Below are 57,439 nucleotides of genomic sequence, written 5' to 3'. Positions count from 1 at the left end.
ATGGCTAATACCTGATCCATGTTTTGTGCGTACTCTAACCGGCGCTCACGAATCGGTGCCAATTCAGCTTCCATCACGTCCAATAGGTGTTTCTTAAGCTTCATATCACCTAAGCCCCCAGCCTGGTACTGTTCCTTTAAATCTTGTACTCGCCCTTGATCGGGGTCAAAAATATCTAAATAGGTAAAGACGACGTTGCCTTCAACATGTCCCGGGTCCTCAACACGAATATGTGTTGGGTCGGTATACATTGACTTGACTTTCTTAGCTAAAGTATCTGGATCATCAGAAAGGTAGATCCCATTATTCAATGACTTTGACATCTTCGCATTTCCATCAATTCCAGGAAGACGGCCCTGTCCCTTTGGTGGGAAAACGCCCTCAGGCTCAACAAAAACATCTTTTTGATAAGCATTATTGAATGAACGAACTAATTCACGTGTTTGCTCAATCATCGGCTTTTGATCGTCACCAACTGGGACCTTTTTTGCCTTAAAAATGGTGATATCTGCGGCTTGAGAAACTGGATACGTTAAGAACCCAGCAGGAATCCCTTCCCCGAAGCCCTTTTGTTGAATTTCAGTCTTGACTGTTGGATTACGCTCTAACCGTCCTAATGAAACCAAATTCATAAAGTACATCGTTAATTCAGCTAAACCTGGAATTTGAGACTGGACAAAAATAGTTGATTTCTTTGGGTCCAATCCAACAGCCAAATAATCTAAGGCAACTTCCGTCAATGATTGTCTGATTTTTTCAGGATTACGCGCATTATCCGTAAAGGCTTGGGTATCCGCAATCATGATATAGGGATCAAATTTCCCAGAATTTTGCATGGCCACCCGATTCTTCAGAGATCCGATATAGTGACCGATATGTAGTTTTCCGGTTGGGCGATCGCCGGTTAAATAAATTTCTTTTTCCATGGCTTCTATTTCTCTTTCTAGTTATTAACCTCTCCATTATAACGAAATCAAACTCGACTTGCAGGATTCTTGTTTTATTGTTATATTATGAGAAAAAGATTAGAATATTTTCACACTAAGGGGGAATCAATATGAAATATGCTGTTGTTGGTGCGGGTGCGATGGGCCTTCGTTATGGCCTCTTATTGCAAGAAGAAGCTGGCCTCGACGTTGATTTTGTCGAACCAACACAAGGTTCTGTTGACGTCATTAAGGCGCAAGGCGACGTGGTTTACCGATCAGTTGACCACGAAGACAAGACGCCAATTAAGGTGAATATTTATTCACCAGAAGAATATGAAGGTACCCCAGATGTCTGGATTTTCTTCATGAAGCAAATGCAGTTAGCAGATGCGTTGAAGCGCTTGCAACCTAAGTTCCAAAAGGGACAAACCGCTTTGGCAGCCATGAACGGTATGGGTCACATTGAAAAGATTCAAGAATATTTTGACGATGAGCACATTATTGGTGGAACAGCCATGATTGCCACTATTTTGAACAACTTTGGAGATGTCGACTTTATTGGGGAAACAAGTTCCGTATATGCGAACTTGACCCAAAAGCCTTCTAAGGTTATGGATGAAGTTCAAAAGGATTTTCAAGCAGCCGGATTGAATCCTTCATATTCTGAAAACTTTATGGGAACATTGCTCACCAAGGTAGCCTTTAACGCAGTTGAAAATTCAATTGCTACCATGTTCCAGGCTCGTATGGGTCACTTGATTCAATACAAGGACTTCGTTTCAAAGATTGCCGCTCCATTGGTCGCAGAAGTTTATGCAGGGACAAAGGCTGCCGGTATTGAATTGATTGAAACGGAACAAGAAATGCTGGAACAAGTGGATTACGTTTCCCGCGTTGGTAACCCACTCCACTTCCCTTCTATGTACCAAGACTTTGTTAAGGGCCGTCCAACGGAAGTCGACTACATCAATGGCTACTTGGCTGATTTAGCCGAAAAGAACGGCGTACCAGCTCCTAACCAACGCTTGATTACCAGCTTAGTTCACCTTGCAGAAGCGATGCGTGAATTTAACCCACCAGTTAACAAGCTGGCACAACCAGAAAAGTAAAAATTATAGTAAGAATCGCTGATGACATCACTAAAAGGCTTAAAAACTTCTTGCCTTTCCAGTCAAATCAGCGGTTTTTTCTTTGCTTTTTTAGACAACAAAAAAGCCGCAACCGAAGTTGCGACTTTAATAGTAGCTCGTGAGAGAATCGAACTCTCGATTCCGCCGTGAAAGGGCAGCGTCTTAGCCACTTGACCAACGAGCCATGGTCAGTCGTTACTTGATATCTCTATCAAACAACTATATTAGTATATCAAGGTAAGACGCTTTCGTCAACACCTAAATCAAAAAAAGTTTATTTTTTTGATTTTAGTACCAACCATACTGCAAATGATGAGCCAATGCGGCCTGTGCAGTCCCGTAACGAGCAGCAATATAGGCTTTCATTGCTTGCAACTGATCTTGATAATCAGTTGAATTACCACCATAGCGAGCACGCAAAGTTGGTGATAACTGGCCAATTCCAAAGTAAATGCCGTTTGTCGCATTCACGTTGCCACCAGATTCCTTCATAATGATTGTTTGAAGGGCCTGCTGTTCAGCTTGATTATAATCCAAGTTGCTGACTTGCACCGCCTGGCTTTGCTGGCTAGTTACTGGCGTTGGAGCCGCTTGCGATGCAGGGGCCTCGGAAACAGCTACCTGAGAACTAGCAGTCTGCGATGCAGGGGCCTGTGATGCAGCTACCTGAGAACTGGCTGACTGCGATGCAGGGGCTTGTGAAACCGCTGCCTGAGAACTGACCGACTGCGATACAGGAGCCTGTGATGCAGCCGTCTGGGAACTAACAGACTGCGATGCAGGGGCTTGTGAAACCGCTGCCTGAGAACTGACCGACTGCGATAAAGGAGCCTGTGATGCAGCCGTCTGGGAACTAACAGACTGCGATGTAGACGTTTGGGCACTTTGAGAACTCGTCTGGCTGCCATTTTTATTGACAGACAAAGTCTGTCCAACAAAAATTTGATTGGCATCCTTGATATTATTTTCTTGGGCCAACTGATCAACGCTCAAACCAAACTTCTGCGCCAATGTCCACAGGTTATCACCCGCTTGGACTCGGTAAGTATTTTCGGTCGTTTGTGTTGTGGCATTTTGTGATGTGGCGTTTGTATTGGCAACACCGATAATCAATTCTTGTCCTTGATAAATTTGATCAACATTTTGAATTTGATTATCCGATGCCAACTGTGCCACCGTCGTATTAAAACGAGACGCTAATGCTGATAGCGTTTCGCCATTGGCAACTGTATGCTTTTGTACCTGGTCGGCACTAACTGCATGTTGACCGGCTGCAACGGAACCGGCCAAACCAGCAGCAATTAATAATTGCTTTTTGACGTTCATATGACTCTCCTTTCTTTTTTGAGGCGAGAAAAAATCGATAATCTGCGCCTACTATGTCTCATGATAACCCTTTTTATGTAACAGTGTTTTTAAAATTATGATAAGAACCCATTAGAGCAAATCTTTTACTGATAAATCAGCTTGGGCTCAGACCCACTGATTTTTAATTTAAACGACAAAAAAAGGAGTCAGCTAACAGCTAACTCCCTTTTTGATTTTAACGACCTGAGCGAATTGAAGCAACGTGAATTCGGTTAACGGCACGCATCAAAGCGACACGAGCCATATCCATTTCATGTTGGTTCTTGATTTCTTGTGCATGGTCCAAACGAGCTTGCGCACGTTCCTTGGCACTTTCAGCACGATTCACATCGATATTATCAGCAGTTTCCGCACTGTCGGCGATAACCGTCAACAGATTATTAGAAAACTCAGCCACGCCACCGTTAACGGCGAGTGACTTTTCTTGCTGGTCTTTTTTAACCAACATTTCGTCAATGGCCATGGCGGCCAAAATTGGTTCATGGCCGGCCATAATTCCAAGTTGTCCACCCTGTGTATTAATGACAGCAATTTCAACTTGGTCTTGGTCGTAGACTTGGCCTTCAGGGGTCACAATCTTAACTGTGATTCCCCGTGAGCTTGTTTCTTCATCAGCCATGGATTACCCCCTTATTGGGCCATCGTCTTGGCCTTATCAACCACTTGTTCGATAGCGCCGACGTTACGGAAGGCATCTTCAGGCAAGTTATCATACTGACCGTTCAAGATTTCCTTAAATGAGCGAACAGTTTCTGAAACAGGAACATATTCACCCTTCACACCAGTAAAGGTTTCCGCAACTGAGAATGGTTGTGACAAGAAGAATTGGATACGACGAGCACGGTTAACAGTAACCTTCTCTTCGTCTGACAATTCATCCATACCCAAAATTGCAATAATATCTTGCAATTCACGGTAACGTTGCAAAGTCCGTTGCACTTCAGTGGCAACTTCATAGTGCTCTTGACCAACAACTTGTGGGTCCAAAGCTGAAGAAGTTGATGCCAAAGGATCAACGGCAGGATAGATACCCTGTTGCGTCAATGAACGTTCCAAGTTGGTTGTGGCATCCAAGTGGGCGAAAGTCGTTGCAGGTGCGGGGTCGGTATAATCATCGGCTGGCACATAAACGGCTTGAATTGAAGTAACGGCACCCTTCTTAGTAGAAGTGATTCGTTCCTGCAAACGGCCCATTTCAGAAGCCAACGTTGGTTGGTAACCAACGGCTGAAGGAATACGACCCAAAAGGGCAGAAACTTCAGATCCAGCTTGCGTGAAACGGTAAATGTTATCGATAAAGAGCAAAACGTCCTTACCTTCGTTATCACGGAATGATTCGGCCATTGTCAAACCAGTCAAGGCAACACGCATACGTGCACCAGGAGGTTCGTTCATTTGACCATAAACCATGGCAGTTTGCTTCAAAACGCCAGATTCCTTCATTTCGTGGTACATGTCGTTACCTTCACGGGTACGTTCCCCGACACCAGTAAAGACAGAAATACCATTGTGCCCTTGGGCAATGTTGTGGATCAATTCTTGGATCAGAACAGTCTTTCCAACCCCGGCTCCACCGAAGAGCCCAATCTTTCCACCACGGATATATGGTGCCAGGAGATCAATAACCTTGATTCCTGTTTCCAAAATTTCCGTTGAAGTTGCAAGTTCATCAAATTCAGGGGCATCACGGTGAATTGGGTGGCGTGCGACTGAAGAGTCGACGGCACCTGCATTATCCACTGGTTCACCCAAGACGTTGAAAACTCGACCCAAAGTAGCTTCCCCTACGGGAACTTCAATGGGCTTACCGGTATCGGTCACGGCCATGCCGCGTTGCAATCCATCAGTTGAGTCCATGGCGATGGTACGGACAACACCGTTTCCCAAAGCCAAAGAAACTTCAACCGTCAATGTTTTGTCAGATCCTAAATCAACCAACAAGGCGTTGTTGATTTCAGGAACAACTTGCCCTTCTTCAAAGGCAACATCAACAACTGGACCGATCACTTGTACGACTTTTCCAGTAGTCATCGTTGTTTCCTTTCAAATTCAAAGCTTTGCTGCTTAAAAATCAGCAAAGATGCTGCGATTAGCTTATTCCAAAGCAACCAAACCACCAGTAATTTCGGTGATTTCAGTCGTGATTTGAGCTTGACGCGCACGGTTATATTGCAAACCTAACGTTCCAATCAAATCGTCGGCTGAGTCGGTTGCCGATGACATCGCCGTTGATGATGCGGCATGTTCCGCCGTCTTAGCATCCAATACGGCTTCGAAAACCAATGATTGGATGTATTGAGGCAAAACCACGTTCAAAACTGCAGTTGAATCAGGTTCGGAATCATAGGCTGATTGAACTTCAAAGTCAGCTGCCACGTGTTCGTGACTATCATCCATGTCTTCCAAAATGTCCTTTGTCAATGGCAATAATTGCGTGTTGCGTTGCTCTGATTCCAAGCGGTTCACAAAGTGATTGTAAACCAAGTGCAAAGAATCAAAGGCTTCCGCTTCATACAATGAAATCACCGTCTTTAACAGTTGGCGAATTTCATTGAAGGTTGGGACATCGGAAATACCGCGGTGTTCCAAGGCAATTGAGAAGCCACGTTGCTTGTAAAAATCAGCCCCGTTACCACCAATTGCTAAGATCACAGTATTTTCTTTGGTTAAGTTGTGCTTTTCCATCAAGGCATTGGTTTCCTTGATGATGTTGGCGTTATAAGACCCAACTAAACCTCGGTCTGAGGTCACAAGCAAGATTCCCGTCTTCTTTACCGGCCGCTTAGCAACCATTGGTAAATGAGCAGAATCGACATTGTCCAACACGTGCGCCTCAATTAAGTGGCCCACAACTGCCTTCAAACGGTTAGCATATTCATGATAACCGGTTGCCGAATTTTGAATCTTACTTAGCTTTGCAGTTGAAACCAACTGCATTGCGGCTGTAATCTGCCGAGTCTTTTTTGTTGAGCCAATTCGCCGTTTAATATCTTGTAAAGAAGCCATGTTGCCTCCTTTTATTGGTCAACTGAGCCAGCAAAGCCATCCTTAAAGCTCTTCACTGCAGCATCCATCTTAGATTCGTCTGGCAAGGCCTTTGTTGTGACGATTTCGTCCAACAAGTCCTTTTGACTAGCATCCAAGTATGAAACAAATTCATCTTGGAAGCGTTGCAAATCTTCGATTGCCACGTCATCCAAGAAGCTGTGTGTCAAGGCATACAAGACAAAGACTTGATGCTGAACAGACATTGGCGCGTGCAAAGGTTGCTTCAAGATTTCAACAGTGCGCTTTCCACGACCCAACTTAGCTTGTGTTGCCGCATCCAAGTCAGAACCGAATTGAGCGAAAGATTCCAATTCGCGGAAGGAAGCCAAGTCCAAACGCAAAGTACCAGAAACCTTCTTCATTGCCTTAATCTGGGCATCCCCTCCAACACGGGAAACAGATGTTCCGGCATCGATGGCAGGACGAATACCGGCGTAGAATGAGTCGGAATCCAAGAAAATCTGACCATCGGTGATTGAAATCACGTTGGTTGGGATATATGCAGAAACGTCACCACCCTGTGTTTCAATGATTGGCAAAGCAGTCATTGATCCACCACCGAGTTCGTCTGACAACTTGGCTGCACGTTCAAGCAAACGTGAGTGCAAGTAGAAGACATCACCAGGGTAAGCTTCACGTCCAGGCGGACGACGCAAGATCAAAGATATCTCACGGTAGGCCGTTGCTTGCTTTGACAAATCATCAAAGACAATCAAGACGTGCTTGCCGTTGTACATGAATTCTTCACCCATGGCTGCACCAGCATAAGGAGCCAAGTACAACAAAGCGGCAGCTTCAGATGGGCCGGCATTAACAACAATCGTGTAATCCATTGCGCCCATCTTCTTCAAAGTTTCAACTTGTTCACGAACAGTTGAATCCTTTTGACCAATAGCGACATAAACAACAATCATGTCTTGGTCTTTTTGGTTCAAAATTGTATCAATGGCAATTGAAGTCTTTCCAGTCTTACGATCACCAATGATCAATTCACGTTGTCCACGTCCGATTGGAACCAAGGCATCAATGGCCTTAATTCCAGTTTGCAAAGGTTCTGAAACGGACTTACGTTCCATGACACCAGGAGCCTTTACTTCGATTGGTCGTGTCTTCGTTGTTTTCAAGTCGCCTAATCCGTCAATTGGTTGTCCCAATGCGTTGACGACGCGCCCGATAAGTTCTTCACCAACTGGCACTTCCATGATGTGTCCAGTTCGCTTAACTGTATCACCTTGGCGGATACCATCTGAACTACCCAAAACGATAATTCCGACTTCGCTCTCTTCCAAGTTTTGGACCATTCCGAATTCGCCGTTTGTAAATTCGACCAATTCACCAGAAAGGGCATTTGCCAAACCAGTAGCTCGTGCAATTCCATCTCCGATATAGGTAACAGTACCAATTTCTTCTACAGTCAGTTTTGTGTCGAACTTTTCGAGCTGTTGCTTAATTAAAGCAGAAATCTCTTCAGCTTGAATCGCCATGTCTTTTCCTCACTAACCTAGTAACTCTGCCCTCATTTTGGCAATCTTTGTCTGCAATGAGCCGTCAATTAACAACGACTTCGATTGCATTACCACGCCCCCAATAATGTCTTGATCGACTTTATAGGTTGCTTGGATTTTCTTTGCGCCACTTTGCTTCTTAAAAGCATTTGACAACCGCTCTTTTTGGTCTTCATCAGCTTCCACTGCTGTGGTGATGGTCACGGCCTGAATGCCTTGACTTTGCTGGTAAAGGTCAAAGAAACGATCAACTACTGCAGGCAAATATGCGAAATGGTGGTGGGCCAAAAGAATTTTAACCAAGTTCACCACTGCATTATCTGCGCCTTGCGTCAGCGCATCAACTAACCCACCTTGGTCAGCATCAGAAATTGTCTGTGCTGTTAACAAAGAAGTTAATTTTGGTTCAGCGACAACCACTGAACGAATGGCTAGCAAGTCTGCACTAATGTTTTCTAAAACATTGTGTTCGTCTGCATAAGCCAAGATTGCTTGGGCGTATTGGTTAACAATTTTTTCTTTTTGCTTGGCCATACGCCCCCCTTACTGCTGGTCTAAGTCTGCCAAATAGGCATCAATCAAAGACCGCTGATCATCAGCAGATAAATTCTTTTGAATCAATTTAGATGCAATTGTTACAGACAAGTCTGCAACATCCTTCTTGGCAGAAGCCAACGCCTCAGTCTTCAACTGATCAGCATCATTTTCAGCTGCTTTACGCAAGCTTAAGGCCTGGTCATTAGCAGTCTTCAAGAGAGCTTCTGACTGGTCCTTAGCTGATTTCTTAGCAGCGCTAATCACTTGACTGGCTTGGTCTTTGCCGTCAGCCAATTCCTGTTCACGTTGTGCAGCCAACTTGGCTGCATCTTCGTTTGCCTTTTGGGCACTATCCAAATCGTTGTTAATTTTATCTGCACGTGCATCCAATGCCTTCGTTAAAGGACCGTAAGCAACGTGCTTCAAGATGACCATCAGAGTAAGGAAAGCGACGATAATGAAGACCATATCACCTAAAGGCATGGCCTTTGTCATTGATAGTGTTGGAACCATCATTTTTTCCTCCCTCTGGGACTATTACTTGTTGATAAGTGTGAAGGCCATACCCAAAACGATAATTGGTGTGGCTTCAGCCAAGGCCAATCCCAAGAAGGCACGTGACAAAAGCTTGTTAGCCAATTCAGGTTGGCGAGACATTCCAGCTAAGAACTGTGAGTACATCACACCGACCCCGATACCACCACCGATGGCAGATCCCGCAAAGGCAATCCCGGCTGCGATTACGCCTAAGTTGTGTAAATCCATTGTAATTCTCCTTTAATGCTAAAACGCTCCGCGTTTTTTTCTTTCGGTTTGGATGATAACGCTCCCGCGTGTGGCCTAACGCTGTGCTAGACCAAGTCAATCCTATTCATTGCCAGATAACTGAGCCGTAAAGACGGCGGTCAACATGACAAAGACATAGGCTTGAATTCCACCAATTAGTAGTGAGAATCCCTGCCATGCAATTTCCAATGGGAAGGCTAGGATAATCCAGAACCCATTTAGGTGAGTTCCCCAAGCCATGCTTGCGAGCAAATTTAACATCAATTCGCCGGCGAAGATATTTCCAAAGAGCCGCAAAGCAAGGGTCAAGAAGTTCGTAAACTGCTCAACCACATTCAAAGGAAACATCGCAACGTAGGGTTCGAAGAACATGTTCTTCAGATAGCCACCCAAACCAAGTGTCTTCACACCTGTTCCATGGGCAAGCATCAACGACATAATCGCCAATGTAAAGGCAAATAATGGGTCAGCTGTTGGCGACTTAACATAAGTAACGCCATTACCCATCTTAACTTGCAACAGCAAGCCCATCTCGTTTGCAACAATCAAAAACAAGAAAAGGGTGAAGGAATAGAGACCGAATTGTCGGGCCAAATTGGCCGGCAACTGGTCGCCTAAGATTCCGCGAACAAAATCTAAGACATACTCAATTGCGTTCTGCCCTCGGCTTGGACGAATACCCACTTTTCGAGTCATCAAAACCGCTACCAAAACCACGATTGACATTGCCAAAAGCGTTGAAATAATCGTCGTCCAGTTAAAGGTTAGACCCAACAAGGTAAAGGTTGATGTTGGTTCATCCATCGATTTTCTCCTTTCTAAAGAACTTATTTTGATGCAAGGCGTTGGGCGCACTCCTCAAAATATATCCCCAATAATACTCGTCAAAGTTCTCAAATACAAGCAACTTTGTTGGAATTTCACAACATTTTTTATTTTGTTTTAATCGTAACCTAATTAAACAACAAAATAAGGAAAGTGTTGATAAAACTCCATTAAATCAGGACTTTAGCGGTCTGATTTTGCCACCTTAGGCAAAATCAAATTCAGAATGATTCCGAGAACAGTCGCTAATGCGACACCAGAGAAGTCCACTTGTGAACCAAGCGCTAAATGGAAGTTTCCAATTCCAACAACCATCACTGGACCGGCAATCATTAAGTTCCGCTTTTGTCCATAATCAACTTTATTGTCAACAATTACTTGCAAGCCAGCCGCAGCGATCACACCATACAGCATAAAGCCAACACCGCCAGTAACGGCACCAGGGACCGTTCCAATCAAAGCCGACAGCTTACCAATGAAAGCAAATCCAGCAGCTAAGACGGCGGCACCACCAATCACCCAGACAGAGTAAACACGTGAAAGCTGCATCACTCCAATATTTTCACCATAAGAAGTAACGGCTGGGCCACCAACTAAACCAGCAAAGACAGAGGCTGCTCCGTCACCGGCCAATGTCTTGTGTAAACCAGGATTTTCAAAGAAGTCTTGACCAGTAATTTTAGAAAGAACCAACAAGTGGCCTAAATGCTCCGATAAGGTCACCAAAACTAAGGGGGCCATGGTCAAGACGGCCATTGGATAAAAGTGCCAAGAAAGGCCATTATGGCCGGAAAAGAGAAAATCAAACTTTGGTAGCGCAAACCAGTGGGCGCTAGCAACAGGACTCAGGTCCACTAAGCCAAGTGCCAAAGCCAACAAGTAACCAAAGATAATGCCAATTAACACTGGAATTAGGCCCAAAAAGCCACCGAGATACATATTGGCAAAAATCGTGACTAACAACGTTGCGCCAGCAACTAGAAAGACCTTGATGTCATAGTGGCCATTAAGTTCCGTCGCTGATTGGGCTGCTGTCGCAGCCAATGAAAGACCAATCACCAAAATCACCGGTCCAACAACTTCTGGTGGAAAAATTTTATCAATCCAAGCAGAACCGACTCGCCAAACAATCAATGAAATAATCAAGTAAACAATTCCAACTGAAACAACGCCCTGACCAACGGCCGGATAGCCAATGGTCTTCATCATCGAAGCCATTGGGATGATAAAGGCAAAAGAAGATCCCATATAAGCGGGAACCTTACCTTTCGTTGTTAGCAAGTGAATTAATGTTCCAACACCTGATGAAAAAAGGGCGACACCAGGATTTAAACCAACCAAAAGTGGCACTAAAATCGTCGCTCCAAACATTGAAAACAAGTGTTGTAGTGACAACCCAATTAATTGAAAAAACGGAGGCCGTTCATGTAAGTCGTAAATCGGCTGCCTTTGCTGTTTTTCTTCCATATTTTTTACCTTTATCTAAAAAATCCTAATAAAAAGCCCACCGGGGAATACTCTTCCCAGACAGGCTTTTTGTTGACTTTATGCGCCCAACGTCTTCTTTGACTTGATTGACAAATCATCTGCCAAGTCATAAACGATTGGTTGGCCGTTAGCAATTTCAAGGTTCAAGATGTCATCATCTGAAATCTTTTCCAAGTGCTTAGCCAAGGCACGCAATGAGTTACCGTGAGCTGCGATCACAACGTTCTTGCCTTCTTCCAAGTCCTTCTTGATCTTGGCTTCGTAGAATGGCAATACTCGTTCCAAAGTAACCTTCAAGTTTTCACCTAATGGCAATTCTCCGAAAGGAACATCAGCATAACGGGCGTCAAAGGCAGGATAAGTCTTACCCTGAACTTCAACTGTTTCTTCATAGTTTTCAAGCAATGGAGGCAAAACATCGTATGAACGACGCCAGATGTGCACTTGATCGTCGCCCCACTTTTCAGCGGCTTCTGCCTTGTTTTGTCCTTGCAAAGCGCCATAGTGACGTTCGTTCAAACGCCATGACTTTTCTTCCGGGACGTACAATTGGCCAGCTTCTTCCAATGCGTAGTGCAAAGTCGTGATAGCACGTGTCAAAACAGAAGTATAAGCTTGGTCAAAAACCAATCCTTCTTCCTTCAAGAGTGCTCCAGCTTGCTTAGCTTGGTCAATTCCCTTGTCAGACAACTTGGTGTCAATCCAACCATTAAAGAGGTTTAATGCGTTCCATTCACTTTGACCGTGACGGATCAAAACTAATTTTGCCATTTCCATGCTCCTTTGATTATTACAATAAGATTCCTTGCTATTATACAACATTTGGTCTTTGAATTGAATTTATTCCAAAGAAAAAACCCGGGAAAAATTTCCCGAGTTTTTAGACAAAGACTAAATAATTAGTCCTTTACGATGTTAACAGCTTGCAAACCGCGGTCTGAGTTTTCAACATCGAAAGTTACGGCTTGGCCGTCTTCCAAAGTCTTGAAACCGTCACCTTGGATTGCTGAGAAGTGTGCAAACACATCTTCGCCTGATTCGCGTGTGATGAAGCCGTAGCCCTTTTCGCTGTTAAACCACTTTACAGTGCCTTTTTCCATGATTGTTTCTCCTTGGGTCATCCCAAAATTGTAGTTGTAATTAAGAATTGTTGGTATGACGCCTTCCGAAAAAAACAAATCAAAATCAAAACCTAAATTACATTGTTACTGTAACATAGAAATCAAGACTAAGCAATATTTTTCACTTAATTTAGGTGGAATCATACTAGTTTAATTAAAAAGTACAACTTCCTTTTAACTAATTTTTAATGATTATTAGCTAAGAGATTTTGATAATAAGAAACGGCAGTTTGCGCTGCTCCATCCGGATCGGTTTGGGATTGTGACTTAACCTGTTGGAACCATTGAATAAAGTCCGCTTGGTTAGCCATTCCCGAAACAATACTCTTCAAACGTTCCCCATCTTGTGATGAGAGTGCCAACCATGTTGGTGGCACTTGGTAAGTTACCTGACGTGACTTCAAGTCATGGTTGTTACCTGAGATGGCAAACATAAACTTATAGAAGCCGTTGCGGTAAACATAGTTCTTAGAAGTTGTCACCTTAAAAGCTTGATTTCCTTGAACATTTTGGATGGCCGTCTTGGTCTTCAAATCAGGCTTGGCCACCGTTGGCGTTGTACTTGTCGAAGTGTCTCGGTAAATAAAGACCTTTTCCTTACCAGACGTGCCAACTTGTTGGTAGGACAAAACGCCATACATATTTTGACCCTGAACAGAATAAATTTGCTGCTTGGTCGTCGTTGTTTGCACCTTCATTCCAAAATGATCATGCATATTGGCGATGATTAAAACAACTGAGGTAATCACGATTAGAAAAGAAACAGCAACAGCAATAATCCGCTTTCTCATATCCTGAATCATCATCAGTGAGACAAAAGCTAAGATAACAAAAATAAATAGAATAAAGATAATCATCTTAGTTCTCCTTTCCTGCTGCTGGCTTTGGCTCAACCTTACCCTTATGCATCAAAAATGACAGTGCAAAGGCTAGCAAAGCAAAGCAAGCGGCCAAGAGGAAGGACGCATGGAAACCATCCAAGCTGGCCTGTAAGGCCTTTGAGCCATAGGCAATCGGATCGGCCGTCTTCAAAGAATCGCTTGGCAAGTTATTATTAATTTGTGACTGCATCACGGAAGCAAGAATTGCCGTTCCCAATGAGGCCGCAATCTGACGAGCCGTGTTGTTAACCGCAGTTCCCTGCGCCGTTTGATTGAGGTGCAAGGCACCCATAGCAGATGACGTTAATGGCATCATCGTAATCCCAACACCCATCATTCGAACCATGTACAAGGCCGTGATATAAATCGTTGGTGTTGTTTCAGTCAAGAATTGGAACGGAATCGTTCCCAGCAAAATCATGGCAAAACCAAAGGCAGCCAAGCGCTTTGCCCCATAAAGGTCATAGAAATAACCAGCAATTGGTGACATGACCCCAATCATCAAAGCACCAGGCAAAAGTGTCAGACCCGAATTCAAGGCTGACAAACCACGAACCTGTTGCATATAGATTGGCAAAACCATCTCAACACCAATCATGGCGATAAAGGTCAAGGCAACCAAGGCTGACGTCAAAGCAAATTGCTTATTTTTAAAGACAGAAACGTCCAAGAATGGCTTTTCCATGTGGAGTTGGTGACGTACGAACTCAGCAATCACTAAGACCCCAACAATCATTGGTGCCAAAACCCAAGTAAAGTTTGTCCAAGAATAATTTGAAACCATGGCTGAGCCAAAAAGAACCAAACCGAACCCAACCGTTGATTCAATCAACGAGCGGATATCCAAACTAACCTTACGCGTTTCCAAAACATTGCGGAAGTAAACAATCGACAAAACGAGGACAATCACAGCCAGTGGCAAGACCATACCAAAAATTGATCGCCAGTCACCACCAACTGTCATCCCCAAGACATCATGCTTTGAATCCAAAATCCAACCAGTCAATGTTGGGCCAATAGCTGGGGCCATTCCGATGACCAAACCAACCATTCCCAATGCCTTACCGCGTGACTTGGCATCAAAAAGCGTTAAGGCCACAACCTGCATCAGTGGCATCACGATTCCAGCAGCAATCGCCTGCAATGCACGAGCGACCATTAACAGCCAAAAGGCATTCGTTGGCGTCACGTAAGCCACTGCCGTACCAATCGTATAGACCACCAAAGCAGATAGATACAGATACTTCGTTGGAATTCTCGTCGTCAAAAAGGCGGAAACAGGCACCATAATACCGTTAACCATCAAAAAGATGGTTGTCAGCCATTGAACCGTCGCCGTATCGACATTAAAAGCAGTCATCAAGGTTGGCAAAGCTGTTCCCAATGACGTCTGCATGATAATAATGATAAAAGATCCGATCATCAACAGGGCCATCATGGCCGCGCGATTAATCGGCTTTCCATTCATGTCAGTATTTTCTGCCATGTTCTTCCTCCATTTGTTGTGCAAATAAAATTTGTTGCCTATGGATACTTTAACCCATAATTTGTTATTTTTCTAATATTCTAAACCCAAGCAACAATCTTACCAATGGAAATGACCCCTGTCAAATTTCCGAACATTCGGTCTTCTAGTTCTGTGATCGAGAACCCATCGTTAAAGAAACAGGATGATGGTAGCGATCAAGCTGTAAAATCAGGTCGGCATCCGCCCGTGTTTTTTGGATATAGCGATCATAATTGACCTGATTTGTCTTCTCCCAAACGGATAAAGCAAGGTCGTAAAAGTCCTTAATCGCCATGTCCTTGTACTGGTAACGCCAAGACTGCGGCTGGTTGCTTGCCTTCACCGTTGCCAAGAAGTTACGTTCCAAGTACCAGTCCTTAATATCGTTCATATCCGCTTCGACAAAAACCGTTTGATCAAGGTTTTCTGCCGGTAATTGAAGGGCAACGACACCCTCAATAATTAAGACGTCTGGTCGACTAATTTCTTGCTTTTCACCCGGCACAATATCGGCCCAGGTTTGTGAATAGCGGTTAATGACCTGATTTGTCATGCCAGCCTTAAAGTTTTCAATCAACTGAACTAAATCCTGCAAATAATAACTTTGCGGGAAGCCCTTTTGATCAAAAATCCCCTCATCCTTTAAGACTTGGTTGGTTTTCAAAAAGTCATCCGTTGAAACCACCGTCGCTACGAGTCCTCGGTCTTGCAGACCCTGGGCCAATTCCGCCGCCAAAGTCGATTTACCAACAGCAACTGATCCGGTCATTCCAACCGTTAAAAAAGAACCATGATGGGCCTCATAAATTTTTTCAACTAAATTTGTCATGCTTACTCCTCCACTGTGGCGTAAAGGGCCTTTGGTACTGCAGCAATCAATGGTGACACCTGACCCTGACCAATCATCGTCAGACGGTGCATTGCGCGAGAGGCGACCGTATACAGCAAGCGCTGCTGGTCTTCCTTTTCGTAGTGAGCAGCATCCGCCTGCCAAATGATCACCGCGTCAAATTCCAAGCCCTTGGCCAGGTATGATGGAATAATCACGGCACCTGGCGCCAAGCGCTGATTTTCAGAGTGAATCAACGTCACCTTCGTGTCAGACAGCTGCTGAGCCAATTCTCTTGCAGCATCCAGTGTTTGAGTGATAATCGCCGTTTTTTCACCATCAGCCGCGTTTTCGGCCAGTTGTTCCTTGACCAAGTCAACAGCCTGGTCAGTCGTTTTTGCCATCTTCAAGACGGGTATTTCACCTTCACGGTTAAAGGCCTCAATCGCCTTTCCATTAGCCAACAATTCCTTGGAGAAATTCGTGATTTGTTCCGTTGACCGGTAGGTCTGAGTTAAATCAATCAATTCCACCTTAGCGGGATCGAAGAGTGAGGCAAAGTCTTCTTCAAGGCTATTTGCCCAGTCTTGTGTGAAAATGGCCTGGTTTAAGTCACCCAAAACGGTAAATTTAGCATTTGGGAAGGAGAACTTCAAGAAGGCCAGCTGGAATGGCGTATAGTCCTGAATTTCATCGATAAAGAGGTAACGAATGTCGCGTTGACCGTGCTTACCAGTAATTAAGTCATACAAATACAGGTAAATCGTTGTGTTTGCCAACGTTAATTCGTGCTTCTTTAAGTTTGCTACGACTTCGTTCAGATATGACTGCCATTCGTCTTCTGTTACGCCAAAATCATCTAAGGACAAGAACTTTGGCAAGGCCTTTAAGAAGTCAACAAACTGCGTGTTGATGTTGATAAAGCCAGAGCGACGAATCTTCTTCGCCAAGGGGCGCAAAGCCTGTGTCGTAATCTTTTTGGCGAGGAAATTTCTTTCCTGCTTATCTGATTTAAACTCGCGCTCCTGCGGACCGGCACCAAGTTGGTGACGACGAGTCATTGCTGCGGCGTCGCCCTCCTGGTCATCCCCCAAACGGGTAGCACCAGCGCCAACCAATTCGTCATATTCTTCCTTAGAGAGGTTTTCAATGGCTAATTCAACCCAGTCCTGCTTCATCTGGTGACTGACTTGGGCTCGCAGTGACCGTAGCAAGGAGTCCTGAGTAGCTTCCAAGCGCTGTGACAACTTGTAATTACTATTATATTGATAGTAAATTTCTAGGATTTTTTCTTTGGAAATCAGTGGTTCGCCACGGAAGTTCAGGCTGCGCGCAGCCAGTCCCTTTTCATTGAGGGATTCCGCGTAGGCCTTTGTTGCCTCAAACATCTGCAAAGAGCCAAGCATCCGTTCAATCTTTTCGTGTTCCACTGATTTTTCAAACCGCTCTGCCAAAGTCTGAACAGAGAACCGGGGCAGACGCCGGGAAGCGTATTGGAAGAAGGTCAATTGAACCAGGTTCTGTTCCCCTAATTCAGGCAAAACTTGGTCCACATAGTCATTAAACAACTGGTTGGGTGAGAACATCACAACCTGGCCAGAGTTCAACTTACCGCGATAACGGTAAAGCAAGTAAGCCACTCGCTGCATAATGGCGGCCGTCTTCCCAGACCCTGCTGCCCCCTGTACGAAGAGCAAATCAGCATCCGTATTTCGAATAATTTTGTTTTGTTCCTTTTGAATCGTCGTGACAATCGACTTCATCTTAGTGGAAGACTCACCGGACAAGGCGTTGAGGAGCATGGCATCCCCAATGGCCTCTTCGGTATCAAAGAGGGTCACAATGACCCCATCTTCAATTTCAAACTGACGCTTCAAAGAAACGTCGGCTTTTTGTGGGCCGACTGGCGTCAAGTATTCGACATCACCCAAGCCACCATCATAGTAGATGGAGGCAACCGGGGTCCGCCAATCATAAATGTAGAAAAGACCATTATCATCGGAATAAGAAGCTAAACCAATATAGATTGACTCAGGCTCTTGATTCTCCTCACTGGGATCAGTAAAGTCGATGCGAGCAAAATAAGGCTTAACGATTTGCTTCGATAAGGTCTGATAGCGGACTTCAGCCCGTGACTGGGCTGCTTCACGCTCTGCAATGGCTTGTTGCTGTTGACGGACGGACATGGCCGTTTCAACAATGCCAGAATAAGTACTGGTTTTGACCCGGACATCGTCCCAGGCGCTGGCGACGTCTGCCAGTGACCCTTTGGATTTTTTAATCTCCTCTTTGGTACTTTCCAGGGAATCGGTAATCTTTCCCAGGGTTTGGTCTAAATAGGCTTGTTCATTGACTAATTGCTCTTTTGACACGGTGCACCTCTCGAAAATAAGTTGTTGTCATTATACGCTAATTTCTTCTATTTATAAAGAGTATAAATAACAAACAAATTCAAACTTTTTGTTCGTTTTCTCTCCCACGATTAGCTTCTATTTTAACAGACTTATTAGGAAGAATTCGGATTTTATGTATAAAAAAACCAAGCACAAAATGGCTTGGTTTCAAATCGTTTTTTACTTATCAGTCAATGATTGGATACCTGGCAAAGTCTTACCTTCCAAGTATTCCAAAGATGCGCCACCACCAGTTGAGATGTGTGACAATTGGTCAGCAACACCCAAAGCTTGAACAGCGGCAGTTGAGTCACCACCACCAACGATGGTTGTACCACCATTCTTGGTTACATCCACCAAGGCGTTTCCGATTGCCAAGGTTCCCTTGGCAAAGTTTTCCATTTCAAAGACACCCATTGGGCCGTTCCATACGACCGTCTTGGCATCTGACAAAACCTTCTTGAACAAGTCAATTGACTTAGGACCAATGTCCAAGCCCATGTAACCGTCAGGGATACCAGCGTCTGAATCAACAGTCACTGTCTTAGCATCGTTGGCAAAGTTGTCAGCAGCAACAGCATCGATTGGCAAAACCAACTTGTCCCCTGCTTCTGCCATCAATTCCTTAGCCAAGTCAACCTTGTCGGCTTCAAACAATGACTTTCCAATCTTGTTGCCCTTGGCAGCATCGAAAGTATAAGCCATTCCACCACCGATGATAACCTTGTCAGCCTTCTTCAACAATGATTGAACAACTTCAATCTTGTCAGAAACCTTGGCACCACCAATGATGGCAACGAATGGACGCTTTGGTGTATCAACAGCGTCACCCAAGAACTTGATTTCCTTTTCCATCAAGAAGCCGGCTGCAGCTTGGTCAACGTTTGAAGCGATTCCAACGTTTGAAGCATGGGCACGGTGAGCAGTTCCAAAGGCATCGTTGATGAACATGTCATCACCAAGTGAAGCCCAGTACTTACCCAATTCAGGGTCGTTCTTTGATTCAAGCTTAACTTGTTCACCGTCATGAACATCTTCATAACGAGTGTTTTGGACCATCAATACTTGACCGTCCTTCAAATCAGCAATAGCTTGTTCCAATTGAGCACCACGTGTTTCAGGAACAAAAATAACTTCTTGTCCAAGCAATTCGCCCAAGCGCTTTGCTACTGGTTCAAGTGACAAACCTGGCTTGTCTTCTTCTGACTTGATTCGACCCAAGTGTGAGAACAAGATTGCACGGCCGTTTTCGGCGATAACGTGCTTGATTGTTGGTAATGCGGCTACGATTCGGTTATCGTTACCAATCACACCATCTTTGATAGGGACATTAAAGTCCACACGCATCAAAACCTTCTTGCCGCTCACGGCCAAGTCAGTTACTGCTAATTTTGCCATAATTGCCTCCAAATATTCTTTGTTTAAACAAGACCAATTATAAAGCAAAAAGCTGTAAATGTCTTGGGGTCTCATAGAATTTTATTGTCGAAAGACGTCAAAAAATAACGATTCTAAATCAGATACTCACCAAAACTGATTTTTTAAGAAAATCAGAAAAAAAGACGACAAAAAAACCGGCTCATCACTGAACCGGCGTCTTAGTTGCCCCTGCTGGGATCGAACCAGCGCATGGAGGTACCAAAAACCTCTGCCTTACCACTTGGCCAAGGGGCAATGCTTCTATTTTGCCTGAAGCGAGGCAATGGGAGCGGTAGGATTCGAACCTACGAACCCGAAGGAACGGAGTTACAGTCCGTCGCGTTTAGCCAGACTTCGCTACACTCCCGTTTGCTAAACAACTATTCTATAATAACAAGAATTATTGCAGGTGGCAAGTCTTTTTTCTGATTTTTCTGATTATTTTTCAGTAATTATTCCAAAAAATAACGTCCTTTGCCGTTAATGCAAAACAAAAAGAAAAAGCCAGTTGCGAGAATTTGCCCACACGAATGTTTCGTGGCCAGATTTGTAACTGACTTTTTCTATTTTTTCGAACAAGGTGAATAGCCCTCACCCCGCTTTGTTCAATTGAGGAAAAAACTTGAACGTATTACCAAATTTGAATGCGCTTTTCAGGATCCAACCACATGCCATCCCCCACCTGAACGCCATAAGTTTGTTGGAAGTCATCAAAGTTCGGCAAGATAACGTTCGTCCGCAACTTCGCTGGTGCATGGACATCAATCTTCGCTAACATAGCAAGGTAAGCCGGTGCTGCCTTTTGCCGCCACAATGTGGCAAAGTTTTCAAAGAAGGCTTTGGCATCAAAGTCCTTTTGTTCCTTAGCGGCTGCCAAAGCGGCCGAGACCCCGCCCAAATCAGCAACGTTTTCGGAAACCGTTAGGTGGCCATTAATCTTAGCCCCTGCTGAATCTTGACCATCAAAAGCAGCAACAACCGCTTGTGTCTTCTGCTCGAAGTGTTCAAAGTCTTTCTTTGTCCACCACTCCTTCAAGTTTCCATGTTCATCATAACGGGCACCGTTAGTATCAAAGGCATGAGTAATTTCATGAGCAATCACCGTCCCAATGCCACCAAAGTTTTGGCTTGATGATTGGTGGTAATCGTAAAATGGTGCTTGCAAAATGGCTGCTGGGAAGACAATTTGATTAAATTCAGGTGAATAATAGGCATTCACAAGGTCCCCTGGCATTTCCCAGCGACTCGTATCGGGTGCCTGTCCCCACTGACTAAAGTGGTCGGCCACTGCTGCCTTAGAAAAGTCTTCCACGTTTTCCAAAAGCGACTTGTGAACATCGACTTTACGATTCTCCAAGTAGGCAGGAATCTGATCCGGATATCCAACTTTGACTTGCAAGGCAGCCAACTTCACCTTGGCCTTTTCACGCGTGGCAGCCGACAACCACTTTTGTTGATCAAAGCGGCCATCGTAAACGCCAATCAAATCCTGGACCATCTTTTCAACATCTTTTTTAGCAGCCTCGCCAAAATAAGTTTGACCGTACCAACGACCAACGATTTGGGCAAAGAAGGCTCGAGCCTGGCGGAAGGCAGCTTTGTCTGCATCAACCGCTTCCTTGGCACCAGACAGCTTTCGCCCAAAGACACCGGCATCGATTCGGCTCTGATTTCCCAATAATTTGGCAATATCAAGCATATTTTGAACAATCGACCAAGACTTGATCAAGGCAAAGTTCTTTTCTTGATAAATGGTGTTCGCCTTGTCAAAGAATGCCCCATCAAAGATGATGACCTTTTCCGGCTTTTGTCCTAGCACCTTTTCAATCACCGCAGCAATTCGATAGTCGGTGAATTGTTCTGTCAAATCAGCCAAGGCCGTTGGATGATAATTCTTCCAGTAATCCGACAACGTTTCACGAGAACTCTCACTATCCGCCAAAATTTGGTCAAACGCCAAAGTCTCTTCAACTAATTTTTGCGCCTCTTTTTCTGCAAAACCAAACCGTTGCAAGAGCCCAACAACCATTGTTGACCAGGTAGCCAACAAATCCTTTTTGCTGTCTTCGTCCTGATAACTGGTTGTATCAGGCAAAATCAGCCCCGGATTGGCCAACCACAATTCGTTACGAGCCGTATTTTTTGAATCCGGACTAACCGTCAAGGACAGCGGTGTCGTATAAGAATCCAAAATCAATTGGCCTTCGGCTGCTTGGAAGTCATCCCAGTTTTCAATCTTGAGCAACGGTTGCAAGAATTGCTGTACTTGACCAGCCTCATCTTGACCGCGACGGTCCCAGTCCTTTGTCAACTGGTGGAGGGCAACAAACTGGTCCAAAGCGGCAACTGCCTTTTGACCGGCTTCAATTTCTTTGACCGTGGCCCGTTCCAAATCTTCAATCTTATCCGCCAAATCATAAAAACCGCCGGTGACAGGTTTGTCGGCTGGAATTTCGGCCTGATTTAGCCACTCCTGATTGACCGCTTGATAAAAATCATCTTGATACTTTGCTACCATGTGCGCCTCCTAATAATTGTTATTTTCATTATTATCCACTAGACCACTTCTAAAAAGCAAATTTCTTCATAAAAAAAGCCAAACAAAACGCTGTTTGGCATTCTTTTATTAAATTTAACTAAGAGTTTGCGCACCCGCATCCTTCGGCAATGTTAAGACTTCCATGAGCGGATACAAAGAAACTAGCCCCACAATCAAGAAGGTTAACTGGTAGGCCGTTGTGGTTTTCACAACCTGGCCAAGCAAGGCCAAAATTGTTGCGACAATTCCGACCCCCAATGCTTGTGATAGCATTTGCAGGACAGATGTCAGGGTATTGGCTGAATTCTTCTGTTCTTTTGAAAGTTCCGAGAAAGACAATGAATTATAAGCCGTCAAAGCCAACGAACGACCAACACCAGATACGAAAGCGACGAAGGCAATCCAGACCTTGGCGCTATCAGCATGAAAGGCGGCCATCAGCAACGTTGCCAAACTAGCCAAGCTCAGAGCCACTACTAGAGCATACTTGTAGCCTAAACGGCGAATAATCACTGTGGTAAAGGGCTTAATGGCGATATTACCAACGAAGATAAAAATGACATAGGTTCCAGCCATAATTGGTGACCAATGGAAAGCGACCTGCAGAACCAAGGTCAAAAGGTATGGCAACGCACCAATCGTCATCCAAAAGATTGAACCGCCAGATTCATAGACACGGAAAGTTTTGACCTTTAGAGGTTCTAGCGAGAAGAGCGGTTGGTCACTAGCCGAAAGATGATGCCAGGCCAAGGCCAAAAAGACGAGTGCTACGAAAAGCACCAAGAAGCCCCAGAAAAAGAGTGACAGTCCACGTGAAAGAATTTCGGAAGCAATCAAAAGGCCACCACCGGCAACTGCCACCAACAAGAAACCAAATAAATCAAAGGGCAAGTCTTCCCGTTCGTTATCATCCAAAATAAAGAATGCACCCGTTAAAATGATTAACAGGCCAATTGGCAGGTTCAAAAAGAAAATCCAATGCCAGGACAAACTAGCAATAACGTAACCCCCAAGTAAAGGCGCAATCGCAGGTGCCAAGAGTGCCGGCCAAACCAGGTAAGACAGGATTTGGAGCATTTTCTTTGGTTCCGTATTTTCCAAAATAATTAAGCGGCCGACGGGCACCATCAAGGCCCCGGACATCCCCTGGATAGCCCGCATGACCAACAAATAGGTCAAATTGTTAAAGAGCCCGGCCAGCACGGATGAGACAGTGAAAAGACCCACGGCAATCAAAAATAAGTTCTTGCGGCGAACCTTTTTGGCTAACCAACCAGATAATGGAATAAAAATAGCGGAAAACAGCATATAAACCGATACGAGCAATGAGGCTGTACTCTGGGCAACTTTCAAATCAGTTGCAATCTGTGGTAGCGCTGTTGTGACAATGGTTGAATCAAGCATTTGCATAAACAGGGCTGCAGCTACGACCAAAGCCGCCCGTTTCATCTGCGAAAAATTCATTTGCGAATTATTGGTCATGAAAAAAATCCCCTTTTAAATGACGAATGAAATCAAAGAAGCTCCTCATTTGTTAGAGAAGCTCACTTTACATCTATCAATTTTAGTCTTAGATCAAAAAGAAAACAAACGGCATTGAAAAAAGCCCGAAGGGCTTTTGAACTTACTTTGAATGAGTCACCGTTGATAAGTGGTGATAAACCACCGTCCGCCCGGATAAGGGCTGGCAATCCCGGTAGTTATCCGGATAGGCTTCGGCAAAAGTTGCCAAATCTTTAGGACTTATCCCCACCGGTTTGTCTAACAAGAACCAATTTATGTCTTTTTTCAACGGCGGTGTGGTTAACGAGCCCGTATAGGTAAAGCAGCCCGTTTTTTCCACAGGCAGCAAATCCTGCAAATTGACGGTCTTTTTTTCTTCCGAAAAGAGCGGAGCGAAGATGACAGGTTGCTTTTCGTCGACTTCGGCAAAGGCCCCGACCACCATGGTTTGGCCAAGCTGATTTTGACAAACGATGTGAATCTCAGCCGCATCGCGCTGACCATCAATCAGGTGTTCAGCGCCATCATGAATATGAAAACGAACGACATTCCAAGTTTGCTGGTTTAAAATCAGCTGACCCTGACAATAAAATTGATCACCAATCACTTCCGGACTCTTCTTGACCGGTGTGTTTTGAAAATCAGTCCAATCAATCTGCCAGTCATCACCCGTGACAACGGCTGATTTTTCAATTGCAATTGGCGACTCTAGGTTGCTTAACGCAGTGGCTGTCCAGGCACTTTGAAAGTGATAATCCAGCTTTTCCATCTTTTTGACCTTCTTTCAATCTAAAGAGTTAGATATATTGAGCAGTACATGAGTCCGGCACCAACCAGCACAAAAACATGCCAGTAAACGTGACCCATGGGAATTTTTGGTACGAGGTAAAAAATGGTTCCAAGAGAGTATACCACACCACCGGCTAATAGTAACCAAAAGGCAGTCGGTGATAAAGCAGTCCACAATAATGGCATGGCAATAATAATTAACCAGCCCATCACCAGGTAAATCAGGACAGATAACCAAGGAAAGCGACCAACCAGAAACAAATCATAAATCAGACCGGCAATGGTCATCAATAGAATGGCGGACCAGATACCGATTCCCCAACCACCCTTCAAAACTAACCAAGTATAGGGCGTATAAGACCCTAATATCACAAAGTAAATACCGGCATGATCCATAAATTGAAAAATCTTGGCCGCTCTAGTAAAAACAAGTGAGTGAAAAAGTGTCGAAGCCAGTAAAAATAGTGATACCGAGGTCAAATAAATACTGACCGCCGCGATTTCAATGCCACTCGTCTGCCCATCACGGACGATTTTCAGCGCTAAAAAGACACTGGCGATAATGGCTAAGATAAAGCCAAGACCATGGGTAACGGCATTTAAAACCTCATAGACAATCTGATAAGCTTTTCCATGTTTTTTGATTTCCATTTTTTATAAAACCCCTTAAAAGTTGTCTGTCGCACGAATTTTCTCTATTGTCATCGTAAAAATAAAACAAATAACAACTATACCAATTGACAAACATTGTTAAACATTATATACTAATCTTGTTACTTAAAGATGAATTGGAGGAATATTTTATGAAATTGACTTTTACACCAGCAGCAGCTGACCGTTTGCAGAAGTTCTTAGGCGACGATGTCAAGATGGTCTTGGACTTTGACGACGGCGTTGGCCCATTCTCAGACGAAGCAAACTGCACCTTGGCTTTGTCATTTAACCTCGTGTTCGTCAATAAGGATACTGATTTGTCCGAATTTGGTGCGAAGATTGACTCAAACCTTGGTGAAATCTATGCTAAGCCTTATTCAACCGATCAAATGGACGAAGAAATGACCGTTGACGTCAATGAAAAGTACTTGCGTTACTCATTGGCTGGTCGCGGTGGCGAATTGGACCCAGCCTTGGGTATCAAAAAAGTTGCCTAACCCATCTTGATAGTCAGGCATTAACCAATATTTATCTGCTTACTAAAAAGTCAGCCGTTCGGCTGGCTTTTTATTTACTCTAAATCACTATTTCAGTCTTCTTTTGCCATGACTTGCCAATCATGTGACCAAATAACGGCCATTGCCCCATCTCCTGTATGCACACCAATGACGGGATCCATGCTGGCGCGATCAAAGGCAACCGTTGGATACTTGGCCTGAAAGTCCTTCAGCCATCTATCCCCTAATTTGGCATTATTACCATCGATAATATAAGCCCGAACTGGAAAATCAGCAGCTCTTAGGTAATCTTCAAAAGCTTCTTGAATCTGTTCCTTTGCCCCAGACATCTTTCGTGCTTTGCCAACGGCGCCAATCTTTCCATCCCCAACGATGTCAAAGGATAGGATTGGTTTAATATTCAATAAACCGCCAATAAGGGCTTGTCCACGAGATAGGCGTCCCGTTCGCTTCAGATGCGAAATATCGTTGACGACCAAACGAACGCCCAGGTCTTCACGGAAAGCCGCGAGCGCTTGGTCAATTTCGGCCAAAGTACGGCCCTTTTCGGCTAATTTAGCGGCCAACAAAGCTTGACTGGCCTGCCCCATGTTAGTCAATTTGGAATCGACTACAAGAATTTCTTCAAGGCCATCGAAACCATCAGCAACCAGCTTTGCCGTTTGAAAGGCACCTGAAATTCCTGAAGACAAGGTGATGATGATGGCTTCTGTATAGCCAGCTTGGACCGCCTGGTTCAAAGCCTGTTCCCATTCGGCTGGACTTGGTTGCGATGTCGTTGGCAAAACATCTTTTTTAGTCATTAATTCAACCAAATCAGCTAGAGAAGTTAAATCCTGGCCACCCATATAAGTTTCTTGGCCAAATAAAATCGGAATTGACACTTCCTCAATTCCATATGAACGGCGGATTTCGGCCGGCAACGCTGCCGATGAATCCACGATTATTGCTGTTTTCTTTGTCATAAGTTGCTCCTAATCCTAAGGGCTATTTTACCATACTAACGAACGGCCCCTGCTAGGACTTGACCCAAGAAGAAAGCAATGGCACCTGCGAGAACCTGCACGAATAAATAAAGCAGTTGCTTAAAGAGGCCATCTCTTTGCTTCGCCTGAGTCATCATCGTTGAAAAGGTGGTCAATCCACCCAAAAAACCAGTTTGCGTCAACAAGACAGCATGGGAGCCTTGACCGATACTTGAAAGAATCCCAAGTAAAAACGATCCAAGGATATTAACCGCCCAGACCCCGGTAAATAAATCAAAACGTTGCGGCCACCAAATCAGTAACAGGTAGCGTAAAAGAGCCCCGAGCCCGGCACCAATCATCACGAGCAGGTAGTTTTCAAGCATGGCTGACCCCCTTCTGATTTGGATTCAAAACGGCCCGAGCCGTTAACTGTCCGGCAATCACCAGTGCTAGACCACCAAAAAGCGAAAGGAAAAGATAAGAAAAGGCCAAAAATGGTTGATGCAGGCCGAGATGGAAGGTTTGTAAAATCATGGTTCCAAAGGTTGTAAACCCACCCATGATGCCGGTTCCCAAAAATGATTGCCAATAAGCGGGGCGTTCCATCTTGCCCACTAAATATGCCCCCAAAAAGGCCAATAAGAAAGCCCCGAGCCAATTAATCAGCATCGTCGTCAATGGCCATTCGCCAATGACTGGCACAAAGCTTAATAAATAGCGGAATAGGCCCCCAATCGCTCCCCCAAGGAAAACAACCAATCCTTCAATTTTTCGATTTGTTTCAACTGTCATGATGTCGCCTACTTTCTATATATAAGAAGATTCTATCACGCAATCATGGTTCAAATTGGGAGCGTTTGGTTCTTTTTAACGTCTTCGACGAGATCAAAAAGAGTCATTTCACCCATGACGGCCATCACCGCTTGGTCGATTTCACCATAATACTTTGACAGGGCCGAACCAATTGAAGAACCGACTGGACAGTCAGGGTTGGTGTGCTTATCCAAGGCAAAAACGGCTGCACAGTCCTCAACGGCCTGCAAGACCTCTGCAAAGGTAATGTCCTTACTATCTCTTGCCAGCACAGGACGGCCAGGATAAGGACCCTGCCGACACAAAATATTAGCATTCTGCAATTCAGCTAAAAGTGCTCGCACGCGTGACGGGTTAGTATTAATGGAACCCGCAATCGTAGCGGAGCTTAATGAATCTGTTGGGCGCGCGGTTGCCACATAAACAAGGATGTGGAGCGCATTTGTTAATCGTAATGATGGTTTCATAAAAATTAGTCCTTGTATTTTTCTAAAGTCTATTATAACATAGTGTTGTACTTTTAAAAAATACAACCAACAAGGAGACAGAAATATGTCAGAATTTTTAGATTTGCAAAAGAAGCGTCGCTCAATTTACGCCCTTGGTAAGGACGTTTCAAAGACTCCTGAAGAACTTAATTCAATTATTAAAGAAGCCATTGAAAACACACCATCAGCCTTTAACTCACAATCAACACAAGCCGTTGTTTTGACTGGTGCAGCACACGATCGTTTGTGGGATATCACATTAGCTGAATTGAAGAAGGTTTCTGCTGATGAAGAAGCCTTTGCTGCTACGAAGGCCAAGGTTGACGGTGCTTTCAAGGCCGGCTTTGGTACTGTTTTGTTCTATACTGATACAAACATCGTCAAGGGCTTGCAAGAAGGCTTCCCACTTTACGCTAACAACTTCCCTGATTGGGCAGAAGAAGCAGTTGGTATCTCACTTTACGCCGTTTGGTTGCGCTTAGCTGAAGAAGGCATTGGGGCTTCATTGCAGCACTACAACCCATTGATTGATGCAGCCGTTGCCAAGGAATTCAACTTGCCTGAAAACTGGACTTTGCGTGGTCAAATGCCATTTGGTTCAATCGTTGCTCCTGCAGGCGACAAGGACTACTTGGCAGAAGACGTTCGTTTCCGTTTCTTCCAAGACTAATTTTCTCTTAACGTTATTGTAGACTTTTCTGATAACTTTTTCATTTTTTCTTGACAGGCCTAGTCCCGTCTTGTATGCTTAACTTAACTTTTAGATGTTTTAAGGAGTCGCGTATGCGTCAGTTTGCTTCACAATCTAACCGCCAATGGTGGCGCCGGTAGGAAAGCAGCTCGTCGATTGGACAAGCTGTGACAACAGTTTTGTCCCAACCGGCTCTTTTGCAATGTTGCAATTCATTAAAAGTCTGTTTGGGTTTAATCACAATACCCAGGCAGGCTTTTCTTTTTGTCTAAAACTTGTCTGGGCCAGTATATTAGAAGTTTGAAGGAGTAAAAAATGAATAAACGTCTACTAACCGTGACATCATTCATCGCCCTTTTCCTAGTCGTTGCCTTTTTCACCACGGGCAATAGCAACACGAGTACGAAAAAAGGCATCCCCACTGTGGGTATTTTGCAATTAGTCACTCACCCTGCCTTGGATCAAATTCACCAAGGAGTAGTGGCCGGGCTGGCTGATGGTGGTTACAAAGCCGGCAAAAACGTGAAAATCGACTATCAAAACGCGCAAGCGGACCAAGCTAATTTGAAAACAATGGCACAAAACTTTGCCAATAAGAACGAAGACTTAACCGTTGGAATCGCTACGCCAGCAGCCCTTTCCTTAGCTAAGGCAGCTGATGGCAAGACCCCCGTTATCCTAGCAGGAATTACCAACCCTAGCGGCTCTAAGTTGGTGAAATCAGATGCTCATCCTGGCGCTAACATTACAGGGGTTGGTGGTGATTCTCCTTATGAAAAACAGGTTGCTGTCTTCAAGGAAGTCTTACCAAAGGCCAAGACAATCGGAATCGTTTCCACTTCTTCTGATGCTGGTGGTACTTATAATGCGAAAAAAATGGCCAATGCATTAAAAAAGGCCGGTTATCAAGTCAAAAACTATACGATTGCTTCCACTAATGACATGCAACAGGTTGCAACCACCATGGTCAGCCAAGTCGACGCTGTTTACGCACCGCAAGATAATGGTGTTGCCACGGCGATGAAGACTTTGGTTGCCGTCGCTAACCAAGCCCATGTAGCTGTGATTCCTGCCGCTGACTCAATGGTGAAAGACGGTGGTTTAGTTACTTTCTCTAATTCACAGTATGAAATTGGTTATCAGGCTGGTCGGATGGCTGCCCAAGTCCTTAGTGGCAAGAAGAAAACGGCCACGATGCCGGTTTACAACGTTACTAAGGGAAATTACGTCATCAACCAACAAACAGCGAAAACGCTTGGCATTACATTGCCTGCCGATATCGTTGCAAAGGCTGAAAAAGCTGGGGAGGTCTTCTAATGTCAATTGTTGTTTCGAGTATTTCTCAAGGGATCTTGTGGGCCGTTTTGGGCCTGGCCCTGTTCTTAACCTTTAGAATTTTAAACTTCGCTGATATGACGGTTGAAGGTTCCTTCCCACTTGGTGGTGCAACCGCTGTTGCCCTGATTGCCCATGGGACCAACCCTTATCTGGCAACATTAGCCGCCGTCTTCGTTGGTGCACTAGCCGGTTTAGTAACTGGTCTTCTGTATACCAAAGGTAAGATTCCGATTCTGCTATCCGGAATTTTGGTTATGACAGCCTGCCTGTCCATTAACCTCCGGATTATGGGCTCTGCCAACATTTCCCTCTTGAACCAAAAAACAATCTTCTCGTCACCATTCTTAGAAGGTCTACCAAAATACTTTGACGGCGTCTTTGTGGGCCTGATTATTATTGTTTTGATTACCCTCGCCTTAATCTGGTTCTTACAAACGGAACTCGGCCAAGCCTTCATCGCAACTGGCGATAACGCCAAGATGGCTGCCGCCTTTGGGATTAAAACTGATCAAATGACCATCATGGGTCTGATGGTCTCAAACGCCATGATCGCCTTTGGTGGCGCCGTTATTGCCCAAAACAACGGTTTTGCGGATATTAACATGGGAATCGGTATTATCGTCATTGCCCTGGCTTCGATTATTATTGGCGAAGTTGCCTTTGGTGATTTGTCATTAAATCAGCGTTTAGTGGCTGTCATTATCGGTTCCATTATTTATCGCCTGGTTTTGCTGGCCGTCTTGCAACTTGGCTTCTCAACCAATGACTTGAACCTGATTTCATCTATTATTCTGGCCATCGCGATGGTTTTGCCTCAAGTGCGCCATTATTTGAAATTAGACAAGATTTTGCAGTTAGGAGGACGGCATCATGACTAAACCTGTGATTACGCTGAAAGATGCAACCGTGACCGTCGGCAATCAAACCGAAATTTTAAAGCAGCTCAACCTAGAAATTTATCCCGGTGATTTTATCACTGTCTTAGGGACCAATGGGGCTGGGAAGTCGACTTTGTTCAACGCCATTTCTGGAGATCTCGCACTTAGTTCCGGATCTGTCTATCACCAGGGCAAAGATATCACCAACCTGCCAGCCGTTAAGCGGACCGCCTTTTTGGCCCGGGTTTTCCAGGATCCAAAGATGGGGACGGCCCCCCGGATGACGGTTGCCGAAAACCTCCTCTTGGCTGAGAAACGTGGTTCACGACGGACATTAAGAAACCGTCACCTCACCAGTCAAAAGCTGGATTTCTACCATGAAATCACCGAAAAGATGGGTAACAACCTTGAAAATCGTTTGCAGACAGCTGCTGGCTCTCTTTCTGGGGGCCAACGACAGGCCTTATCTTTTCTAATGGCTATTCAGGTGAAACCGGAGCTTTTGCTCTTAGACGAGCACACAGCCGCCTTAGATCCCAAGACTTCGGCACAACTAATGGATGCCACAAACCACCAGGTTGTCGATAATCATCTGACAGCTTTGATGATTACCCATAATTTGGCAGACGCCCTCACCTATGGCAATCGCCTGATTGTTTTAAACGCTGGTAAGATTGTCTTAGATGTTAAAGACCAAGAAAAAAAGGACCTAAGTGAAGAGGACCTTCTTGAATACTTTGTTCACTAAAATGAGGCTTCACAAATAATCAGTGATAACCATTTTGACTAGTACTCACTACATCAAAAATAAAAAGAAAACATGTTTTCTTAAAAAGCTCTGATTGTGATTCGGAGCTTTTTTATTTACCAGAATTTGTATAGACGATTTTAAGTAATCAATGTGTAATGCCCTGAAGGCTCCACCCGGTAAAGACCCGCTGTACCTGTGCCTCCATCCAACCGATAAGCTTTAATAATCAACTTGACAATGAAATCTTTTGGATTACTTTCATCATTGAATACATCAAATTCCAAAGCATTTAAGTATGATCCAACCGACTTATAAGCTTCCTTAATAACATCAACCGCATCCTGACCATTGCTAACTGCATGCCCTTGGCCCTCTATGGTTGCTGATGGTACATCTGAGGCGCTCGATTCACCAGTACTTGCACTATTTCCAGTACTGCTGGCATTTGCCGTCGAAGATGCGGAAGATTCGCTGGCACTCATACCCTCTCCAGCACTGCTGACATTTGCCGTCGAAGATGCGGAAGGTTCGCTGGCACTCATACCCTCTCCAGCACTGTTTGCATTAGTCGTCGAAGATGCGGATGATTCGCCAGCGCTTGCGCTATTTCCAGCACTGCTAGCATTATCCGCAGAGGAAACTGGGGATACACTGCTTGAATTGGCTACAGAAGATGCAACCTTTTTTGCATTCTTCGCATTGCCAATAGCAAAAAGAACAGTCCCACATGTCAGTACAATCATGGTTAGCACAACAACAATTTTTTTCATTAAACCCCCACTATCTTAAAATCACTTCTTTTCATATAAACTATTAAAATATTAATGGTCGTCTATCTTATTTCGAATGACTACAAAAGGAAACCCAGTAATATAACTTCTATCATCAAGTTTTCCATGGTCTCGAATCTCGAGAGCAAAGTAAAAGGACTAAAACCGATTAAATATCGGGCATCAGTCCTAAAGGCTATTCAGTGACATCCCCTTATCTTGAGGGACGAATCACTTTTTACTTTTTAAAATTCCATCCCAGAACCATTAGTATTAATCCGATCAAAAACTTCAAAAAGATGTTCTCGCTCGGTTAACCGGTACTTTTTACTTTTGCGATCAAAGATGATTTCTGATTTAACCTCATCTTCGACCTGCAAGTCCGCAAGAAACTCACGAATCGCGGCAATATCACGCTGAACGGTCTTGCGACCAACGAAAAAGAGGTTTTCGATTTCATCTACGCCCATTGATTGCTTGGAAATCAGGACGGAATAAAGACGTAAAATCCGTTGCTTGTCATTATATGCTGGTGGTTTTCTTGACATAAGATTTCTCCTAACCCTATTTTATCAAAGCCAAACAGAAAGAAAAGACCTGTTTTTAGAATTATTCGCATGTATGTACTAAAAAAGACTGCTTAAGCAGTCTTTTTTATTTTTAAATTAGACAGAACGTCGGTTGAAAATCCAGTAAGCCAAGGCGTACATCACCAAGACATAGGCACCATAAACGACGAAGAGCACCCAAGAACCAGCACCAAAGTAAGAATGGATAGTTTTATTAAAGTCTGAAGTACCAGTGTAGTAAGAAACAACATTTTGGACCGTCAATGGGTTCCACTTTAATGGAGCCCACAGTTGAATCAGTGCAGAGGTCACTGCTGACAAGATATTGGTTGCCACTAATATCACAACCCCCAAAGAAATGGCTGCCGCAGAAGACTTGGCAATATTTGAAACCAAAAGAACAATAGCCATTACGAATAATGAACCAATAAAGCTCATCAACAAGGCAAATAGGAATGCCTTCCAATCAAGGGATGTGTAATAAGTCGTATAAATCTTTTCAGTTGAGCCATCATGCATTGCCCGGTAAATTAAACGACCGATTGCGGTTCCAGCGAGTGAAAAAACAATCAAGAGGAAATATTCAACAATGACCGTAATAATCTTAGCTAAGAAAATCTGAAGCCGTGAATATTGCCGTGAAAGCAAAGGTCGGATAGTACCAAAAGTAAATTCTTGTGTAAATGACAAGGCTGTTAAGACCAACATTCCAATCGTAACAATGATGCTTGATCCACCCAAGGAACCGTACATTGTTGCTTGACTAGCCATTGGCGTAAAACTAGTCAAAGTAATAATTGGTAGAACAAAGGCGATAATCGCCCAGATATAGACCCGGTTTTGCTTCCAGGCCTTCATTGCTTCTTGCTTTAATAACGTAAACATGAATTCTCCTTCGTTGACTAGGCCCGAGTGGCGTCAGTTGACAATACAGATAACAAATGATCCTCTAAGTTGCCTTGACCAGTTTGAATATCCGTTACTTCAAGCCCTTCATCAGTGGCTAGTTTCAACACTTTTTGTGCTGTCACATCGCCCTGAACAGCAATCAAGACACGGTCATCGCCCATTGAGGCGTCCCAACCGGCAGCCTTAGCTGCAGCCAACATCTTATCATTATCATTGGTTTGAACCTTGACCTGTGTCTTTCCTTCGGCCAAGAAGTCCACCATCTTTTCACGACGCAAGACTTTTCCCTTGTTAATGATCACAACATCATCAGCCAAACGTTGCAATTCATCCAACAAGTGTGAAGAGATCAAGAAGGCTACACCCTTGTCAGCTAGTGAACGAATCAAGGCACGAATGTCACGAACAGACTGTGGATCCAAACCGTTCATTGGTTCATCCAAAACAACAAATTTTGGATTACGAATTAAGGCGATGGCAATCCCAAGGCGTTGCTTCATTCCCAATGAGAATTTCTTTGCCTTACGCTTACCAAACTTTTCGCCGTCGATTCCAGTAATCTTCATCAATTCATCGATGTCTGCATGATCCTTGGCATCCATGGCATAGTATGTCATATGGTCACGTGCAGTGAAATTAGGGTAAATTGCTGGATATTCAATCAAATTACCCATCCTTGCCAATGACTTATTCTTGGCAAAGCGGATGCGTTCATCATCAAAAATGATTTCCCCATCGCTATAAGACATTAATCCAGTAATGGCGCGCATTGCTGTCGACTTCCCAGCCCCGTTAGGACCAATCAACCCAACAATTCGCCCAGGTTCTACGGAAAACGAAACGTTATCCAAAGCCTGGTAAGAACCGAAGTTCTTTGACACGTGATGCAGTTCTAGTAATGACATTAACTATGTCTCCTTTGTCTTGATACTGATCTGAGGATGATTTCTGCGCTACCGGTCTTTGTTTTTGACAGTTTTAACACCATCGCAAAAATCAGTCTCTGCGCCCATTATAACAAAGACCCACACGCATTCAAAAGCCCAGCACCCATCACCAATAAAGTTTCAGGTAGTAAAAGGCCCCCTGATAAAAATCAGGGGGTCGTCCATCTGCTGAACCTCCACCTCGGCACGGGAGAGAAGGTATAAATTAGGTTTAGAGAGAAGTATTTATAGATGTGCCGAGATGAAGTTTTTGATGTCCGATATATCGCTATATCGATAATGTAAGTATAGGGAATTGAGATTAAACTAAAATTAAAGAAAAAGATTTCTTTTTATTTATTTTTTTTAAAAGAAAAAAGGCCCCTAAAGGCCTTATAATCCACTTTTCTTACTTAACCGTTCCCAAGAAATACTTCTTCTTACCGCGTCGTACTAAGATATATTGACCATCATAACTGGCGCTTGGATCAACTTCGGCTTCAACGTCTGTTTCCTTTTGACCATTAATAGTAATCGCACCGTTCGTCACGTCTTCACGGGCCTGACGCTTAGACTTTTCAATGCCAGCGTCAACTAAGAAATCAACTACATTTTGCTTAGCATTAGTTGTTTCAAATCCTGGAACACCCGCAAAAACATCGCGAATTTGTTGGACAGAAAGTGCTGCAACATCACCCGAGAACAAGGCCTTGGACAGCGCTTCTGCCTCTTCCACGGCTGCTTGACCGTGAACAAAGGCTGTCACTTCTTCCGCTAAGCGCTTTTGGCCAAGACGAGCACCAGGATTTTCAGCAACTTCCTTTTCCAAATCAGCAATTTCTTCGGGGCTCAAGAACGTGAAATACTTTAGATACTTCACGACGTCTTCATCACGCTGGTTATACCAGAACTGGTAGAACGTATATGGTGATGTCTTTTCTGCGTTCAGCCAAATGGCATTCCCTTCTGATTTTCCGAACTTCTTTCCAGTAGAATCCGTCATCAATGGAATGGTCAATCCAAAAGCTGGTGCATCGGAACCTTCAACCGTATGAATCAAATCAACACCGGCAGTGATGTTCCCCCATTGGTCGGAACCACCGATTTGCAAACGCACGTTTTCTTCGCGCCAAAGATGCAAGAAATCAATGGCTTGTAAAATCTGGTAAGTAAATTCCGTATAAGAAATCCCTGTTTCCAAACGAGAAGCAACGACATCCTTCTTCAGCATGACATTCACGGAGAACAGCTTGCCGTAATCTCGCAAGAATTCTGGCAAAGTCATTGGGCTCAACCAATCGGCATTATTAACGATTGTTGTATCATCGGAACCAAATAACTTAGTCACTTGGGCTGCAATGCCCTTTTCATTCACTTTCAACTGTTCTTCTGATAGCAATTGACGTTCAGTTGTTGGTCGAGGGTCCCCAATTGATCCGGTTGCCCCACCAACAATAATCACGGCCTTTCCGCCTGCTTTTTGGAAACGCTTCAAAACCATAAATGGAATCAAATGTCCCAAGTGAAGGGAGTCGGCCGTTGGATCAGTGCCGACATAAGCCCCGATTTGGCCGGCTTTCATCGCCTTCAACAGACCCTCTTCATCAGTAACCTGGTTTAACGCCCCACGCCACTTCAAATCTTCAATAAAATTCATTTTACTTTCCTCCATTTGATTACCGGCACGTTCGTCTCAGCTAAAAATCAGGACAAAAAAAGCCCTAATCATCACTGATTAGGGCGAATTGTCCGCGGTACCACCTAAATTGCCTCTTTAAGGCCACTCATTTAGTCTTAACGCGACTCGACGTCATCGTTTCCTGTTGTGTAACTCAGTTTAAGAATGGGTTAGCTTACAGCGACCGCTAACTTTCTGTTTTTTCCATGGAAGTAAACTTTTGCCAACAGATGATAGGTCTATTATAACAAATTCCTTTTTTATTTGGGATTTACTTTGATTAGTTACCTTTTTTTTCAATCATATTTAGAGTAGAATTAGTTTAAGAAATATTATAAATTTTAGACACATTAGTTGTAATGTTTCTAACTTATTTTTTCAAAAATTCATTTTCATAGCTAGCGCTTACTTTATCGTTGGCTTTTTATTTTCACTTGATACAGGAGTCCCCATGCAAATTGCTTTAATTGGAGCGGGTCCGAGAAATCTTGCTATTCTCGACCGCCTTATTCAAAAAGCTGATTCAAACCAGGCCTTAACAATTAATATTTTCGACCCTTACCCGGTTGGTGGTCGCGTTTGGAATCCTTTTTTTGAAAATAATCAAACTTATTTAATGAATACAAATCCCAACCAGGTGACGTTATTTAATGATTATGATATTGGTCAACGTCGCGGTGAAGATTTAACGCCAAACCTACTTACTTGGGCCCAATCTTATGCCCTGCCCTTCTTAAAACAACATCACGAATATCCAATGGCTTATCGTGAGGAAGTTTTATCACTAACATCAATGACTGCCTATGCTTCCCGCGGTTTAATGGGTGTCTATGCGGCTTGGTTCTTTGAAGAAATTCTAAATAACTGCCCAAGTAACCTTTCAGTGCGCTTTCACCAGGTCGCCGTCAAAAGCTTATTAGAAGCTAATCCAGGTTTTAACATCACGACTACCGATTATAATCATTTTTTTGCTGACAAAGTCGTCTTGGCACTTGGTCACCTTGATGCCGAGTTAAGTGAAAAGAAGAAAGATTTGGAAAAGTTTGCAAAAGAAAAAGGCTTTCACTATTATCCTGCCTCTCACCCGGCGGAAAATGACTTTTCTAGCCTGAACGAAAATGATACTGTTTTGGTTCAAGGTCTTGGTCTCTCCTTTTTTGATGATCTCCTGTCTTTGACAGCTGGTAAAGGTGGTTTCTTTTTGACTAAAAAAGATGGTTCACTTGTTTACCATCCATCTGGTCATGAACCACATTTGATCATTGGTTCTGGCTCTGGGCTTCCACCCCGAGCACACGGGCTTAACCAAAAAGGAGCAAACGAGCTGTATCAACCACGATTCTTCACGCTCGAGCGCATGCAGCGCATTGCGAAAGATTGCGGTGGTCACCTGCCCTACAATACTTTCCGCCATGTCTTAGATCAAGAGATGACCTACAAGTATCTAACTAACCAAGTAAACCTGCTTGATAAGCTATCTGATACAGAAAGAGAAGAAATTTTGGATTTTCTAGAAAATCCAAAAAATTGGCAGCATGTTAACGAAAAGTTTCATCTAAAATTAGATGTGCACATTTCTTGGGAAAAGGAAGCAACCCCCTCCCGCGACGTAACTTCTCTTTCTGCTTTCCGGAAATTCTTCGTTCAACATTTAAAAGAAGATATTGATTCTGCCGCCTTAGGTAATGACAAATCACCGCTAACGGGCGCCTATGACATTCTTCGTGATGTTCGTGGTACTGTACGAACACTTTATAATGACCGTCTTTTTGATGAAGATGATTATCAAAAACTCTTAACTGACTTCAAGCTTTTTGATACGCAGCTATCGGTTGGACCACCATTAATTCGAACACGGCAACTTTTGGCCTTAATTAAAGCTAAGCAAGTCACTATTGCTGGTCCAAATTTCAGTGTTGCTCATGATCAACAATTCTTTACCGCAACTGACCGATTTGATGAACATTATCAAGGAACTGCCCTCATTGAGGCACGACTTGGTCGGCCTGATTTCCGCACAGCTAAGAGCCCATTGCTAAAATCTCTCCGTCAGCACGGATTAATTGTTGGTGATAATCGAATTATTAACCAGGATGGTACTGCTCCTTTAGCCAATACCATTAAAGTTGATCTGAAAACATTTACGGTTTATAACAAGGAAAATCAGTTAATTCCCAACCTGTTTGTCACTGGCGTCCCTCTGGAAGGCCAAAGTTGGTTCACCACAGTAATCCCCCGACCACACGTGCAAACAATCGCTTTCACTGAAGCAGCTACCGTTGTTAACCAAATTTTAAACCAATAAAAAGAAGGTAGGATTTGATTCCTACCTTCTTTTTATGTTCTAAATTTTCTTAAGCGTTGGTTTCAATCTTTATCTTTCAAGAAAGCCAGTTTTTCTTGGTAAATAACCGGTGTATCATAATCAAAAATACCATGGTGGCCGCCTGCGATGATATGGCAGGTGGCTTTTTTTTCTGTCATTTTCTGATAACGAGCAATCAAATCAATGCTTTGTTGATGAGGCACAACTTGATCAGCACTGCCTGCATAAGCTAATACAGCTGGCGTCTTTTGAGTAAAGTAGTTGGCTGGATTTGCCTGGCTAACACCGATTGGATTTTCAGCCACTGCTAAACCTGCTAAGGCTAATCCTTCAAACGAAATTGCTTGGCCAGATTCGGCATATTTAGGTTGAATGCCCTCTTCTTGAAACTGTCGGGCGAATTGATCAAATTCATAAGGTCCATAATTGGCAATTACATGTTTAATTTCTGGCAAATCAGTTAAATCATCGGGTGCTGCAATCCGTCCTAATTTCACTTTGGCCGTTACGGATGCGGCTGTCAGCATTGCCAGCTGAGCGCCTGAAGATTCTCCGATTAAATCAACACTATTAGCTTCTAACTGATACTTTTGTGCATCTTTTTTAGCTTTTACCAAAACCGCTCGAATTTCTGCTACTTGCTTTGGAAAAGAAAATGATTTGGTTGAGATAAGTGCATAGTTCATTGAAATGACGGCATAACCTTCTTTAACAAATTTCAATGAAGGCCCTAATTTAAAGGATGATTTCACCCCTCGAACTAAGCCACCCCCTTGAAGATCCAAAATAATTGAGTGTGCTCCGCCACCCGCTGGTAGGTAAATATCAAAAAGTTGATAATCTTCTGGACCGTATTTTTGATTTTCAATAACACGACCAACGTAATCAGGCACTTCAACAGGATCGATTGTCACCTGTGCATCTTTAAATAACATTTTCCCATCCTTTCTGTGTTTCACGTGAAACAGCCGGTAAAATGTTTCACGTGAAACACCACCAAAGAAAAGTAAAGAAAAAGCCAAGAAAGAATCTTAGCTTTAAGAAATATCAATGTTCTTTACTTTTTCTTAATCAATTTCATCCTTACGACGATTATCCCACAAATAGGCGATCAACAAAATGACCGTCCCCAAATTGGCGCAAACCAGAGAAAAACCTTCCTGCTTGAAAATCCAACTTGCAATCGAAATAAACATCAAAACCAACGCGATAATCGTGACGATAACTGTTGTTTGCTTCATCCTTCTTCCCTCTCCCTTTAGACTAACTCTTTTGCTTGCTTTCAGCTAGTGCCTGCAAAACCTTTTCCTGCAGCTCATTATTCTTTTTAATCAAATCATTGTTTTCTCGCTGCAATTTTTGCAAAGCCATCATATCCTCATGGGGTTCATCATAACCCCATTTTTCACTCTCCGAATTAATTAACTTATTATTAATAAATTGGATTGTATAATAAACCGCCAACGCAATCGAAATCATTGTTAAAAACGAAGTGATAAACGCTGACCAAGCTTGTTGCGTTGCCGCAAAGTACATCGGATGGTTCTGGGTAAAGAGCCATCGCCAAACAAAGGAAATAAAGCTAGCTAACAAACTCACTAAGTCTTTGATTGCGCCACCAAAAGCATTACCAACAACGACCGAAATCACAAAGGTCAACAGATTCGGTGCAAACAAAAAGCGGCGGAAAGAAACCCAGCCAGCAGAAGACTTCTCTAACAGTAAATCTCGCTGCTCGATAAATTCATTTTTCCGTTTTTTTCTCGACATAATATCCTCACAACATTTGAAATGTTCTTGTTATAAATTTATTATACGGCAATGTGATATAAAAATCAGGGTCTTTGTCTACTTTTTCAAAAAACCATAATGATAGAACAAATAGGTCGCACCAACCATCATTAAGAACATGATAATGATGGTGACCCACCAGCCCGAAGCACCATGAGCAAAAGGCAGATAATCAACGTTTTCACCATAAAAGCCAGAAACAATCGTTGGAATCGTAAAGACAATTGAATAGACAGTTAAGACCTTCATCGTCCAGTTCAAATCCCGATTTCCCAGTGATCCTGTCGCATCTGCAACAGCATTAATCACTTCCATTGCTAAACCAGCCATGTCCCGCGCCTGCTCAACCTCGACCCGAACGGCATCTAATCGATCCAAATCAGCTTCCGAAACGTGGCTTTCATATGAACGTCGGATTTGGTCAAACATAATTAAATCGTTTGCCAATGAATTTTGGAGGTAAATCATTTGAATTTGCAGATGCAATAAATCGTTTGTGTGCTTTGTTAACTGCTTGCGATTACTAAACTGTGCCTGAATCGCACGTCGTTGCCGGTTAATCTCGGTAATTTCATCACCAAACATCGTCATTAATGGGTAAATGCCCGTCACCATAAATTCAAAGACCGACATTTCATCATCATCCGAGCGATGAAAGGTAGTATCACCATTTAAAAAATTTTTCTTAATATAGTCCGTTGGTCGATGCGCAAAAGTATATAAATCACCATTAACCAAAACAATCCCTAACGGACGGGTTAAAACTGGTTCTGGTTCAGCAGAGATGACATCTAAAATAATCAAAGCCTCATCCGCTTCAGGATCAAATTCCATTCGAACACTTTCGTTATGGTCATCCGCATAGCCAATCATTTGTTCTGTTAAACCATGGTCGTCCAAAAGTGTTTTCTCATCTGCAGGACTCATATCGGTGATATGGTACCAAGAAAACTTTGGTGTCTGCTTTAACATCTCAATCATGATGACCCTCCCCTCACTAATTTTCAAAAGAAAATAACACTAGGTATCATAGCAAAAAAAACAGTCTAATTAAACCATCGTTCGTCAAACTTTTAAGACCATCAAACGCTCTTCTTTACTATAAAAGTAATCAAATAAAAAAACCACAGCAAGTCATTGCTGTGATTTCATTTAAACAATAAAAATTAACGCTTTTTACGCTTCTTTGAACGTTGGGCTTTGCGAACCTTACGTGCCTTTTCTTTTTCCAAAGCCAAGGCTTCTTCACGTTCGCGGCGCATCTTGAATGGATTTTGCAAGAAGAACGTTTGTACCATCTGGAACAAGTTTCCAACCACCCAGTAAAGAGAAACGGCAGAGGGAACAGCCAAAGCCGTAAACAAAATTAGGAATGGGAAGACATATGGCACCGCCTTCGTCATCGCATTTTGCTGAGGGTTAGCCTGGGTCGACAACCATGAAGAACCAAAGGTAAACAAGGCAGCCAAAATTGGCAAGATGAAATAAGGATCTTGGTGACCCAAATTCAACCAAAGGAAAGAACCTGAACGCAACACAGGTGAATTATGAATTCCTTGGTATAAGGCAATCAAAACCGGCATCTGAACTAACAAAGGCAGCATTGAGGCAAAAGGTGAAATACCGCGATCCTTGTAAAGTTGCTGCTGGGCGGCAGCTAACAACTGTCGACTCTCAGTATCTCGACCAGGATAAGTATCCTGCAAGGCCTTAATTTCATCTTGCAAGCCCTGCATCTTCTTCATGGAATCGACCTGATAAACCATCAATGGCAAAATCAGGAAACGAACAAAGACCGTAAAGACAATGATTCCAAGCCCATATGAAGACGAGAACCAAGAAGAAACGCCCAAAATCGAGCGAATAAAGATGGCCACAAAGCCACCCCACAGGCCAGAACCGGCAACATGGCCACTATATGAAAGGTCAGCAAGAACAATGCCAACAATGGCCAAGGCTGCTAAGATCAGTGGCAAAAAACCAATTGTTTTTACCCATTTATTGATTCGAGTCATGATTTTCTTCCTTTAAAAGTTTCGCAAGCTTTAAAACATGTTCTAGTTGTTTCTTAATAAAAGCTTGGGACTGGTGTGCTGCAGCTGGTCTGGCAATCACTAAAATATCAACATGTGAATCCAACATTGGTTTTAATTCCAAAAAAGCTTGTCGAATTCGTCGTTTAACAAAAACCCGGTCATGAGCCTTACCGACTTTTTTACCAACTGAAAGCCCAAGACGGAAATGTTTTTGATTCTGTTTTTTTAACCGATATAAGACAAAATACTTATTTGCCACCGATTGATGGTGGTCAAAGACGTTTTGAAATTCGGCTGGTTTTTTAATCCGAAATGTCTTGCGCATGGTCTCTTACCTAAATCACCGTTCACTTATGTACACAGGAAAACCCTGCATTAAAAATCCAATAAAAATAAAAAGGCCACTGCATGCAGCGACCTGATTAGGCAGATAACACCTTACGGCCCTTAGCACGACGGCGAGCCAATACCTTACGGCCATTGCTAGTGCTCATACGCTTACGGAAACCGTGTACGCGTTCGCGATGACGCTTCTTTGGTTGGAATGTACGCTTCATCTATATTTCCTCCATTAATAATTTGTCTGCAAAATTTCTTGCAATTCGAGACTAATCATACCACGGATCCGCCTTTGAGGCAAGTTTTGCACCAAAGTCTCCAACTAAAATACTAAAAATTTTAAAATCGGGTCAAATCAGCTTTCCACGGCTTTATCCAAAAGAAAACCACAAGGTTGTGGACACAAGGGGACAATAACTGTCTTTTCACGTCTTATGCCCGACTTATCCACATATCCACAGGTTGGGGACTGCTTTCTGGGGATAACGTTGAAAAAGTCAGGAAAAACGAGCATAATCCCCTTTTCGTCGTTGATAACTTTGTTGATATGTGGATAACCCGAAAATTTGTTCCCTTTCTTCTCCACATGACAGACAGTTATTAGTCCCCAAGCGGGATAACTTTCTTTTTATTCGCTTTCCTGTGGATAACTAGTCTTTACCCCTTTTTTTTGCTATAATATTCAGCATAGCTTCATCCGTTATCTAATTTTTCTTGGAGATTTACATGTCAAAACAACTTGATCCCGACGTCCTCTGGAAAGAGGTCAGTCTCAGACTTTACAAAACAACCGGTCCTGTCAGTTTTGAAGCAATGATCGCCCCACTTACGCCAATTGGCTTTAAAGATGGCAAGCTTGTTTTATCTGTCCCTGCCGACCATGCCGCTGATATCATCCAGGCATGGAATACACAACAATATGCCATGGACTTCGTCCAACATGCCAACGAAATTACCGGTGACTTCATTCGACCTGAACTAAAGGTCGAAGAAGACAGCGAAGCTGAAACAAATAGTAACTTCAACGGCTACAACGAACCCACCCAAATTCCTTTCTCCCAAGAAAACGATTTAAATTCTGATTTTACATTTGATAAATTCGTCAAAGGTGCCGGGAACGAAAACGCCTTAGCAGTGGCCTTGGCTGTTGCTGAAGCACCCGGCAAAGTTTACAACCCCTTCCTTATTTATGGAGGGGTTGGTTTGGGTAAGACGCATTTAATGCAGTCCATTGGTAACGAATACGCCACTACCCATCCAAATGCCAGCATCAAATATGCGACAGCGGAAGACTTTTTAAATGACTTTACGGATTCACTTCGTGAAGGAAACAAGGCCGATTCGAATGCGACGGCTAAATTTAAAAAAACATACCGCTCGCTCGATATGCTTTTAATTGATGATATTCAGTTTTGGTCGGGTAAGGAAAAAGTGCAAGAAGAGTTCTTCAACACCTTTAATGCCCTAACGAAGGCCGGCAAGCAAATTGTGATGACTTCCGATCGCTACCCAACCGATATTCCAGACTTGCTAACTAGGTTGACCTCTCGCTTTGAAGCTGGCATTACTCAGGACATTCAAAAACCTGATTTGCCAACTCGAGTCGCTATTTTGCGAAACTTGCAGGAACGTAATGATCTCGATATTCCAAACGAGGTCCTGGAATTAATTGGCGAAAAAATTGATACCAACGTCCGTTCTTTGGAAGGCGCCTTTCACAAGTTTGAAGCCAAGATTCGCTTCATGAACAAGCCGGCAACCATTGAAACGGCCCAATCAATCTTGACTGAGCTGAATATCGACCAAGGCAAAAAGATTACGGTGGAACGGATTCAAGAAACCGTTGCCAACTACTTTATGCAAACAATTGCCGATATGCAGGGCTCCCGACGCCAGGCTGATTTAGTCACGGCAAGACATATCGCCATTTACCTCACCCGTACCATGACAAACAAATCATTACCCGATATTGGCCGATCATTTGGTGGCCGCGACCACTCATCCATTTCGCACGCCTACAACAAGGTAGCCGAACAGGTTGAAACGGAGCCAAAGACAAAGGAACTGATTGAAGACCTCGCAAACGAGATCAAAAACGGGAAATAAGCCTTGTGGATAACGCTTTCTTTTCTTTCAAGTTAGTCCCAAAGTTATCAACAGGCAAAAAGTGAGTAAATTAGGCCTCATTCATCAATCCCCCGTTTCCACAGCCCTTATTATTACTACTAGTTAAATAATACTAATATAATATAGATGTACCGACCATAAAGGAGGCCGTGCGCCATGAAATTTTCGATTAACCGTCAAGCCTTTATCAAAGCTTTAAATGATGTTGCTCGCGCAATTTCATCTCGAACAACCATTCCGATTTTGACAAACATTAAATTGGATTTGACTGAGGAAGACCTTGTCTTAACTGGATCAAATGCTGATATCTCAATTAAGATTACATTGGAAGCCAGTGATACCACCAATGAATTGGTAGTTGAAAGTACAGGTGGCATTACTTTGCCAGCAACTTTCTTTATTAATATCGTGAAGCATTTGCCTGCCGATAAGATGACACTTGAAATCGATGGTTTGCAAGCTTTGATTACTTCTGGCTCAGCATCATTTAAGATTAATGGCCAACCAAGTTCCGCTTATCCAAAATTACCTGAATTATCAGAAAGCAAATCATTAAAAGTTTCAGCTGCTCAATTAGTTGAAATTATTGCGCAAACAAAAATTTCGGCTTCAACGCAAGAAAGTCGGCCAATCTTAACAGGAATTCATTTAACGTTGGATGGTAATCAAATTAAAGCCGTAACAACCGATTCACACCGTTTATCGCAACGAATCGTGACGTTAACTGGCACTGAAAATACCGATAAGGTATCCGTGATTATTCCAGCAAAAGCCTTTAATGAATTGCAATCGTTGTTAGATGGACAAAACCGTGTTGAAATTAAGCTTTCAAGTAACCAGGCTGCCTTTATCTTTGGCAAGACAACTTTCTATTCACGGTTGTTGGAAGGAAATTATCCAGAAACTGATCGCTTGATTCCAAGTGAAGCAACTACCGAACTGCAAATTGATGCCGCTGCTTTATCAGGTGCCATCGATCGTGCTTCCTTGCTGTCACACGAATCACGCAATAACGTGATTTTGCTGACCATTAAAGATGGTCAGGCGCAACTTTCTGGAAATTCACAAGAAGTTGGTCAAGTGAAAGAAGAGTTAACAGCTGAAAAGGTTGTTGGGGAAGATTTGGAAATTTCCTTTAACCCGGATTATGTTCGTGATGCCTTGCGCGTTTTGCAGGGAAAGACGGTTGAATTGAAGTTTACGACTAATTTACGGCCTTTCATCATTATTCCTGAAGGTGAAACCGATAATAAACAACTCCAATTGGTAACACCAGTTCGTACATTTTAATCAATTCTTTAGAAAAAGATGGCTCATGCTGATGGCCGTCTTTTTTTTGTGCCATTTTGCACAAAAAAGCCTTCTACTGCTTTTTTATCTGTTTGGCATGAATGCCCAAACGAAAGAAATTGAGCTAAAAACGGCTCTCAGGGGCAAATTAGCGTAAGTATGGTATAATAACGGGGTAAGTATTTACCAAGAAATCGGGGAAAACGATGGCTGAACGCGTAGCAATTAAAACCGCTTATATTACCCTGGCCCAGTTGCTTAAAATGGAAAACATTATTGCTTCTGGTGGCCAGGCAAAAGCTTTTCTCGCTGAGCAATCAGTGTTGTTAAATGGCGAAGAAGAAAATCGCCGGGGCAAGAAATTGTACCCAGGTGATCAGGTTGACTTCCAAGGAACGCGCTATTTGATTGATCATCAAAGTGCAGAGGAAGAGGCCGAAGAAGCTGAAAAACAGGCAATCTTAGCTCGGTTTGCTGCTAGCCAAAAGCAAGTGGCACACAAGGAACAAAAGCGCCAAACAGCGATTTCTCGTCAACAACGGGCGAATAAAAAAGCAGCCCAGCGGTCATCGAATAAAAAGCCGAGTGGACCAGGCTCTTGGAACTAAGCGAGCTGTCCCTCAGCCATTTTCGTAATTATGATCAAACTGATTTGCATTTCCAAAGCGGGATTAACGTCTTTTTAGGGGAAAACGCCCAGGGAAAGACGAACCTCTTGGAAAGCATCTACGCGCTGGCTTTGGCCCGCTCTCACCGGACAAAAACCGATAAGGATTTAATTCAGTGGGGACAAAAAGAGGCCAAAATTGCAGGGCGAATCAAAAATCGTTTCGGTCAAACTCCCCTTTCCCTTTCTTGGTCGGCTAAAGGCAAGCAGGCTCGGGTTAATCATCTTGATCAATCCCGGCTGTCAACTTACATTGGTCAGCTAAACGTCATTTTATTTGCTCCGGAAGACCTGGACTTGGTTAAGGGGGCACCGACGGTTAGGCGCCGCTTTATCGACATCGAGTTTGGACAAATGAACAAACTCTATTTACAGCAAAGTAGCCAATACAAAAAAATTCTCAAAGATCGCAATGCCTATCTGAAGGCTTGGGCACAGGGTGGCCAGCGCGACCAAATCTTTTTAGATGTCTTAACTGAGCAGCTAATTGACGTCGCTAGTCAAATTATTTTGGCGCGACAGAAATTTTTAATCAAATTAGAAGCCCAGGCAAATCAGATTCACCAGGAAGTAGCAAGCCAAAAAGAGGTTTTAACCTTGCATTACCAAACGGCGATTCCAGTTGAAGAAGGTATGCAAAAAGACCAAGTGCAAGAGGCCCTTTCATTGGTCTTTGAGAAGAATGCCGACCGAGAAAAGCGGCAAGGCACTACTTTGGCAGGACCGCATCGAGATGATTTTATTATTGATGTGAATCAAGCCAATGTGGCGGTTTTTGGGTCACAAGGACAACAAAGAACGGCGGCCCTGGCCCTAAAACTTGGTGAAATCGAGTTGATGCATCAAGAAACGGGTGAATACCCTGTCTTGCTCTTGGATGATGTTTTAAGTGAGTTGGATGCCAACCGGCAAACACACCTTTTAATGGCCATTCAAGACAAGGTCCAAACCTTTATCACGGCGCCTTCCCTAACGGAAGTTGCCCGTCAGTTGATTAAGGAACCTAAAATTTTTATCGTCAAAGCCGGTCATGTTCAAGTGGAAGAGTAGCCATGATGGCGTAAAGGAGAATGATGGCAGAGCAAGAGTATCCAGAAAATCAAGAAGTTGCCGCAGTAAATCCGGAAGAAGCAAGTCAAATGCATACGGATGCGGATGCCTATAATGCGGACCAAATCCAAGTTTTGGAAGGCTTAGAGGCCGTTCGAAAGCGTCCGGGGATGTATATTGGGACAACGACGGCCCAAGGTTTGCACCACCTCGTTTGGGAAATTGTCGATAATGGAATCGATGAAGCCCTAGCCGGTTTTGCTAGCCATATCACCGTGACAATTGAGAAGGACAACTCCATCACCGTCACGGATGATGGCCGTGGAATTCCAGTTGATATCCAGTCAAAGACGGGCAAGCCAGCCTTGGAAACCGTCTTTACGATTTTGCATGCCGGTGGAAAGTTTGGCGGCGGTGGTTATAAGGTTTCTGGTGGTCTTCACGGTGTTGGAGCCTCTGTTGTAAATGCCCTTTCAACGTCATTGGATGTCCAAGTTGTTCGTGACGGTCAACTCTACTATATGGATTTCCAAACGGGTCATGTTAAGACACCGATGACGAAAAAAGATGGGCCATTGCCAATCGAACGAGGAACAATCGTTCACTTCAAGCCCGATGCTGATATTTTCCAAGAAACCACTGTTTATAACTATCAAACTCTGTTAACCCGTGTCCGAGAATTAGCCTTCTTGAATAAAGGGTTGCGGATTTCAATCGAGGATAAGCGCTCGGATGAACCACTGAAGGAATCTTTCCATTTTGAAGGTGGTATTAAGGAATACGTTTCTTTCCTTGATGAAGACAAGCAAGCTTTGTTTGATCAACCGGTCTATGTTGAAGGTGAGGAAAACGGCATCGTCGTTGAAGTTGCCTTGCAATATACAACTGGTGTCAAAGAAAATCTGAAAACATTTACCAATAACATCAACACCTATGAAGGTGGTACGCACGAAACCGGCTTTAAGACAGCTTTGACCCGAGTGATTAACGACTATGCTCGGAAGCAAAAGATTATTAAAGAAGGGGCCGAATCATTAACCGGAGAAGATGTCCGGGAAGGGATGACGGCCATTGTTTCCATTAAGCACCCAGACCCTCAGTTTGAGGGTCAAACAAAGACAAAGTTGGGAAATTCGGATGCCCGTCAGGCAACTGATCGGATGTTCTCTGAGACTTTTTCACGCTTTATGATGGAAAACCCAGCGGTCGCTAAGCAAATCGTTGAAAAAGGTTCGCTAGCACAACGAGCTCGTTTATCAGCCAAACGGGCCCGCGAAATGACCCGGAAGCAGTCAGGTTTGGAAATTTCGAACTTGCCTGGTAAATTAGCTGATAATACTTCAAAGGATCCTGAAATTTCAGAACTCTTTATTGTCGAGGGTGATTCCGCCGGTGGTTCTGCTAAGCAGGGGCGTAACCGCTTGACGCAGGCTATTTTGCCAATTCGTGGAAAAATCTTGAACGTTGGAAAGGCAACGATTGACCGGGTTTTGGCTAATGAAGAAATCCGTTCCCTCTTTACAGCGTTAGGTTCTGGTTTTGGGGATGACTTTAATGTCGAAAAGGCCAATTATCACAAGATTATTATCATGACGGATGCCGATGTCGATGGCGCCCATATTCGAACACTGCTGTTAACGTTGTTCTACCGCTACATGCGACCAATGATCGATGCTGGCTATATTTATATTGCTCAGCCACCTTTGTACGGTGTTTCTTTGGGAAATTCCAAAAACATGACTTATTTGGATTCTGATAAAGAACTAGATGACTATTTGGCTCAATTGCCAAGTAATGCCAAGCCAAAGGTGCAACGATATAAGGGGCTTGGAGAGATGGATTATGACCAATTAGCGGATACAACGATGGATCCCGCTAACCGACGGTTGTTACGGGTTGACCCGGCCGATGCCGAAGAAGCAGATGCTGTGATTGATATGTTAATGGGTGGCGATGTGCCACCACGGCGTAAGTTTATCGAGGATAACGCGGTCTTTGTGCAAGACCTCGATATTTAATTGTCGGTCGTGTTTGACGAGGAGTAAATGAAATGCCAGAAGAAATGGATACTCGGATTCAAAATACACATTTGTCCGAGCAAATGAAGACGTCATTCTTGTCCTATGCCATGTCAGTAATCGTGGCCCGGGCACTGCCTGACGTTCGCGATGGAATGAAGCCTGTCCATCGCCGAATTTTGTATTCGATGATTGAACAGGGAAACACACCGGATAAGCCCCATAAGAAATCAGCCCGTGTTGTTGGGGATGTTATGGGTAAGTACCACCCTCACGGTGATTCGGCAATCTACGAGTCAATGGTCCGGATGGCGCAGGATTTTTCATACCGTTACATGCTTGTTGACGGTCACGGAAACTTTGGTTCCGTCGATGGTGATAGCGCTGCTGCCATGCGATATACGGAAGCTCGTTTGTCGAAAGTGGCGATGGAAATGGTCCGTGACCTGAACAAGGATACGGTCGATTTTGTGCCGAACTACGATGGTGAAGAACGCGAGCCAGAGGTTTTGCCTGCTCGAATCCCAAACCTCTTGGTTAACGGAGCAACTGGAATCGCCGTTGGAATGACAACCAACATCCCAACGCACAACTTGGGTGAAGTTATTTCGGCCTTGCATATCTTGATGAACAATCCGGAAGCAACAACCGCTGATTTGATGGAAGCATTGCCTGGTCCTGATTTCCCAACTGGTGGGATCGTGATGGGGAAGGCTGGGATCCGAAAGGCCTACGAGACTGGTCGTGGGACGATTACGATTCGGGCCAAGGTCGATATTGAAACGACAAAATCAGGTCGGGAGCAGATTATTGTAACTGAACTCCCCTATGCCGTGAACAAGGCGCGCTTGATTGAACGAATTTCGGAGTTAGCTCGCGATAAGAAGATCGAAGGCATTACCGGTATTCGTGATGAAACCGACCGCGAAGGGTTGCGAATTTCAATCGATGTCCGACGCGATTCTTCCGCGTCAGTTATTTTAAATAACCTGTACAAGCAAACCCTTTTGCAGACTGGGTTCTCTTTCAACATGTTGGCCATTGATCATGGTGCCCCTAAGACACTGAGCTTAAAGGAAATCTTGATTGCTTATCTGGATCACCAGCGTTCTGTTATTCGCCGTCGGACAAGCTTTGAATTAAAGAAGGCCGAAGCAAGAGCCCATATCTTAGAGGGATTGCGCATTGCCCTCGACCACATTGATGCAATCATCAATATTATTCGTTCATCCAAAACGTCTGATGAAGCCAAGACACGCTTGATTGAGGGATACGACCTTTCTGATAAGCAGTCACAGGCTATTTTGGATATGCGTTTGGTTCGTTTGACCGGCTTGGAACGCGATAAGTTAGAAGACGAATACCAAAAGTTGGTGGCGTTGATTGCTGATTTGAAAGACATTTTGGCCCATCAGGAACGAATCGATCAGTTAATTTACGACGAATTACTTGAGATTCAAAGTCGCTTTGGTGACCCACGTCGAACAGAATTACAAGTCGGTGATGTGACCAGCATCGAAGATGAAGATTTGATTGAAGAAGAAGACGTCATTGTCACTTTGACTAACAACGGCTACATCAAGCGGGTGCCAGCGAGCGAATTTAAGGCTCAAAACCGTGGTGGTCGTGGTGTCCAGGGGATGAATCTGAATGATGAAGACTTTGTGGACCAGTTGGTAAACCTTTCAACTCACGATTCCCTCTTCTTCTTTACCAATAAGGGAAAAGTTTATCGGATGAAGGGTTACGAGATTCCTGAATACGGTCGTCAGGCCAAGGGAATCCCTGTGATTAATCTGTTGAACTTTGAAGAAGATGAAAAGATTCAAACCCTTCTTTCTGTGAATGGTAATCCGGCTGAAAGCCAGGATAACCTCTTCTTCGTTACTCGTAAGGGTGTTGTTAAGCGAACACAGGTGCAAGACTTTGCCCATATCCGGACGTCCGGTTTGAAGGCCTTGACCCTTCGCGACGATGATGAAATTTTGAAGGTTTTGCAGACAGATGGTTTGCAAAATATTGTGATTGCCACGATGAATGGTTACTCTGTGACCTTTGCGGAAGAAGCGGTCCGTCTCATGGGTCGTGGCGCCGCGGGTGTTCGAGGAATCAACTTGCGTGACGGGGATGAAGTAATTGGTGCCGATATCCTAACGCCGGACTCTAAGGTCTTTGTGATTAGTCAAAAAGGCTATGGAAAGCAAACAGCTGCCGTAGAATACCCTGTGAAGGGCCGTGGTGGTAAAGGAATTAAGACGGCAACCATTACCGAAAAGAACGGACCTCTGGCCGGCATGGTCACGGTTGATGGCGATGAGGACATTATGGTCACGACCGACCAAGGGGTCATGATTCGCTTTAGTGTTGATACCGTTAGTCAAACCAGCCGAGCAACGCAAGGCGTTCGTTTGATTCGTTTGGAAGATGATAGTAAGGTAGCCACCTTAACGAAGTTGGAACCGGTTGAGATGGACGATGAGAGTCCAGAAGCTGCTTTGGCTGAAAGCCAGGAAGAAGCAGATAATAGCCAGTCCCCTGTTAGCGACCAAGTTAGTGACTTAGTTGCTCGAGCAGAGGCTGACCAAAACGATACAGATTCTGATCAATAATTAAAATGAAACGCCACGGTATTGAAGGACGAATCGTCCTTGATTGAAAGACCGTGGTGTTTTTTACCAGAAGTCAAGCTCATCAAGGGTTTTGACTTCTTTTCTTTTGCTAAAAGTGATGATTTTTATTTTGGATAAAAAATAAAATGAGAAAGTTGACATTTTAAACTCATCAATATATAATCATTTTAGATTAAGAGAAAAGAGGAGGACCACTCATGCGAATGTGTATGCAACGAACATATCGAGAACGTGATAAACACAAAAGTTGAGAAGATGGTCCTCAAAATAAGTCACGCATAGATTTTCGTTGCATTGTTTGATAATAGCTACCAGTAGTATTAGATGACTTTCATGAAATGAATATCGACGCGACTAAAAGGCAACTTCAATTTTTGGAGTTGCTTTTTTTTGTGGCCTTTTTTTGAGGATACCGTTGATTCTCGTTGTGGAAATAGGGAGAATTTTATGTCTTGGATATACATCCAACAGGCAATTCCGGCTTTTATTAACGGCTTCTTTCTAACGTTAAAATTGGCCACCATTGGGATTATTGGTGCCCTTTTGCTAGGAATTGTTGTTGCGTTTTGGCTTTACTATCAAGTTATTGGCCACCATGTATTGCGGGTTTATATAGCCGTCTCACGAAATACGCCGTTACTAATCCAGCTATTTTTTATTTACTACGGTCTGCCGGGCATTGGGTTAAAAATACCCGCCGAACAGACAGCCATCATTGGCCTGATTTTTCTAGGTGGGTCTTATATGGCCGATGCTTTCTTAGGTGGCCTGGAGGCAGTGCCTAAGATTCAGGTGGAATCAGGGCAAGTGATTGGGTTAAGTACCTGGCAACTGGCACGATACGTTATTTTTCCGCAAGGAATTTTGTATTCGCTGCCAGCGATTGGTGCCAATATTATTTTTTTAATTAAGGAAACGTCCATCTTTACGGTGATTGCCATTCCCGAGATTACCAATACGGCATTAGACCTGATTGGTCAGAATTATCGTAGCAATGAATATTTATTGATGATGGTCGTTAGTTACGCAATTATTTTAATTCCCCTTTCGCTGGGACTTTCTTGGGTTGAAAGGAGGCTGCGCCGTGTTAACTTCAGCAATTAATCTTATTCTGGCTGGAACGAACCTTAGTCGATTGATTGAGGGATTGGGTGTGACGATTGAAATTTCGGTTTTGTCCATTTTCTTTGGCACAATTCTTGGTGGCTTTTTGGGTTTGTTGTGGTCGAACGTTACGGGGGCTGAACGAGGTTTTTTCCGTACTTATTTGGAAATTTTTCGAATTGTGCCAACGATTCCCCTGCTCTTTTTGTTTTATTACACCTTCCCACGGGATTTGAATTTCAATTTACCCGCAACAGCAGTGAGCGTTTTGGTTTTCTCACTATGGTTTGGCGCTGAATTTTCAGATATTGTCCGTGCCGCGGTTCAGTCGGTTGCGAAGGGACAAAAAGAAAGTGCTTATGCAATTGGGCTGACGGCTTGGCAGAGTTATCGCTATGTCCTGCTACCTCAAAGTTTGGTCAATATCTTGCCAGCATATATTAACTTGAGTACGCGGATTATTAAGACAACTTCTATCTTGTTATTGATATCTGTGACGGAAGTCATTACGGTTGGCCAGCAAATTATTGAAGCCAATTCGTCGAATCGTGCGGTACCACTTGTCGTTTACGGTCTAATTGCCCTTTTTTATTTTTTAATCAATGGCACCCTCACCTGGTTAAGCAAGAAAATTGAAAGGAAAGTTGTTGCTAATGACAGATGAAATAATTCAAGTAAGGCACTTAAATAAAAAGTTTGGCGACAAAGTCGTTTTAAAAGATATTAATCTCACCATTCCTAAGAATAAGGTGACCGTGGTTTTGGGCCCATCTGGTTCAGGAAAATCAACGTTAATTCGGACCTTTAATGGGCTCGAATCATTTGATAGCGGCGATTTAGAAATTTTCGGTCAAAAGATTGACCCACATGATAAAAAAGCCTTTGCGGTCATCAAACATGAAATTGGCATGGTCTTTCAAAGTTATGATCTCTTTCCGAATCGAACGGTGATGCAAAACATTACTTTAGGACCTTTAAAAGTTCAAAAAAGAGATGAAACAGAAGTTCTCGACCAGGTAAGACAGTTACTGGCCGAGGTCGGCTTACAAAAATTTGAAAATTATTATCCACAGCAACTATCCGGTGGTCAAAAGCAACGAGTGGCCATTGTGCGTGCGCTGATTTTAAATCCGAAATTAATGCTCTTTGATGAAGTAACGGCTTCACTTGATCCGGAGATGGTTCGTGGGGTTTTGGAAATACTCAAACAATTAGCTGAACAGGATTTGACGATGGTTGTGGTCACCCATGAAATGAACTTTGCTAAACAAGTTGCTGATAAGGTCATCTTTTTGGATAGCGGTGAAATTGTGGAAGAACAAAATGGGAAAAAATTCTTTCAGGAACCACAAACAAAAAGAGCTCGTGACTTTTTGGACAGTATGTCTTTCTAGAAACATAAAACTAGGTATTGATTAATTAGGAGAAAAACAATGAAAAAGAAAATTATTTGGTCAGTAGTGGCCGTACTGGTCATTATTATTGGCATTTTTAGCGTCCATGCTTTCACCTCAAAGGACGGCTCAAGTCAAAATGGTCGCACGATTCAGCAAATTAAGAAATCTGGTGAAATTAAAATTGCTGTCTTTGGTGATTTGAAACCTTACGGTTGGGTTGATCAAAACGGTAATCGTCAGGGATACGATATTGCTTTGGCTAAGAAAATCGGTCAGGACCTCGGCGTTAAGGTTAAGTACGTGCAGGTTAACGCCAATGCTCGAGTTGATGCACTTAATTCTGGCAAGGCCGACATTGCCCTCGCTAATTTCACGGTCACGCCAGAAAGAAAGCAAGTAATTGATTTTGCCAAGCCATACATGAAGGTGTCAATTGGTGTTGCTTCAAAGAAAACAAGCTTAATTACCAACGTTAATCAGTTAAACGGTAAGAATTTGATTGTCAACAAGGGAACAACGGCTGAAACATACTTTACGCAAACGTACAAAAATGCCAAGTTATTGAAGTTTGACTCCAAGACACAACAGTTTGCTGCCTTGAGTGACGGACGAGCAGATGCCATTACCGATGATAATTCATACCTCTTCGCCTGGGTTAAGGATCACCCAGACTATCAGGTCGGCATTAAGCAATTAGGTGACCAAGCCTATATTGCCCCTGGTGTTCAAAAGGGTAACAAGAGTGTCTTGAATTGGACTAACGATGAAATCAAGAAGTTGAACAACAACGGCTTCTTTACGGACGATTATCAACAGAACTTGGAACCGTTCTTTGGGGATGATGTTAAGGCAAGTGATATTACGATTAATAAGTAATTTTGAATGACTTATCCCTCCCCTTTGTTTATCAAATCGTTTAAATCAGTTTTCAAAAAAACATCACAACCACACTATCTATGGTCGTGATGTTTTTTCTTTTAATCATTGCGCTTGAAGTTTGGATTTTCATCTTTGCTTGGTGGTTGAGTAAACCAAGTCGTGTGCATTCGGACTTCGCTTGCATAGCGACGAGAAACCGGTAAGGCATTGCCGGTTGAGAGCGTAATAATTTTTTTCTTGGGTTGGTAGTCCTTTAAATAGTTTAAATTAATCGCAAAGCTTGAGTGAATCTGACAAATATCTTTATGGAGTGGGACAACGGTTTTAAGTGTGGCCCTGATTTTTGTGATACGGTCGTGTTCATGAAAAATAAGGTGATGAGTCCCCTTTTCACATGAGATATAAATGATATGTGTTAGGTCAACTAAAATTGACCGTGTTCCGTTTGGAAAACGCACAAAAATTGGTTTTGTATAAAAAATTTTGTGAAGATTGTACTGGGCTTTTTCAATGGCGCGTAAAAGACGCTTTTGAAAAGTTAAATCACGGTCATTCTTAATAATGAAGTCTAAAACCCCTACTTGGTACTCGAAACAGTAGTTAGCCAATCGACTATCTTCCGCTAAGAGAATGATTTGGGCGTTGGGATTGTTCTTCTTAACTAATTCGGCAGTTTGAAAGCCAATTTTTTCGTGGCCACGGATCTCCAAATCAATAATTAAAATTGGACCTCTTTTATTTGAACGAATCGCGAGTAAAAGTTCTCGTGGAGTTTCAAAAATATGTGGATCGGTTAAAATTTTACGGAACAAGCGCTGGTCACGCTTCTTTGTTGTTAGAATATAGCAAGCCATATTCGCCTCCTTTCCCGTTTAGAAACCTTTCTAAATCAATGGATGAAATTGATGAGTACTATTAGTTAAAGAATAAATTCTATATTAATTATACGAAAACCATAATTTTTTACCACAAATATTTGTAAAAAGTCGCATTTTTAATCATATTTAGATAAATGTTAAATTTAAAGGAGTGTAAAGTACAGTATCTTTTTACAATAAATTAACAAAAAGTAGTCATCATCGAAAAATGTACAATAACGCCTTTTAGTGTAATCAAAACTTTCAAAAAATTATCAAAAAAAGTGTTGACGAATTGAATCAAGGGAGATATACTAGTTATTGTTCGTTACGAAGCAAACGTGCTTCTAGCGAGGCGCTGGTTATCTTGGATAGCCGGC

Annotated in this window: 56 protein-coding genes and 3 tRNA genes (1 of these 59 cut by a window edge); 17 read left to right on the top strand and 42 right to left on the bottom strand. The window is 43.4% G+C overall.

Annotated features, from left to right (window positions below; all coding sequences use genetic code 11):
- Positions 1-926, bottom strand: the 5' portion of a protein-coding gene (gene trpS / locus AOQ32_RS06205) for a tryptophan--tRNA ligase (protein WP_059394056.1). Its footprint begins 91 nt before the window's first position; the window shows 926 of its 1,017 coding nt (coding positions 1-926); it begins with the start codon at positions 924-926; its stop codon lies off the left edge, out of view.
- Positions 927-1,057: 131 nt separating this feature from the next.
- Between trpS and AOQ32_RS06200 the strand changes: the two genes are divergently transcribed.
- On the top strand, positions 1,058-2,038 hold the full coding sequence (locus AOQ32_RS06200) for a ketopantoate reductase family protein (RefSeq protein WP_059394055.1): 981 nt from the start codon (positions 1,058-1,060) through the stop codon (positions 2,036-2,038).
- Positions 2,039-2,171: 133 nt separating this feature from the next.
- Here AOQ32_RS06200 and AOQ32_RS06195 read toward each other — a convergent pair.
- The 24 genes from AOQ32_RS06195 to trhA form a co-directional block, all read right to left on the bottom strand.
- Positions 2,172-2,243: transfer RNA gene (locus AOQ32_RS06195), tRNA-Glu, on the bottom strand.
- Between the two features lie 104 nt (positions 2,244-2,347).
- Positions 2,348-3,385 carry a LysM peptidoglycan-binding domain-containing protein gene (locus AOQ32_RS06190; RefSeq protein ID WP_059394054.1) on the bottom strand — a complete coding sequence of 346 codons (1,038 nt, stop codon included), beginning with the start codon at positions 3,383-3,385 and terminating at the stop codon, positions 2,348-2,350.
- Between the two features lie 217 nt (positions 3,386-3,602).
- A complete protein-coding gene (locus AOQ32_RS06185; RefSeq protein ID WP_059394053.1) occupies positions 3,603-4,046 on the bottom strand; it encodes a F0F1 ATP synthase subunit epsilon in 444 nt (147 codons plus the stop codon).
- 11 nt (positions 4,047-4,057) lie between these two features.
- Complete coding sequence (gene atpD / locus AOQ32_RS06180) at positions 4,058-5,458, bottom strand: F0F1 ATP synthase subunit beta (RefSeq protein WP_059394052.1); 1,401 nt, start codon at positions 5,456-5,458, stop codon at positions 4,058-4,060.
- Positions 5,459-5,521: 63 nt separating this feature from the next.
- Positions 5,522-6,433, bottom strand: coding sequence for a F0F1 ATP synthase subunit gamma (locus AOQ32_RS06175; RefSeq protein ID WP_059394051.1), 912 nt, complete (start codon positions 6,431-6,433; stop codon positions 5,522-5,524).
- 11 nt (positions 6,434-6,444) lie between these two features.
- Positions 6,445-7,959: a F0F1 ATP synthase subunit alpha gene (gene atpA, locus AOQ32_RS06170; protein WP_059394050.1), complete on the bottom strand. Its 1,515-nt coding sequence runs from the start codon at positions 7,957-7,959 to the stop codon at positions 6,445-6,447.
- A 12-nt stretch (positions 7,960-7,971) separates the two neighbouring features.
- Positions 7,972-8,514, bottom strand: coding sequence for an ATP synthase F1 subunit delta (gene atpH / locus AOQ32_RS06165; RefSeq protein ID WP_059394049.1), 543 nt, complete (start codon positions 8,512-8,514; stop codon positions 7,972-7,974).
- 9 nt (positions 8,515-8,523) lie between these two features.
- Positions 8,524-9,030 carry a F0F1 ATP synthase subunit B gene (gene atpF / locus AOQ32_RS06160; RefSeq protein ID WP_114679980.1) on the bottom strand — a complete coding sequence of 169 codons (507 nt, stop codon included), beginning with the start codon at positions 9,028-9,030 and terminating at the stop codon, positions 8,524-8,526.
- Between the two features lie 24 nt (positions 9,031-9,054).
- Entirely contained in the window at positions 9,055-9,282 is a 228-nt protein-coding gene (atpE, locus tag AOQ32_RS06155) for an ATP synthase F0 subunit C (RefSeq protein WP_047975171.1), read from the bottom strand.
- Positions 9,283-9,384: 102 nt separating this feature from the next.
- Positions 9,385-10,107, bottom strand: a complete 723-nt coding sequence (gene atpB / locus AOQ32_RS06150; RefSeq protein ID WP_047975172.1) for a F0F1 ATP synthase subunit A — start codon at positions 10,105-10,107, stop codon at positions 9,385-9,387.
- A gap of 204 nt (positions 10,108-10,311) precedes the next feature.
- Complete coding sequence (locus AOQ32_RS06145) at positions 10,312-11,595, bottom strand: solute carrier family 23 protein (RefSeq protein ID WP_059394047.1); 1,284 nt, start codon at positions 11,593-11,595, stop codon at positions 10,312-10,314.
- A 78-nt stretch (positions 11,596-11,673) separates the two neighbouring features.
- A complete protein-coding gene (gene gpmA, locus AOQ32_RS06140) occupies positions 11,674-12,387 on the bottom strand; it encodes a 2,3-diphosphoglycerate-dependent phosphoglycerate mutase (protein WP_047975174.1) in 714 nt (237 codons plus the stop codon).
- Positions 12,388-12,515: 128 nt separating this feature from the next.
- Complete coding sequence (locus tag AOQ32_RS06135) at positions 12,516-12,716, bottom strand: cold-shock protein (protein WP_059378954.1); 201 nt, start codon at positions 12,714-12,716, stop codon at positions 12,516-12,518.
- A 206-nt stretch (positions 12,717-12,922) separates the two neighbouring features.
- A complete protein-coding gene (locus AOQ32_RS06130) occupies positions 12,923-13,594 on the bottom strand; it encodes a DUF4811 domain-containing protein (RefSeq protein WP_059394046.1) in 672 nt (223 codons plus the stop codon).
- 1 nt (position 13,595) lies between these two features.
- Complete coding sequence (locus AOQ32_RS06125) at positions 13,596-15,104, bottom strand: MDR family MFS transporter (protein WP_059394045.1); 1,509 nt, start codon at positions 15,102-15,104, stop codon at positions 13,596-13,598.
- A gap of 145 nt (positions 15,105-15,249) precedes the next feature.
- Complete coding sequence (locus AOQ32_RS06120) at positions 15,250-15,954, bottom strand: nucleoside/nucleotide kinase family protein (RefSeq protein ID WP_059394044.1); 705 nt, start codon at positions 15,952-15,954, stop codon at positions 15,250-15,252.
- A gap of 2 nt (positions 15,955-15,956) precedes the next feature.
- Entirely contained in the window at positions 15,957-18,326 is a 2,370-nt protein-coding gene (helD, locus tag AOQ32_RS06115) for an RNA polymerase recycling motor HelD (RefSeq protein ID WP_059394043.1), read from the bottom strand.
- Between the two features lie 201 nt (positions 18,327-18,527).
- The gene (locus AOQ32_RS06110; RefSeq protein WP_059394042.1) at positions 18,528-19,745 is read right to left on the bottom strand and encodes a phosphoglycerate kinase; all 1,218 of its coding nucleotides are present in this window, start codon (positions 19,743-19,745) and stop codon (positions 18,528-18,530) included.
- A 204-nt stretch (positions 19,746-19,949) separates the two neighbouring features.
- Positions 19,950-20,021: transfer RNA gene (locus AOQ32_RS06105), tRNA-Gln, on the bottom strand.
- Positions 20,022-20,050: 29 nt separating this feature from the next.
- A tRNA-Tyr gene (locus tag AOQ32_RS06100) sits at positions 20,051-20,133 on the bottom strand.
- 264 nt (positions 20,134-20,397) lie between these two features.
- A complete protein-coding gene (locus AOQ32_RS06095) occupies positions 20,398-22,284 on the bottom strand; it encodes a M13-type metalloendopeptidase (protein WP_059394041.1) in 1,887 nt (628 codons plus the stop codon).
- Between the two features lie 114 nt (positions 22,285-22,398).
- Complete coding sequence (locus AOQ32_RS06090) at positions 22,399-23,787, bottom strand: MFS transporter (protein ID WP_239061183.1); 1,389 nt, start codon at positions 23,785-23,787, stop codon at positions 22,399-22,401.
- Between the two features lie 142 nt (positions 23,788-23,929).
- Entirely contained in the window at positions 23,930-24,577 is a 648-nt protein-coding gene (locus tag AOQ32_RS06085) for a carbonic anhydrase family protein (protein WP_059394040.1), read from the bottom strand.
- Between the two features lie 20 nt (positions 24,578-24,597).
- Positions 24,598-25,248 (bottom strand): PAQR family membrane homeostasis protein TrhA, encoded by a 651-nt coding sequence (trhA, locus tag AOQ32_RS06080; protein ID WP_059394039.1) that lies wholly within the window; start codon positions 25,246-25,248, stop codon positions 24,598-24,600.
- Between the two features lie 152 nt (positions 25,249-25,400).
- Here trhA and AOQ32_RS06075 point away from each other — a divergent pair, with 152 nt between their 5' ends.
- A complete protein-coding gene (locus AOQ32_RS06075; RefSeq protein WP_059394038.1) occupies positions 25,401-25,748 on the top strand; it encodes an iron-sulfur cluster biosynthesis family protein in 348 nt (115 codons plus the stop codon).
- A 92-nt stretch (positions 25,749-25,840) separates the two neighbouring features.
- Here AOQ32_RS06075 and AOQ32_RS06070 read toward each other — a convergent pair whose 3' ends face one another.
- From AOQ32_RS06070 to AOQ32_RS06055, 4 genes are read right to left on the bottom strand one after another with little or no spacing between them, the layout of a single operon-like run.
- Positions 25,841-26,734, bottom strand: a complete 894-nt coding sequence (locus tag AOQ32_RS06070) for a DegV family protein (RefSeq protein WP_059394037.1) — start codon at positions 26,732-26,734, stop codon at positions 25,841-25,843.
- Positions 26,735-26,769: 35 nt separating this feature from the next.
- Positions 26,770-27,120 (bottom strand): fluoride efflux transporter FluC, encoded by a 351-nt coding sequence (locus AOQ32_RS06065; protein ID WP_059394036.1) that lies wholly within the window; start codon positions 27,118-27,120, stop codon positions 26,770-26,772.
- Entirely contained in the window at positions 27,113-27,529 is a 417-nt protein-coding gene (locus AOQ32_RS06060) for a fluoride efflux transporter FluC (RefSeq protein ID WP_059394035.1), read from the bottom strand. The genes AOQ32_RS06065 and AOQ32_RS06060 overlap by 8 nt, the downstream gene beginning before the upstream one ends.
- 50 nt (positions 27,530-27,579) lie before the next feature.
- Positions 27,580-28,017: an Rrf2 family transcriptional regulator gene (locus AOQ32_RS06055; RefSeq protein WP_059394034.1), complete on the bottom strand. Its 438-nt coding sequence runs from the start codon at positions 28,015-28,017 to the stop codon at positions 27,580-27,582.
- Between the two features lie 85 nt (positions 28,018-28,102).
- Here AOQ32_RS06055 and AOQ32_RS06050 point away from each other — a divergent pair, with 85 nt between their 5' ends.
- The 4 genes from AOQ32_RS06050 to AOQ32_RS06035 all read left to right on the top strand — a co-directional run bounded on the left by AOQ32_RS06050 (position 28,103) and on the right by AOQ32_RS06035 (position 31,693).
- Entirely contained in the window at positions 28,103-28,708 is a 606-nt protein-coding gene (locus tag AOQ32_RS06050; RefSeq protein WP_059394033.1) for a nitroreductase family protein, read from the top strand.
- Positions 28,709-29,044: 336 nt separating this feature from the next.
- On the top strand, positions 29,045-30,046 hold the full coding sequence (gene trpX / locus AOQ32_RS06045; protein ID WP_059394032.1) for a tryptophan ABC transporter substrate-binding protein: 1,002 nt from the start codon (positions 29,045-29,047) through the stop codon (positions 30,044-30,046).
- A complete protein-coding gene (locus AOQ32_RS06040) occupies positions 30,046-30,945 on the top strand; it encodes an ABC transporter permease (RefSeq protein ID WP_059394031.1) in 900 nt (299 codons plus the stop codon). Before trpX ends, AOQ32_RS06040 begins: the two co-directional genes overlap by 1 nt.
- Positions 30,938-31,693, top strand: a complete 756-nt coding sequence (locus AOQ32_RS06035) for an ABC transporter ATP-binding protein (protein WP_059394030.1) — start codon at positions 30,938-30,940, stop codon at positions 31,691-31,693. The genes AOQ32_RS06040 and AOQ32_RS06035 overlap by 8 nt, the downstream gene beginning before the upstream one ends.
- 140 nt (positions 31,694-31,833) lie before the next feature.
- On the opposite strand, the gene AOQ32_RS08590 is transcribed toward AOQ32_RS06035, so the two are convergent.
- The 5 genes from AOQ32_RS08590 to tyrS form a co-directional block, all read right to left on the bottom strand.
- Positions 31,834-32,439: a hypothetical protein gene (locus AOQ32_RS08590; protein WP_158531873.1), complete on the bottom strand. Its 606-nt coding sequence runs from the start codon at positions 32,437-32,439 to the stop codon at positions 31,834-31,836.
- Between the two features lie 272 nt (positions 32,440-32,711).
- Positions 32,712-33,014, bottom strand: coding sequence for a hypothetical protein (locus AOQ32_RS06025; protein ID WP_047975194.1), 303 nt, complete (start codon positions 33,012-33,014; stop codon positions 32,712-32,714).
- Between the two features lie 117 nt (positions 33,015-33,131).
- Positions 33,132-33,920: an ABC transporter permease subunit gene (locus tag AOQ32_RS06020; RefSeq protein WP_059394028.1), complete on the bottom strand. Its 789-nt coding sequence runs from the start codon at positions 33,918-33,920 to the stop codon at positions 33,132-33,134.
- Between the two features lie 17 nt (positions 33,921-33,937).
- Complete coding sequence (locus AOQ32_RS06015; RefSeq protein ID WP_059394027.1) at positions 33,938-34,849, bottom strand: ABC transporter ATP-binding protein; 912 nt, start codon at positions 34,847-34,849, stop codon at positions 33,938-33,940.
- Positions 34,850-35,279: 430 nt separating this feature from the next.
- Entirely contained in the window at positions 35,280-36,527 is a 1,248-nt protein-coding gene (tyrS, locus tag AOQ32_RS06010; RefSeq protein WP_059394026.1) for a tyrosine--tRNA ligase, read from the bottom strand.
- A 472-nt stretch (positions 36,528-36,999) separates the two neighbouring features.
- Between tyrS and AOQ32_RS06005 the strand changes: the two genes are divergently transcribed.
- Positions 37,000-38,853: an FAD/NAD(P)-binding protein gene (locus AOQ32_RS06005; protein WP_059394025.1), complete on the top strand. Its 1,854-nt coding sequence runs from the start codon at positions 37,000-37,002 to the stop codon at positions 38,851-38,853.
- 62 nt (positions 38,854-38,915) lie between these two features.
- Here the strand turns inward: AOQ32_RS06005 and AOQ32_RS06000 are convergent, their stop codons facing one another.
- The 7 genes from AOQ32_RS06000 to rpmH all read right to left on the bottom strand — a co-directional run bounded on the left by AOQ32_RS06000 (position 38,916) and on the right by rpmH (position 43,258).
- On the bottom strand, positions 38,916-39,809 hold the full coding sequence (locus tag AOQ32_RS06000; RefSeq protein WP_059394024.1) for an alpha/beta hydrolase: 894 nt from the start codon (positions 39,807-39,809) through the stop codon (positions 38,916-38,918).
- A 132-nt stretch (positions 39,810-39,941) separates the two neighbouring features.
- Complete coding sequence (locus AOQ32_RS08890; RefSeq protein WP_168778895.1) at positions 39,942-40,115, bottom strand: hypothetical protein; 174 nt, start codon at positions 40,113-40,115, stop codon at positions 39,942-39,944.
- A gap of 22 nt (positions 40,116-40,137) precedes the next feature.
- On the bottom strand, positions 40,138-40,644 hold the full coding sequence (locus tag AOQ32_RS05995; protein WP_059394023.1) for an MscL family protein: 507 nt from the start codon (positions 40,642-40,644) through the stop codon (positions 40,138-40,140).
- A gap of 78 nt (positions 40,645-40,722) precedes the next feature.
- Positions 40,723-41,646: a magnesium transporter CorA family protein gene (locus AOQ32_RS05990; protein WP_059394022.1), complete on the bottom strand. Its 924-nt coding sequence runs from the start codon at positions 41,644-41,646 to the stop codon at positions 40,723-40,725.
- Between the two features lie 185 nt (positions 41,647-41,831).
- Positions 41,832-42,680 carry a membrane protein insertase YidC gene (locus AOQ32_RS05985; RefSeq protein ID WP_059394021.1) on the bottom strand — a complete coding sequence of 283 codons (849 nt, stop codon included), beginning with the start codon at positions 42,678-42,680 and terminating at the stop codon, positions 41,832-41,834.
- Positions 42,664-43,026: a ribonuclease P protein component gene (gene rnpA / locus AOQ32_RS05980; protein ID WP_059394020.1), complete on the bottom strand. Its 363-nt coding sequence runs from the start codon at positions 43,024-43,026 to the stop codon at positions 42,664-42,666. The genes AOQ32_RS05985 and rnpA overlap by 17 nt, the downstream gene beginning before the upstream one ends.
- Before the next feature lie 97 nt (positions 43,027-43,123).
- Positions 43,124-43,258, bottom strand: coding sequence for a 50S ribosomal protein L34 (gene rpmH / locus AOQ32_RS05975; protein WP_047975516.1), 135 nt, complete (start codon positions 43,256-43,258; stop codon positions 43,124-43,126).
- 508 nt (positions 43,259-43,766) lie between these two features.
- Here rpmH and dnaA point away from each other — a divergent pair.
- The 10 genes from dnaA (at position 43,767) to AOQ32_RS05925 (ending at position 56,199) form a co-directional block, all read left to right on the top strand.
- The gene (gene dnaA, locus AOQ32_RS05970) at positions 43,767-45,146 is read left to right on the top strand and encodes a chromosomal replication initiator protein DnaA (RefSeq protein WP_059394019.1); all 1,380 of its coding nucleotides are present in this window, start codon (positions 43,767-43,769) and stop codon (positions 45,144-45,146) included.
- Between the two features lie 177 nt (positions 45,147-45,323).
- Positions 45,324-46,457 (top strand): DNA polymerase III subunit beta, encoded by a 1,134-nt coding sequence (dnaN, locus tag AOQ32_RS05965; RefSeq protein WP_059394018.1) that lies wholly within the window; start codon positions 45,324-45,326, stop codon positions 46,455-46,457.
- A gap of 206 nt (positions 46,458-46,663) precedes the next feature.
- Positions 46,664-47,065 carry a S4 domain-containing protein YaaA gene (yaaA, locus tag AOQ32_RS05960; RefSeq protein ID WP_083994446.1) on the top strand — a complete coding sequence of 134 codons (402 nt, stop codon included), beginning with the start codon at positions 46,664-46,666 and terminating at the stop codon, positions 47,063-47,065.
- Positions 47,056-48,174 (top strand): DNA replication/repair protein RecF, encoded by a 1,119-nt coding sequence (gene recF / locus AOQ32_RS05955; protein WP_059394017.1) that lies wholly within the window; start codon positions 47,056-47,058, stop codon positions 48,172-48,174. Before yaaA ends, recF begins: the two co-directional genes overlap by 10 nt.
- 23 nt (positions 48,175-48,197) lie before the next feature.
- Entirely contained in the window at positions 48,198-50,192 is a 1,995-nt protein-coding gene (gene gyrB, locus AOQ32_RS05950) for a DNA topoisomerase (ATP-hydrolyzing) subunit B (protein ID WP_059394016.1), read from the top strand.
- A 32-nt stretch (positions 50,193-50,224) separates the two neighbouring features.
- Positions 50,225-52,801, top strand: coding sequence for a DNA gyrase subunit A (gene gyrA / locus AOQ32_RS05945; protein ID WP_059394015.1), 2,577 nt, complete (start codon positions 50,225-50,227; stop codon positions 52,799-52,801).
- A 468-nt stretch (positions 52,802-53,269) separates the two neighbouring features.
- A complete protein-coding gene (locus AOQ32_RS05940) occupies positions 53,270-53,926 on the top strand; it encodes an amino acid ABC transporter permease (RefSeq protein WP_059394014.1) in 657 nt (218 codons plus the stop codon).
- Complete coding sequence (locus AOQ32_RS05935) at positions 53,907-54,590, top strand: amino acid ABC transporter permease (RefSeq protein ID WP_059394013.1); 684 nt, start codon at positions 53,907-53,909, stop codon at positions 54,588-54,590. The genes AOQ32_RS05940 and AOQ32_RS05935 overlap by 20 nt, the downstream gene beginning before the upstream one ends.
- Positions 54,580-55,320 (top strand): amino acid ABC transporter ATP-binding protein, encoded by a 741-nt coding sequence (locus AOQ32_RS05930; RefSeq protein WP_059394012.1) that lies wholly within the window; start codon positions 54,580-54,582, stop codon positions 55,318-55,320. Before AOQ32_RS05935 ends, AOQ32_RS05930 begins: the two co-directional genes overlap by 11 nt.
- A gap of 39 nt (positions 55,321-55,359) precedes the next feature.
- On the top strand, positions 55,360-56,199 hold the full coding sequence (locus AOQ32_RS05925; RefSeq protein WP_059394011.1) for a transporter substrate-binding domain-containing protein: 840 nt from the start codon (positions 55,360-55,362) through the stop codon (positions 56,197-56,199).
- A 101-nt stretch (positions 56,200-56,300) separates the two neighbouring features.
- On the opposite strand, the gene AOQ32_RS05920 is transcribed toward AOQ32_RS05925, so the two are convergent.
- Positions 56,301-57,056 carry a LytR/AlgR family response regulator transcription factor gene (locus tag AOQ32_RS05920; protein WP_059394010.1) on the bottom strand — a complete coding sequence of 252 codons (756 nt, stop codon included), beginning with the start codon at positions 57,054-57,056 and terminating at the stop codon, positions 56,301-56,303.
- Positions 57,057-57,439: the final 383 nt, after the last annotated feature.

It is taken from the genome of Fructobacillus tropaeoli (genome assembly GCF_001047135.2).
GTDB lineage: Bacteria > Bacillota > Bacilli > Lactobacillales > Lactobacillaceae > Fructobacillus > Fructobacillus tropaeoli.
This window is presented reverse-complemented; position numbering and strand designations above follow the sequence as displayed.

What these genes read in the sequence shown, in the direction of transcription:
- AOQ32_RS06130 (WP_059394046.1), bottom strand. Translation starts at nt 13,594, where the DNA reads ATGATTATCTTTATTCTATTTATTTTTGTTATCTTAGCTTTTGTCTCA.
- AOQ32_RS06190 (WP_059394054.1), bottom strand. Translation starts at nt 3,385, where the DNA reads ATGAACGTCAAAAAGCAATTATTAATTGCTGCTGGTTTGGCCGGTTCC.
- atpE (WP_047975171.1), bottom strand. Translation starts at nt 9,282, where the DNA reads ATGGATTTACACAACTTAGGCGTAATCGCAGCCGGGATTGCCTTTGCG.
- atpF (WP_114679980.1), bottom strand. Translation starts at nt 9,030, where the DNA reads ATGGTTCCAACACTATCAATGACAAAGGCCATGCCTTTAGGTGATATG.
- AOQ32_RS06200 (WP_059394055.1), top strand. Translation starts at nt 1,058, where the DNA reads ATGAAATATGCTGTTGTTGGTGCGGGTGCGATGGGCCTTCGTTATGGC.
- AOQ32_RS06120 (WP_059394044.1), bottom strand. Translation starts at nt 15,954, where the DNA reads ATGACAAATTTAGTTGAAAAAATTTATGAGGCCCATCATGGTTCTTTT.
- AOQ32_RS08890 (WP_168778895.1), bottom strand. Translation starts at nt 40,115, where the DNA reads ATGAAGCAAACAACAGTTATCGTCACGATTATCGCGTTGGTTTTGATG.
- atpA (WP_059394050.1), bottom strand. Translation starts at nt 7,959, where the DNA reads ATGGCGATTCAAGCTGAAGAGATTTCTGCTTTAATTAAGCAACAGCTC.
- AOQ32_RS08590 (WP_158531873.1), bottom strand. Translation starts at nt 32,439, where the DNA reads ATGATTGTACTGACATGTGGGACTGTTCTTTTTGCTATTGGCAATGCG.
- AOQ32_RS05930 (WP_059394012.1), top strand. Translation starts at nt 54,580, where the DNA reads ATGACAGATGAAATAATTCAAGTAAGGCACTTAAATAAAAAGTTTGGC.
- atpH (WP_059394049.1), bottom strand. Translation starts at nt 8,514, where the DNA reads ATGGCCAAGCAAAAAGAAAAAATTGTTAACCAATACGCCCAAGCAATC.
- AOQ32_RS06075 (WP_059394038.1), top strand. Translation starts at nt 25,401, where the DNA reads ATGAAATTGACTTTTACACCAGCAGCAGCTGACCGTTTGCAGAAGTTC.
- AOQ32_RS05990 (WP_059394022.1), bottom strand. Translation starts at nt 41,646, where the DNA reads ATGATTGAGATGTTAAAGCAGACACCAAAGTTTTCTTGGTACCATATC.
- AOQ32_RS05920 (WP_059394010.1), bottom strand. Translation starts at nt 57,056, where the DNA reads ATGGCTTGCTATATTCTAACAACAAAGAAGCGTGACCAGCGCTTGTTC.
- dnaA (WP_059394019.1), top strand. Translation starts at nt 43,767, where the DNA reads ATGTCAAAACAACTTGATCCCGACGTCCTCTGGAAAGAGGTCAGTCTC.
- rnpA (WP_059394020.1), bottom strand. Translation starts at nt 43,026, where the DNA reads ATGCGCAAGACATTTCGGATTAAAAAACCAGCCGAATTTCAAAACGTC.
- AOQ32_RS05940 (WP_059394014.1), top strand. Translation starts at nt 53,270, where the DNA reads ATGTCTTGGATATACATCCAACAGGCAATTCCGGCTTTTATTAACGGC.
- tyrS (WP_059394026.1), bottom strand. Translation starts at nt 36,527, where the DNA reads ATGAATTTTATTGAAGATTTGAAGTGGCGTGGGGCGTTAAACCAGGTT.
- AOQ32_RS06040 (WP_059394031.1), top strand. Translation starts at nt 30,046, where the DNA reads ATGTCAATTGTTGTTTCGAGTATTTCTCAAGGGATCTTGTGGGCCGTT.
- gyrA (WP_059394015.1), top strand. Translation starts at nt 50,225, where the DNA reads ATGCCAGAAGAAATGGATACTCGGATTCAAAATACACATTTGTCCGAG.
- AOQ32_RS06035 (WP_059394030.1), top strand. Translation starts at nt 30,938, where the DNA reads ATGACTAAACCTGTGATTACGCTGAAAGATGCAACCGTGACCGTCGGC.
- AOQ32_RS06000 (WP_059394024.1), bottom strand. Translation starts at nt 39,809, where the DNA reads ATGTTATTTAAAGATGCACAGGTGACAATCGATCCTGTTGAAGTGCCT.
- AOQ32_RS06090 (WP_239061183.1), bottom strand. Translation starts at nt 23,787, where the DNA reads ATGACCAATAATTCGCAAATGAATTTTTCGCAGATGAAACGGGCGGCT.
- AOQ32_RS05995 (WP_059394023.1), bottom strand. Translation starts at nt 40,644, where the DNA reads ATGTCGAGAAAAAAACGGAAAAATGAATTTATCGAGCAGCGAGATTTA.
- yaaA (WP_083994446.1), top strand. Translation starts at nt 46,664, where the DNA reads ATGGCTGAACGCGTAGCAATTAAAACCGCTTATATTACCCTGGCCCAG.
- AOQ32_RS05985 (WP_059394021.1), bottom strand. Translation starts at nt 42,680, where the DNA reads ATGACTCGAATCAATAAATGGGTAAAAACAATTGGTTTTTTGCCACTG.
- trpX (WP_059394032.1), top strand. Translation starts at nt 29,045, where the DNA reads ATGAATAAACGTCTACTAACCGTGACATCATTCATCGCCCTTTTCCTA.
- AOQ32_RS06095 (WP_059394041.1), bottom strand. Translation starts at nt 22,284, where the DNA reads ATGGTAGCAAAGTATCAAGATGATTTTTATCAAGCGGTCAATCAGGAG.
- AOQ32_RS06145 (WP_059394047.1), bottom strand. Translation starts at nt 11,595, where the DNA reads ATGGAAGAAAAACAGCAAAGGCAGCCGATTTACGACTTACATGAACGG.
- AOQ32_RS06125 (WP_059394045.1), bottom strand. Translation starts at nt 15,104, where the DNA reads ATGGCAGAAAATACTGACATGAATGGAAAGCCGATTAATCGCGCGGCC.
- AOQ32_RS06005 (WP_059394025.1), top strand. Translation starts at nt 37,000, where the DNA reads ATGCAAATTGCTTTAATTGGAGCGGGTCCGAGAAATCTTGCTATTCTC.
- AOQ32_RS06020 (WP_059394028.1), bottom strand. Translation starts at nt 33,920, where the DNA reads ATGTTTACGTTATTAAAGCAAGAAGCAATGAAGGCCTGGAAGCAAAAC.
- AOQ32_RS06025 (WP_047975194.1), bottom strand. Translation starts at nt 33,014, where the DNA reads ATGTCAAGAAAACCACCAGCATATAATGACAAGCAACGGATTTTACGT.
- AOQ32_RS06185 (WP_059394053.1), bottom strand. Translation starts at nt 4,046, where the DNA reads ATGGCTGATGAAGAAACAAGCTCACGGGGAATCACAGTTAAGATTGTG.
- AOQ32_RS06065 (WP_059394036.1), bottom strand. Translation starts at nt 27,120, where the DNA reads ATGCTTGAAAACTACCTGCTCGTGATGATTGGTGCCGGGCTCGGGGCT.
- dnaN (WP_059394018.1), top strand. Translation starts at nt 45,324, where the DNA reads ATGAAATTTTCGATTAACCGTCAAGCCTTTATCAAAGCTTTAAATGAT.
- AOQ32_RS06050 (WP_059394033.1), top strand. Translation starts at nt 28,103, where the DNA reads ATGTCAGAATTTTTAGATTTGCAAAAGAAGCGTCGCTCAATTTACGCC.
- AOQ32_RS05925 (WP_059394011.1), top strand. Translation starts at nt 55,360, where the DNA reads ATGAAAAAGAAAATTATTTGGTCAGTAGTGGCCGTACTGGTCATTATT.
- AOQ32_RS06015 (WP_059394027.1), bottom strand. Translation starts at nt 34,849, where the DNA reads ATGTCATTACTAGAACTGCATCACGTGTCAAAGAACTTCGGTTCTTAC.
- gyrB (WP_059394016.1), top strand. Translation starts at nt 48,198, where the DNA reads ATGGCAGAGCAAGAGTATCCAGAAAATCAAGAAGTTGCCGCAGTAAAT.
- gpmA (WP_047975174.1), bottom strand. Translation starts at nt 12,387, where the DNA reads ATGGCAAAATTAGTTTTGATCCGTCACGGTCAAAGTGAATGGAACGCA.
- AOQ32_RS06175 (WP_059394051.1), bottom strand. Translation starts at nt 6,433, where the DNA reads ATGGCTTCTTTACAAGATATTAAACGGCGAATTGGCTCAACAAAAAAG.
- rpmH (WP_047975516.1), bottom strand. Translation starts at nt 43,258, where the DNA reads ATGAAGCGTACATTCCAACCAAAGAAGCGTCATCGCGAACGCGTACAC.
- AOQ32_RS06135 (WP_059378954.1), bottom strand. Translation starts at nt 12,716, where the DNA reads ATGGAAAAAGGCACTGTAAAGTGGTTTAACAGCGAAAAGGGCTACGGC.
- AOQ32_RS06085 (WP_059394040.1), bottom strand. Translation starts at nt 24,577, where the DNA reads ATGGAAAAGCTGGATTATCACTTTCAAAGTGCCTGGACAGCCACTGCG.
- AOQ32_RS06070 (WP_059394037.1), bottom strand. Translation starts at nt 26,734, where the DNA reads ATGACAAAGAAAACAGCAATAATCGTGGATTCATCGGCAGCGTTGCCG.
- AOQ32_RS06110 (WP_059394042.1), bottom strand. Translation starts at nt 19,745, where the DNA reads ATGGCAAAATTAGCAGTAACTGACTTGGCCGTGAGCGGCAAGAAGGTT.
- trhA (WP_059394039.1), bottom strand. Translation starts at nt 25,248, where the DNA reads ATGGAAATCAAAAAACATGGAAAAGCTTATCAGATTGTCTATGAGGTT.
- atpB (WP_047975172.1), bottom strand. Translation starts at nt 10,107, where the DNA reads ATGGATGAACCAACATCAACCTTTACCTTGTTGGGTCTAACCTTTAAC.
- AOQ32_RS06055 (WP_059394034.1), bottom strand. Translation starts at nt 28,017, where the DNA reads ATGAAACCATCATTACGATTAACAAATGCGCTCCACATCCTTGTTTAT.
- atpD (WP_059394052.1), bottom strand. Translation starts at nt 5,458, where the DNA reads ATGACTACTGGAAAAGTCGTACAAGTGATCGGTCCAGTTGTTGATGTT.
- AOQ32_RS06060 (WP_059394035.1), bottom strand. Translation starts at nt 27,529, where the DNA reads ATGACAGTTGAAACAAATCGAAAAATTGAAGGATTGGTTGTTTTCCTT.